Below are 54646 nucleotides of genomic sequence, written 5' to 3' on the forward strand. Positions count from 1 at the left end.
GCATCGCCGCCTACAACAACACCCCGCGCAAATGCCTTGGGTTCAAGACCCCGGCCGAGGTATTCATCGCTCAACTGTTGCACTTCAAACTTGAATCCACACCCTCGCTGCGCTCGGGATGACAATTTTCCCCTATCCGAAATCGCGCGTCATTTCCCCGGACAGCCCTGCATTTGAATGGGGAGGGTTAGCTAACACTATATATAGAGGGTCGCTCAGGTCCCCCCATAGAGCATGCTGGAATCCCTTGCCAGCCGGCGGACAGGGGCCTATATCCGCGCCATCCTCATCGGGTTCACGGGATGAACCAAAGAAAAAGAGTGGGCCGAAAACCCGCTCTTTTCATTTGGCCCAGTCCCACCACCCCCAATCGTCGAGAAGTGCCGCCCGCGTGACCGATCTGCTGCGTCGAATCGAAGACATCGTTGCCCCGACGATCGTCGGCATGGGCTTCGAGCTGGTTCGTGTCGCCTTGAGCAAGGGCGGGACCCTGCAGATCATGATCGAGCCCGCCGATGGAAGGACCCTGGACGTCGAGGATTGCGCGACCGTGTCGCGCGCCGTCTCGGCCGTGCTGGACGTCGAGGACCCGATCACCGAGGCCTACACGCTGGAAGTGAGCTCGCCCGGCATCGACCGGCCGCTGACCCGGCCCAAGGATTACGTGCGCTGGGCGGGTCACATCGCCCGGCTCGAGACCGCGCTTCCGGTGGAGGGACGGCGTCGCTTCAAGGGAACGCTGCTCGGGCTGGAGAACAATCTGGTCCGGCTGCGCCTGGACGACGGCAAGGAGGCCGCGGTGCCGCTCGAAGCCGTGACCCGCGCCAAGCTCGAACTGACCGACCGCCTGATCGAAGAACATCGTCTGGCCGCCGAAGGCGCGGCCGGGCAGACCCACTGAACGGACTGGCTAAAGCTTAAGGAAGAGGGAAGAGACATGGCGACGACAGCCGATATCCCGCGCCTCGAAATGCTGCAGGTGGCCGACATGGTCGCCCGCGAAAAGGGCATCGAGCGCGAGGAAGTGCTCGAGGCGATGGAACAGGCCATCCAGAAGTCCGGCCGTGCCAAGTACGGGCTGGAGCACGACATCCGCGCCGAGATCGATCGCAAGACCGGTGAGATCAAGCTGCTGCGCTACATGCAGGTCTCCGACGTGATCGAGAACGAGAACACCCAGGTTTCGGTGACCGACGCCCAGCGCCGCAATCCCGAGGCCCAGGTCGGCGACTTCCTGACCGACGAGCTGCCGCCGATCGACTTCGGCCGCGTCGCCGCCCAGACCGCCAAGCAGGTCATCACGCAGCGCATGCGCGAGAGCGAGCGCAAGCGCCAGTACGAGGAATTCAAGGACCGCATCGGCGAGATCGTGTCGGGCGTGGTCAAGCGCGTCGACTACGGCAACATCACCGTCGACCTGCAGCGCGCCGAGGGCGTGATCCGCCGCGACGAGACGATCCCGCGCGAGAGCCTGCGCGTAAACGACCGGGTGCGCGCCTACATCTTCGACGTGCGCGAGGAGCCGCGCGGTCCGCAGATCTTCCTGTCGCGCAGCCATCCGCAGTTCATGGCCAAGCTGTTCACCCAGGAAGTGCCCGAGATCTACGACAACATCATCGAGATCAAGGCGGTGGCCCGCGATCCTGGCAGCCGCGCCAAGATCGCGGTGCTGAGCCACGACAGCTCGATCGACCCGATCGGCGCCTGCGTCGGCATGCGCGGCAGCCGCGTGCAGGCCGTCGTGCAGGAACTGCAGGGCGAGAAGGTCGACATCATCCCGTGGTCGAACGACACGGCCAACTTCATCGTCAACGCGCTGGCGCCCGCCGAGGTCAGCAAGGTGCTGATGGACGAGGAGAAGAACAAGACCGAGGTGGTCGTCCCCGACGACCAGCTCAGCCTGGCGATCGGCCGCCGCGGCCAGAACGTGAAGCTCGCGTCCCAGCTCACCGGCTGGGAGATCGACATCATGACCGAGACCGAGGAGAGCGAGCGTCGCCAGAAGGACACGCGCGAGCGCACCGAGCTCTTCAAGGCCACGCTCGACGTCGACGACGTGATCGCCCATCTGCTGGTCGCCGAGGGCTATGCCTCGGTCGAGGACGTCTCGGACGCCGCGGTCGAGGACCTGGCCACGGTCGAGGGCTTCGACGAGGAAATCGCCACCGAGCTGCAGCGGCGCGGCCGCGAATATCTCGAGAAGCGCGACGCCGAGCTGGCCGAGCGCCTGGCTTCGCTGGGCGTCGCCGAGGACGTGGCCAACGCCGAGGGCCTGACCCTGCCGATGGTGGTGGCGCTGGGCGAGGCCGGCGTGAAGACGCTCGACGACCTGGCCGACCTGGCCTCCGACGAGCTGCGCGAGATCGTGGGCGAGAGCACCATGGATAACGATGCCGCCAACGCCATCATCATGAAGGCACGCGAGCACTGGTTCGCCGACGAGGCCGCACCGGCCGACGAAGCGGCCAAGGCCTGACGGAGAAGACGCCCCTTGATCCAATCCTCGGACCTTGCCTTCGACATGACGGAACCCCATCTCTCGGCACCCCCCGCCGGCCCGATGCGCACCTGCATCGCGACCGGCGTGGAAGGCGCGCCGGAGCAGATGATCCGGTTCGTCGTCGGGCCGGAGGGTGAGGTCGTGCCGGATCTGGCGCGACGGCTCCCGGGGCGGGGCATGTGGGTGCGGGCGGAGCGGGCCGCGCTCGAAAAAGCCGTGGAGAAGAAGCTGTTCTCCAAGGCAGCGCGGGCGCCGGTCAAGGCGTCGGCCGAATTGGTGGACCGGGTCGAGCACCTTCTGCTTGAACGGACCTTGGCCGATCTCGGCCGGGCGCGGCGGGCGGGGCGCGCCGTCGCGGGCTATGTGAAGGTCGAGCAGATGATCGGCCGTCATCAAGTGGGATTGCTCGTCGTGGCCGACGAGGCCGATGGCGATGGATTGCAGAAGCTGCGGGCGACCGGCCTGCCGCTCGAGCGGCTCGGCGACGCTGCCGCGCTGGGCGGAATTTTCGGCCGCGAACAGGCGGTTTACGTGGCGATCGCGCGCGATGATGCGGGCGGGGCCTTCATTGAACGAATTTCTGTCGGAGCGGCGCGCTGGCGCGGCTTCCGGCTGAACGGCGCCGGTTGACGGGCCGGGGCGGACCAAGGACAACAGCCGACATGACGGAACAGAACGAACAGAACAAGACGACCAAGCCGCTGACCCTCTCGACCACGCGCACGAGCGCGGCGTCGAAGGCAGACGCGACGCAGGTGCGCCAGAAGTTTTCGCACGGGCGTACGCGCGCGGTGACGGTCGAGGTCAAGAAGCCGGTGAAGCGCGCCGGGACGGCACCCGCCGCGCCGGCTGCGCCCCCCGTTGCGGCGGCGCCCGCGCCGGCCCCCGAGCCGCCGAAGCCGGTCGCCGCTCCCCCGGCCCCCGCCGGCCGCACCCTGAACCTGAGGAGCGGCGGAAGCAGCTCATCTGGATCCGGACCTGGCCGTAACCCGGGGCCCATGCGCTCCGGTACGACCGGCGGTCGCGGCATCGTGCTGCGCACACTGACCGAGGAAGAGAAGGAAGCGCGCGCTCGCGCCCTGGTCGACGCCAACCGCGACGCCGAGATCGCACGCAAGCGCGCCGCCGAGGAGGCGAGCCGTCGCGCGATCGAGGAAGAGGTGCGCCAGAAGGCCGACGAGGAGCATCGCAAGCGCCTCGCCGAGGAAGAGGCGCGCAAGAAGGCCGAGGAAGAGGTCAAGCGCAAGGCCGACGCGCTCGTCCAGAAGCGTCTCGACCAGGCCTCGACGGCCGCGCCGGAAACCCCGATCGCCCGCCAGACCCAGGAAATCAGCGCCCGTCCGGCACCGCCGCCCGCGGCTCCCGCGCCGGCGGCCCCGACGACGCCGATTCGCCGGCCGTCCGCGTCTCCTGCAAACCGTCCGCCGCCGCGCCTTCCGGTGGTCGTCAAGCGTCCCGCACAGCCGACGGGAGCGCGTCGCGAGGCGCCCAAGCGCCGCAACGACAAGGTCGACGTCGGCCGTGCGGTTGCCGGCGAGAACGATTTCCGCAGCCGGTCGGTGGCGCAGCAGCGCCGTCGCCTGGAACGCGAGCGTCGCCAGCAGTTCGGCAGCGAGCCGCAGCAGAAGGTCTATCGCGAAGTCACGATCCCTGAGTCGATCACCGTCCAGGAGCTCGCGGCGCGTATGTCCGAGCGCGGTGCGGACGTCATCAAGACGCTGATGCGCATGGGCGTGATGGCCACCATCAACCAGGCGATCGACGCCGACACGGCCGAACTGGTCGTGACGGAGATGGGTCACCGCTACAAGCGCGTTACCGAAAGCGACGTCGAGACCGGCCTTGCCGACGTTCCCGATGCCGACGAACTGATGGTGTCGCGTCCGCCCGTCGTCACGATCATGGGCCATGTCGATCACGGCAAGACGTCGCTGCTCGACGCGCTGCGCGCGACCGACGTGGCGGCGCACGAGGCCGGCGGCATCACCCAGCACATCGGCGCCTACCAGGTGACCTTGCCGTCCCAGCAGAAGATCACCTTCCTCGACACGCCGGGCCATGAGGCGTTCACCGCCATGCGCGCCCGCGGCGCCAAGGTGACGGACATCGTCGTGCTGGTGGTGGCCGGCGACGATGGCGTCATGCCGCAGACCAAGGAGGCGATCGCCCATGCCAAGGCGGCCGGCGTGCCGCTGATCGTGGCCATCAACAAGATGGACAAGCCGGGCTCGGATGCGAGCCGGGTGCAGAACGAGCTGCTGCGCGAGGAGATCCAGGTCGAAGCGCTGGGCGGCGACGTCCAGTCGATCGAGGTTTCGGCGACCAAGCGGATGAACCTCGACAAGCTCGAGGAAGCCATCCTGCTGCAGGCCGAGGTTCTCGAACTCAAGGCCAATCCCGGGCGCGCCGCCGACGGTGTCGTGATCGAAGCCAAGCTCGATCCGGGCCGCGGTTCGGTCGCCACGGTGCTGGTCCAGCGCGGCACGCTCAGGGTCGGCGACGTCATCGTCGCCGGCGCGGTCTGGGGTCGCGTGCGTCGTCTCGTCGACGACCACGCACAGCAGGTCGAGAGCGCAGGCCCGGCCTTCCCGGTCGAGGTCCTCGGCCTTGCTGGCACGCCGCTGGCAGGTGACGAATTCCACGTCGTGGAAAGCGAAGCGCGCGCGCGCGAGATCTCCGATTTCCGCGTCCGTCGTGATCGCCAGAACGAGCTCGCTCGCGTCGCGGGCGGCCGCGGCACCCTCGAGGAGATGATCAAGGGCATTCGCGAGGGCACGGCCAAGGAACTGCCGGTGCTGATCAAGGCGGACGTGCAGGGCTCGGCGGAAGCGCTGGCCGGTGCGCTGGGGCGCCTCGGCACGGAGAAGGTCATCACGCGCGTCGTCTACAGCGGCGTCGGCGGCATCAGCGAAGCCGACATGACGCTGGCCAAGGCGTCGGGCGCGCTGATCATCGGCTTCAACGTGCGTGCGAACCCGCAGGCGCGCGAGATCGCCAAGCGCGACAAGGTCGACATCCGCTACTACTCGATCATCTACAAGGTGACCGAGGACATGCAGGCCCTGATGGTCGGCCTGCTCGACCCGACCTACAAGGAGACCCTGGTCGGCAACGCGCAGATCCGCGAAGTCTTCAAGGTCACCAAGTCCGGCAACGTCGCGGGCTGCATGGTCACCGACGGCAAGGTCACGCGTGGCAACAAGGTTCGCCTGTTGCGCGACAATATCGTGATCCACGAGGGCACGCTGAAGAGCCTGCGTCGCTTCAAGGACGAAGTGAAGGAAGTGCAGCACGGCTTCGAGTGCGGCATGGCCTTCGAGAACTACGAAGACATGAAGGTCGGCGACATCGTCGAATGCTTCGACGTCGAGCAGGTCCAGGCGACCCTGTAGTGATTGCCTCCCCCATCATCGGGGGAGGTGAGAGATAAGAGGAAAGCCCCATGTCGCGACGTCGCTCGTCCGACAAAGAAAATCGTGCTCCCGGCCAGCGTCAGCTGCGCGTCGGCGAGGAGATCCGCCACCTGTTGGCCGATCTCCTCGAACGGGGAAACATGCACGATCCCGACCTGCGCGACGCCACGATCACCGTGACGTCGGTCGATATCAGCCCCGACCTGCGCAACGCCACCGCCTACGTGATGCCGCTGGGCGGCGGCGATCAGGAGCGGCTGCTCGGTGCGCTGCGCCGGGCCGCGCCGTGGTTCCGCGGCCGGGTCAGCGAGAAGGCGGGCCTGCGCAGCGCGCCCGAGATCCGCTTCGCGATCGATCGCACCTTCGACGAGGCCGACAAGATCGGCGCCCTGCTGCGCCGGCCCGACGTCGCCCGCGACATCAAGGACGACGATTGAGGTAGTACTCGTCGCGCGGAAAGAAATCCGTGTTGGGCGAAGGCGTCGGCACGGTCCTGCCGTCGTTCAGCACCTCCACCTTCTTGTCCCCGAACCATTTGGCCAGTTCGGCCTGGTCGATCCGCGCCGCCTTCAGGTGCGCCGTCACGTCGGGCCGTGCCAGCAGCGCGGCGATCTTCTCGCGGCTGTAGGGAATGGCCCGGTCGCTGCCCAGCATCGCCGGATGAACCATGGTGACGTAGGGAAAGACCGAGCGGAACGTCGCGACCGAACGCTCGGTGGGCGCCCATTGCACGTAGATGCCACCCGGCGCCAGCCTGGCTCTCACCTGCTCGAAGAATTCGCGGCTGTTCAACAGGCCCGACAGCGCGGTCTTTGGCAGGATGGCGTCGGCCTCGATCACGTCGTAGCGCACCGGATCGAGCGCCAGCGAATGGCGGCCGTCGGCGACCGTCACGTCGAAGCGCTTGCTCGATAGCAGCTCGTCGACCCCCGATTTGCCGCCGGCAGCGGTGTAGCTCTTCAGCGTCTCGATCACCGGCGCCACGATCTCGATCACCTTGACCTTCTCCGTCGCGGGATTGAGCCCGGCCGCATAGGGCGTTCCGCCGGTGCCGGAGCCGATCACCAGCACGCGCCGGGGCGTGCCATGGGTCAACGGGCCGATGGCGCCGAGATAGGAATGGACGGTGTCGAAGGGCAGCCGGCTCTGCGAATGGCCCTGGATGTACAGTCGGCCATCCTCCTTGCCGGCGCCGCTGTCCGACATCTTGAGCAGGCTGAGGCCGGTCTTGTCCTCGGCGACGATGGCCCTTTCCGTGGTGAGCCCGTGCAGGCGACGCCAGAAGGCCTCGCCGCCCGGAAAGAACAGCAGCCCCGCCACCAGCACCCCGGCCGGCAGCCAGGCCCAGCGCGTGGCGCGCGGTCCCGCGAACTGCAGGACCGAGAAGGCGAGGCCGATCGCCACCAGCAGCTTCAGGGTCCCGGCCGTGCCGACGAGATCGAGCAGCAGCAGGCCGGCCACCAGGCTGCCCATGCTGTTGCCGACGATGTTGGCCAGCTGCACGAAGCCGACCCGGCTGCCCAGCCGGTCGAGGTCGCGCTGCACGGCCTTCTGCACCACCGGGAACGAAAAACCCATGATGAACGAGGCCGGCAGCACGACGATGGCGAGCAGCAGCAGGATCAGCGCCGGGTTGGCGGTGTTGGGCCCCATGATGTCGCGGTCGACGAAGGTGGCGGGCAGGATTCCCGCGCCGATGCCGAGATAGACGAACCATGCGCCGGCCAGGGCCAGCGCCGTGGCGATGCCCTGCATCAGGAAGAAGAAGCGGCGCGGGTCGGCGATGCGGTCGATGACCCGCGCGCCGACCATCAGGCCGGCGGCGTCACCCAGCAGGAACACCGTCAGCACCAGCGAGAAACTGTAGCCGTTCGATTGCAGCAGTACGCCGATCAGCCGGTACCAGACGATCTGCAGCGCCACGATCAGGAAGCCGCTGATGAACACCAGCAGCGACCATCGCCACACGACCCCGTCCACCGTTTCGGAACTCTTCGTCCTGTCCGATCGACTCGTGTCTTCCATGTCGAGGCCGCGCGCCAGCAGGAGACCGCCCACCGCCACGACGAGGTTGATCAGGGCGCCGAGATAGACCGCCTTGTCGAAGCCCACCGTGCCGATCAGGTACCAGCCGCCGAAAAAGGCGCCGACGCCGGCGCCCAGCGTGTTGAGGCCGTAGAGCCAGCCGATGAGCTGCGCGGAGCCCGCGATCTGGCTGACGATCGCCTTGGAGAGGAACGGCAGCGAGCAGCCCATCAGGAAGGTCGGCCACAGCAGACCCGCGAAGACGATGGCGAAGATCACGCCGCGCGACTCCGCGAGCGGCAGCAACTCGCGATAGATCACGTCGTAGTAGAGCCACGGGCTGAGCACGGCGAAGACCGCAATGCCGACCTCGCAGATCGCGAAGGCGATCAGGGCGGCGCGGCGCGACAGGCGATCGGCATAGAGGCCGGCGGCGAGGCTGCCGATGCCCAGACCCAGCAGGAAGGCGCCGACGACCAGCGCGGCCGCGATTGTGTCGGCGCCGGCGAACAGGCCGAGCAGCCGATGCCACGCGGTCTGGTAGATGAGGGCGGCGGCTCCCGAGAGGAAGAACAGTCCGAACAGCGTGCCTTGCCGGACACGATCCGACTGCAATCCTGATTTCATGCGCACAGCCTGCCTGAACCGATGGCTGGCGCGCAACGGTCTGTCGGCCTAAACGAGCGCTTCGCGGATAGCCGACCCTTCGAGACGCGGCCTGCGGCCGCTCCTCAGGGTGAGGTTTGTGTGTGGCAATAAAGGAGACCTCACCCTGAGGAGGCTGCGCAGCAGCCGTCTCGAAGGGTGGGCAACAGGTCGGATATGGCGCGCAGGAAGAAGGGCGAGAAGGTCGACGGGTGGATCGTGCTCGACAAGCCGCTCGGGCTCGGCTCGACCCCGGCCGTCGGGCGCGTGCGCCGGCTGTTCGGCGCGCAGAAGGCCGGACATGGCGGCACGCTCGATCCGCTGGCCAGCGGGATCCTGCCGATCGCGCTCGGCGAGGCGACCAAGACCGTGCCCTTCATCATGGACGCGCGGAAGGAGTACCGGTTCACCCTGCTATTCGGCGAAGCCCGCTCGACCGAGGATGCCGAGGGCGAGGTCACGGCGACCAGCGATGTCCGGCCCACCGACGCCGCCCTCTCAGCCGCCCTGCCGGCCTTCCTGGGAGAGATCGAACAGCGGCCACCCGCCTTCTCGGCGCTGAAAATCGATGGCAAGCGGGCCTACGATCTCGCCCGGGCCGGCGAATCAGTCGAACTGAAGCTGCGGCGGGTCCTGATCGAGCGGCTTGAGATGATCGGCCGACCGGACGCCGACCACGCAGATTTCGTGGTCCAGTGCGGGAAGGGCACCTATATCCGGTCCCTCGGACGCGATCTGGCGCTGGCGCTCGGAACCGTCGGACACCTCTCCGCGCTGCGCCGGACGGTTGTGGGACCGTTCCGGGAAGAAGGGTCCATTTCGCTTTCCAAACTGGAGGCCCTCGGGCATATTCCCGCGCTCTTCGGGGTCCTGGCTCCCGTTGCGACCGCGCTGGACGACATCCCGGCGCTGGCCCTGACGGAAGCCCAAGCGGACCGGTTGCGCCAAGGCCAGCCTGTTCTCTTGACCCGGGACGCACCTCCGTCCGGCGCACTTGTTCGCGCCGAGGTCGGCAGCAGGCTCGTGGCACTGGTCCGTTCGGACGGCGTCGCTCTCCAGCCGGTGCGCGTGTTCAACCTTTAGTTTCAGGAGATGACCGATGTCGATTACAGCCGACCGCAAGGCGGAGCTGATCAAGACGTATGCCCAGGCCGAAGGCGACACAGGTTCGCCGGAAGTCCAGGTCGCGATCCTCAGCGAGCGTATTTCCAACCTCACCGAGCACTTCAAGGGCCACGCGAAGGACCACCATTCGCGCCGTGGTCTGCTGAAGATGGTCGGCCAGCGCCGCCGCCTTCTCGACTACCTCAAGTCGCGCGACAACCAGCGCTACGCCACGTTGATCGAACGTCTGGGTCTGCGTCGTTGATCCAACGGCCCCATCCTCGGATGGGGCCTTTTCGCGTCGCGTCGCCCGGTCCCCGTGAGTTCGGCCGGCTGACGCGACTTCGCAGTAACTGGGAAGGCAGGGGCGAGAGCAAACGCCTGACCCGGTCCTGCCGGCGCAAGGGCGCCGGTGGGCGGTCGCAGCCAAACGGGGGTGCGCGACCGTGATGGAAAGGATGAATGAGAATGTTTGAAGTCTTTCGCAAGGAAGTCGAGTGGGCCGGGCGCAAGCTCGTGCTCGAGACCGGCAAGATCGCGCGCCAGGCCGACGGTGCCGTGATGGCGAGCTACGGCGGCACCACCGTGCTGGCCGCCGTCGTGTTCGAGAAGAAGCCGAAGCCCGGCCTCGATTTCTTCCCGCTGACCGTGAACTACCAGGAGAAGGCCTTCGCCGCGGGCAAGATCCCGGGTGGCTTCTTCAAGCGTGAGGGCCGTCCCAGCGAGAAGGAGATCCTGACCTCGCGCCTGATCGATCGCCCGATCCGCCCGCTGTTCCACGAGAGCTATCGCAACGAGACGCTGGTCGTCGTCACGACGCTGGCCCACGATCTCGAGAACGATCCCGACATCCTGGCGATGGTCGCGACGTCGGCCGCGCTCACGATCTCGGGCGTGCCCTTCATGGGTCCGATCGGCGCGGCCCGCGTCGGCTACATCGACGGCAAGTTCGTCGTGAACCCGACCAAGGTCCAGCTCGAGACGAGCTCGCTCGATCTCGTCGTCGCCGGCACCAAGGAAGGCGTGCTGATGGTCGAATCGGAAGCCAAGGAGCTGTCCGAGGAGGTCATGCTGGACGCCGTCATGGAGGCCCATCGTTCGTTCCAGCCGGTGATCGACGCGATCATCCAGCTTGCCGAGCATTGCGCCAAGGAACCGCTGCCGCTCACCGACCCGTCGGAAGCGTCGAAGACCGTGTCGGAGAAGCTCAAGGCCGAGATGCGCGGCAAGCTCGTCGAGGCGTTCGCCGAGACCCAGAAGCAGGCCCGCCAGGCCAAGATTGGCGCGGTGAAGACCGAAGCCAAGAAGCTGTTCGAGGGCGACGAGGCAGCCCTGGCCGCGTTCGGCGAGCAGTTCGGCAACCTCGAGGCCGACGTCGTGCGCAACGCCATCCTCGATACCGGCAAGCGCATCGACGGCCGCGACACCAAGACCGTCCGTCCGATCGTGGCCGAGGTCGGCATCCTGCCGCGCGCCCACGGCTCCTCGCTGTTCACCCGCGGCGAGACGCAGGCGCTGGTCGTGGCCACGCTGGGCACCGGCCAGGACGAGCAGATCATCGACGCGCTCGAGGGCGAGTACCGCGAGCACTTCATGCTGCACTACAACTTCCCTCCCTACTCGGTGGGTGAAGTGCGCCGCATGGGTTCGCCCGGCCGCCGCGAGATCGGCCATGGCAAGCTCGCCTTCCGCGCGCTGCGCCCGATGCTGCCGTCGAAGGACAAGTTCCCCTACACGATCCGCATCGTGTCGGAGATCACCGAGTCGAACGGCTCCTCGTCGATGGCAACGGTCTGCGGCGGCTCGCTGTCGCTGATGGATGCCGGCGTGCCGATGGAGCGTCCGGTGGCGGGCATCGCCATGGGCCTGATCAAGGAAGGCGAGCGCTTCGCCGTCCTGTCCGACATCCTGGGCGACGAGGATCACCTCGGCGACATGGACTTCAAGGTCGCCGGCACGGAGCGGGGCATCACCTCGCTGCAGATGGACATCAAGATCACCTCGATCACCGAGGAGATCATGAAGGTGGCGCTCGGCCAGGCTAAGGACGGCCGCATCCACATCCTGGGCGAGATGGCCAAGGGTCTGGGCGGCGCGCGCGAGGGCGTCGCATCGACCGCGCCGCGCATCACGCAGTTCACGATCCCCAAGGACAAGATCCGTGAAGTCATCGGTACGGGCGGCAAGGTGATCCGCGAGATCACCGAGCAGACCGGCACCAAGATCGACATCGAGGACGACGGCACGATCAAGGTCGCGGCGGTGGACGCCAAGGCCGGCCAGCGCGCCATCGACTGGATCAAGGGCATCGTGGCCGAGCCGGAAGTCGGCGTGATCTACACCGGCAAGGTCGTGAAGACCGTCGAGTTCGGCGCCTTCGTGAACTTCCTCGGTGCGCGCGACGGCCTCGTGCACATCTCGGAACTGGCGCCGCGCCGCGTCGCCAAGGTGACGGACGTCATCAAGGAAGGCGACCAGGTCAAGGTCAAGGTCCTGGGCGTCGACGACCGCGGCAAGGTCCGCCTCTCGATGAAGGTGGTCGACCAGGAGACCGGCGAGGACATCTCGAACAAGCCCGTCGACGAGGCTCCCGCCGCTGGCGAGTAGTCGTCGATCGATCGATAACGGAGACGGCGGCCCACGGGCCGCCGTTTTTGTTTGTCGCGGCCTAAAGGCTTCGTCCGAGTGACTGGAGGGTTGGCTGCATCTCCTGCAGCCTTATGGAACCTGACCTGCGATTGTTCGTTATCGAACGTCATAGGCGATTGGCATCCGTCGACCGGCGAAGCCATCCACGCTCTACGCCTCCGGCGGCGCGAAGCACCCAAGGCTTGTCTCGCAATGTCACGGAGTGCGCCCTATGTCGGTCATGCATCGTCTTCGCGCCTACCACGCCCTGTTGGCTGTGCTGGCCGTCGCCGCCTATGCAACCGGGGAAATGGGCCTCGTTCACGCGTGGTTGGGGTATGCCGTGTCCGTGGTGCTGATCGGGCGGGTGCTTTGGGCCCTGACGGGCGCGCCGCAACTGGGCTTGATGCGGTTCTATCCTCACTTCGCCGGTCTGAAACTCGGCAACGCCATGACCCATCCGGCCATCAGCCGGACGCTCCTCCTCGGCATCGGCATATGCCTGATCGGCGTGTCCGCAACAGGCATCGCCCTGGACCGCGGCCGGGCGATAGGCCTCGCGACGGGAAGCGCAATTGCAACAGCCAGCGCTGAAGACTCGGCGGACAAAAAAGTCGAAATCGCCTCGGCGAAGGCTGCGACCGAACGAGAAGAGCAGGAGGGCGCCCTGTCGGAGGTGCACGAGTTGCTGGCGAACCTACTGGTCGGTCTCGTCATTCTACACGTCGCCTATCTACTGCTGTTCAAATGGCCTCTCGCGCGTTTCATGCTCTTCCTCGATGGCGCGAAGCGGTAGAGCCGCTACAGATCTTCGCGCACCAACGTAACTTCAAGAAGACCGGACAGTGCCTGGGCCGACGCGGCCCGGCTTGCTCCACGGCAAGGCCTCCAGGTGCCGCCAGTACCAGCCGGACAGGAATTCAGTTGCTTCGAAGGCGGCGCTTGCAGGAAAGGTCGCGGTCGACGCTACGGTAGGCCCGCGCGCATCGACCGGCTCATCAAGGAAAACAAGGCCGAACTCGACCAGTAGGGCAACGAAGCCAGAATCGGCGGCCTTCTGGCCGCCGTTTTTGTCTGCAAACTTTGCTTCATGACGAAGCCTTCGATTCTCTTCCGCCGCACCCTGCTGGCCGGCGCCGGCCTCAGCCTGATGCCGCTTCCTGCGGTCCTTGCCGCCGGCCTCGTGCCGACGCCCGACCAGACCGAGGGGCCGTTCTATCCGGCGGGTTTCCCGGCCGATATCGACAACGACCTCGTCCGGGTGCGCGGCCAGGCGGCGCAGGCGATGGGGCAGGTGCTGCATCTGCAGGGGCGGGTGATCGACCTCGGTGGTGGCGCGCGCGGCGGCGCGATGGTCGAGATCTGGCAGTGCGACGCGCAGGGCATTTACGACCATCCGCGCCAGTCGGGCCGTGACCGGCGCGATGCGGCGTTCCAGGGCTATGGCCGCATGCTGGTCGATGCCGAGGGCCGCTACAGCTTCCGCACGTTGAAGCCCGTCGTCTATCCCGGCCGCGCGCCGCACATCCATCTCAAGGTGGCAACCGCCGACGGGCGCAGGCTGACCAGCCAGTTCTATGTCGCCGGCGATCCCCAGAACGAGCGCGACGGCATCTTCAGGCGGGCGATCCGCACGCCGGGGCAGCGTGAGCGGATCGAATTGAAGCTGGAGCCGGCGTCGGGACTGGAACCCGGCGCGATGGCTGCCACGATGGATATCGTGATCGCCTGAGGGAGCGGTTTACGGCTCGCCGCTGGCGCTGGGGGCGGCACTGCCGTCATGCGGCAGGCCGATCGCGTGATAGCCCGAATCGACGAAGTGTACCGTGCCGGTGACGCCGGCGCTGAGGTCCGACAGGTAGTAGAGCGCCGCACCGCCGACATCGCTCAGCTCGACGTTGCGGCGCAGCGGGGCCGCGTCGCGCGACACGCGATAGACGTAGCGCGCGCCGCCGATCACTGCGCCGGCCAGGGTGCGCATCGGACCGGGCGAGATCGCGTTCACCCTCACGCCCTGCGGGCCGAGATCGGCCGCGAGATAGCGCACGCTGGCCTCGAGCGCGGCCTTGGCCACACCCATGACGTTGTAGGACGGCATCACCCGCGTCGAGCCTTCGTAGGTCAGCGTGATCAGGCTGCCGCCGTTGGTCATGAGCGGGAGCGCGCGACGCGCGATCTCGGTGAAGGAATAGCAGGAGATGGTGAGGCTGCGCTGGAAGTTCGCCTTGGTCGTGTCGACGTAGCGGCCCTTCAACTCGTCCTTGTCGGAGAAGGCGATGGCATGGACCACGAAATCGAGGCGCCCCCATTCCTTCTTCAATGTCTCGAACAGGCGGTCGAGGCTCGCCTCGTCCTCGACGTCGGCCTCGATGACCACCTTGGACCCGAGTTTCTGAACCATCGGCAGAACGCGTTTGCCGAACGCCGCACCTTGATAGGTGAACGCCATTTCGGCGCCCGCCGCGTGCAGCGCCTGGGTGATGCCCCAGGCGATCGAATGATTGTTGGCCACGCCCATGATCAGGCCGCGCTTGCCGGCCATGAGCTTCGGAACGTCAGGCAGCGACCTGGCGACGGGATCGTTCGGCATGGAGGATCCGCCTCAGTTATCGTAGCGGGAGAACAGGAGGCAGGCGTTGGTGCCGCCGAAGCCGAAGCTGTTCGACATGACGGTCTGCAGTCCGGCCTTGTCGATGCGCTGGCGGGCGATGGGATAGCCCTCGGCGCCGGGGTCGAGATTCTCGATGTTGGCCGAGGCGGCGATGAAGTCGTCCTTCATCATCAGCAGCGAGTAGATCGCCTCGTGGGCGCCCGTGGCACCCTGGCTGTGGCCGGTCAGCGACTTGGTCGAACTCACCGTGGGCAGCTTGTCGCCGAACACGGAGCGGATGGCGTCGAGCTCGGTGATGTCGCCGACCGGCGTCGCCGTACCGTGGGTGTTGATGTAGTCGACCGGTAAATTGCGCCGCGGGGCGCCGGGGAAGCCCGCGAGCGCGAGCTTCATGCAGCGCCGTGCGCCTTCGCCGGAGGGAGCGACCATGTCGGCGCCATCGGACGTCGCGCCATAGCCGATCACCTCGGCGTAGATCTTCGCGCCACGGGCCTTGGCGACCTCGAGATCCTCCAGCACCACGATGCCACCGCCGCCGGCGATGACGAAACCGTCGCGGTCCCTGTCATAGGCGCGGCTGGCTCGCTGCGGCGTGTCGTTGAACTTCGACGACATGGCGCCCATGGCATCGAACAGCACGGAGAGCGTCCATTCCAGCTCCTCGCCGCCGCCCGCGAACATGCGGTCGGCCTTGCCGAGCTGGATGGTCTCGACGGCGTTGCCGATGCAGTGTGCCGAGGTCGAGCAGGCCGAGCTGATCGAATAGCTCGGGCCCTTGATCTTGTAGGCCGTGGCGAGGTTCGCCGAGACGGTGCTCGACATGGCGCGCGGTACCTGGAAGGGACCGACGCGCTTGGGGCCCTTTTCCTTGGCGACGACGGCCGCCTGCACGATGGCGCCGGTCGTCGGCCCGCCCGAGCCGGCGACGAGGCCGGTCCGGTCGTTCGAGATTTCGGCCTCCGACAGGCCGGCATCTTCGATCGCCTGCTTCATCGAGAGGTACGCATAGGCGGCGCCGTTGCCCATGAACCGCATGAGGCGCCGGTCGACCAGCTCCTCGACATTGAGCTTCAGGGTGCCGGCGACCTGGCTGCGGAAGCCAAGTTCGCGATACTGCGGCACGAATTCGATGCCCGACTTGCCTTCCTTCAGCGACTGAATCACTTCCGCGGCGTTGTTGCCGATCGGGGAGACGATTCCCAGGCCCGTGACGACGACGCGCTTCATCAGACTGCCGCCGCCGGCGTCGCGGCGTCCTTCACCAGGCCGACCTTCATGTCGATCGCCTCATAGACCGGGTTGCCGTCGGCCGTCACGAAGCCGTCGCCGACCCCCATGACGAGGCGCCGCAGGATCAGGCGCTTGGGATGCACGTGATAGGTCAGCTTCCTGACGGTCGGCACGATCATGCCGGTCAGCTTGACCTCGCCCACGCCGATCGCCCGGCCGCGGCCCGGCGCCTTCATCCAGCCCAGGAAGAAGCCCAGCATCTGCCAGAGCGCATCGAGGCCCAGGCAGCCCGGCATCACCGGGTCGCCCTTGAAATGGCAGGCGAAGAACCAGAGTTCGGGCTTCACGTCCAGCTCGGCAATGATCTCGCCCTTGCCGTACTTGCCCCCGGTCGAATCGATTTTGACGATGCGGTCGAACATCAGCATCGGCGGCAGCGGCAGCTGGGCGTTCCCGGGACCGAAAAGGTTGCCCTTGGCGCATTCGATCAGGTCTTCGAAGGTATAGCTATTTTTCTGCTCGTGCTCGCTCACATTCACCGTCCCACAGGCCGCCCCGGAAGGCTTCAAGGCCAGAATAAGGATGCCGGACGCCCGGCGCAAACCGACGCTTCCGGCTGGAGAAGCCCTTTTCTTGTCTTCTTCGCCCGCTTACATAAGACTGTCACCATGACAGGCAATAGCCCCGATTTTACCGTCAGCCTCCGCGCGGCAGGCTTGAGGCCGACCCGCCAGCGGGTCGCGCTGGCGCGCGTGCTGTTCGAGGGCGGCCATCGCCATGTCACTGCAGAGAGCCTGCATGCCGAGGTGAAGGCGACCCGCATGCCGGTTTCGCTGGCCACGGTCTACAATACCCTCAACCAGTTCCGCGAAGCCGGCCTGCTGCGCGAGGTCGTCGTGGCGCCGGGCCGGTCCTATTTCGACACCAATACCGGTCACCACCATCACTTCTTCGTCGAGACCGACGGCGAGCTGCACGATTTTCCGTCCGACGAGGTGACCATCGCCGGCCTGCCGACGCCGCCCGAGGGCACCAAGCTCTCCCGCGTCGACGTCATCGTCCGAGTCCGCCGCTAGGGCGAGTGCGAAGCGTTTGCAATAACTTAGAACGGTTCTAAGGTTCTTGACGCCGCCCTGCACGGCCCCCTAAATCACCTGGTGAGATCGGCGGATGGGCCGATCGCAAAGGGAGTAGAATCATGGCGAACCTCAAGGGATCCAAGACCGAAGACAACCTCAAGGCCGCTTTCGCCGGCGAAAGCCAGGCCAACCGCCGCTACCTGTATTTCGCCCAGAAGGCCGACGTGGAAGGCTACAACGACGTCGCCGTCGTCTTCCGTTCGACCGCCGAGGGTGAGACCGGCCATGCGCACGGCCATCTCGAGTTCCTCGAGGTGAGCGGCGATCCGGCCACCGGCCTGCCGATCGGCCCGACCGACAGCAACCTCAAGGCCGCGATCGCCGGCGAGACGCACGAGTACACCGACATGTACCCGGGCATGGCGCGCACCGCGCGCGAGGAAGGCTTCACCGAGGTCGCCGACTGGTTCGAGACGCTGGCGAAGGCCGAGAAGAGCCACGCCGGCCGCTTCCAGAAGGCCCTCGACACGATGGGCTGAGCCCTCCGGGCTCGTTCCGAAGGGGACCCCGCGCGGGTCCCCTTTTTCTTCCCCGCTCCCCTTCAAAAAAGCGAACGATCATGCGCGAAGGCAGCCTCGAAGCACCGATCCGCCACGACCTCGACTGGCAGAACCCCTGGTTCTGGGACGAAAAGGCGCTCGAGAAGGAGATGGAGCGGGTATTCGACATCTGTCACGGCTGTCGGCGCTGCTTCAACCTGTGCGATTCCTTCCCGCGGCTGTTCGATCTGATCGACAACGGCCCGACCGGCGAACTCGATGGCGTGAAGAAGGAAGACTACGCCCAGGTCGAGGAAGCCTGCACGCTCTGCGACATGTGCTTCATGACCAAGTGCCCCTACGTGCCGCCGCACGAATGGGCGCTCGATTTCCCGCATCTCATGCTGCGCCACCGCGCCGTTCAGGCGCGCAAGAAGGGCGTCGGCTTCGTCGACAGGCAGCTCGCCGACACCGATCGCACCGGCCGGCTGGGCACGTTCTTCGCCGCGGCTGCGAATTGGGCGACCGACGAGCACAACACGACGACGCGCCAGAGCATTGAACGCCTTGCCGGTATCCATCACGGGGCGCGGCTGCCGCGCTATGCCGGCGAAACCTTCGAGATTCGCGCGCGCCGGGAAGGCCTGGTGCTGAACGAGGCGGCGCCGGCCTTCGGCAAGCGCAAGGCGGTCCTCTATGCGACCTGCTTCGTGAACTTCAACAACACCGACATCGGCGCCGCCGCGCGCGCCGTGCTGGCCAAGAACGGTGTCGAGACCGAGGTCGTGCATCCGGCCTGCTGCGGCATGCCGAAGCTCGAACTGGGCGACATCGAATCGGTCGCCAACGCGGCGAAAGAGGTTTCGGCGGCGTTGTTGCCGTGGGTCGACAAGGGCTACGACATCATTGCGCTGACGCCTTCCTGCGCGCTGATGCTCAAGTTCGAATGGAAGCTGATCTGCCCCAAGGATCGGGCGATCGAGCGCCTGTCGAATGCCACGTTCGACCTCTCCGAATACGTCGTCGACATTGCCAAGAAGCACGGTCTGGCGCCCGGCCTGGAGCCGCTCGAAGGCGGCGTCAGCGTCCACCTCGCCTGCCATGCGCGGGCGCAGAACATGGGCGCGAAGGCGGCCGAGATGCTGCGCCTGGTGCCCGGCACGCGCGTGGCGGTGATCGAGCGCTGCAGCGGCCATGGCGGCATCTGGGGCGCGCGGACCGAGAATTTCGAGACCGCGGTGAAGGTCGGCAAGCCCGCCGCGCAGGCCGCGCTCAAGAACGACACCAGCTTCGTCGCGTCCGAATGCCCGCTGGCGGCCGATCACCTCATGCAGGTGATGGAAATGACGGCGGGCGACCAGGTGCCGAAGCCGTCGCGTGCGAGCCATCCGATCGAACTTCTGGCGCAGGCCTACGGGCTTGCAGGGACGGACAAGTGATGCCGCGCAAGATCGACGCCTCCGACATCATCCCGATCGCGGAATATGCCAAGCTGCGGCCCGAACGCCGCAAGCAGATCTCGGAGATCAAGAAGAACCGCCGGCTCGAAGTCGGCCCGTTCGCGACGTTCTATTTCGAATCCTTCGACACGATGCTGCATCAGGTGCTCGAGATGCTCTTCATCGAGAAGGGCGGCGCCGAACAGCTTCCGGACGAGCTCGCGGCCTACAATCCGCTGATCCCCACGGGCAGCGAGCTGGTCGCGACCGTGATGTTCGAGATCGACGATCCGCTGCGGCGCGCGCGCGTGCTCGGCTCGCTGGGCGGCGTCGAGCACAAGGCCTTCATCCGGGTGGACGGCGAGACGATTCGCGGGGTGCCGGAAGACGACCAGGAGCGTTCGCGCGAGGACGGCAAGGCGTCGTCCGTGCAGTTCATCCGCTTTCCCTTCACGCCGGCGCAGGTCGAGGCGTTCAGGAGCGGCACGGGCGACGTCGTGGTCGGCTTCGATCACGCCAACTACGGCCACATGGCCGTGATGTCGGCTCCCGTGCGCCAGGCGCTTTCGGCGGATTTCGCCTGACCGACGGCCTCCGTCAGTAATTCATCGGCAGGACGAGGACGACCGGGTCGCCGCGCATGCCGTCGGGCACCGGCGGCAGCGGCATGGCGCGCCGGATCGCCGCCATCTCGGCATTGTCGATCAGCGGCCAGCCGCTCGAACGATCGAGCCTGATGTCGAGAAGCTGGCCGGCCCGGTTGATCGTGACCCGCGTGACGACACGGCCATGCTGCCGGGCGGCGCGGGCGGCGGCGGGATAGTCGCGGTAGGGATCGATGTGGCGGTACACGCGCGACAGATAGTCGTTACGGGCGCCGCCATCGCCCATCGCCGCGTCGAAAGAACCGCTCGACGGTCCCCCGAGGCTCGAGGTCTGCGGCGGATAATCCTGTAGCCGCGTGCCGGGCGCCTGGGCCGTGCGGGGCACGGTCGGTGGGCGCGGGGCCGGGCGGACCGGACGGGGCGGCGGCGGCGTCGCCAGCGATTGTTCCAGCGTCACCTGCGGCTTCCACGACGAGGCATCGGTCTGCCAACTGGCCTCTGTCTCCGCTTCCGCTTCTGGAGCAGGCTCCGGGGCGGCGGTGGCCGTCTCGACCGGCGCCGGTGCGGGCTCCGCTGCGGGGGCAGGCTCCGCAGCCGCCTCGTCGGGCGGCGCGGGGGCTGGAGCGGGTGTGGGTCCGGGCTCGGCACTCTGGCGCGGCGGCGGAGCCGGCGCCGGTTCGAGAGCGGGCGCCGCTTCGGCAGGCTTCGCGACGGCCGGCATCTGAGCGGCCGGTGTGACGGCGGCCTGCTGTGGGGGCTCGGGTGCCGGCTGCGCGTCGACCGGCGCCGGGTCGGCGGGCGTCGTCTGCAATGGCGCGGGCTCGGGCGGCAAGACCTCGGACGCGGCAGGAGCGGAGGCCGCCGCGTTTCCGGCGGACAGGGGCTGTGGCTCGATCGAGACCATGATCGGCGTTTCCGCATGGTCGAGACGGCGCGACGGCGCGGCCCACCACAGGGCCGCGGCGACGAGCACATGCAGGCCGATCGCCAGGGCAAGCGCCGCCGGCGACATCCGCCCGGACTGCGACCGGAGGAAGCTGTCGTGAATCACGGCACCGCAAGTTCTACGGTCGGGCGACGGTCTCGGCCAGCCGGATCGGCAGCGGAGCGGTCACCGTCAGCGCTGCTCGTTGTAGCGGAAGCTGACGGGAAGCTGGAACGTGTGGCGGTCGCCCGTGATGTCGGCGGGTAGCGGCGGATAGGGGCTGGCGCGTCGGATCGTGTCCATCACGCCGGCGTCGAGCGAGGGGAGACCGCTCGATTTCTCCATGACCACGCCGAGCAGCTGTCCCTGGCGCGAAATCGTCACCCGCGTCAGTACCGTGCCTTCCTCTCGGATCGTGCTGGTGTTCTTCGGGACATAGGGGAACTGCGCGATCCTTCGCATCACCTGCCACAGATACTGCTCCTGCGCCCGTCTCTGTCCGTAGTCGTCGGCGGGATTTCGGAAGGCGGGTGACGGCTGAGCGGCCGCCTGCGAGTTCGCGCCGCCCGGCGCCTGCGGCGCCAGCGGGGACGGTCGAAGCTGCTGCTGCGGCGGGGCGGGCGGTGGGGGACGCTGGGCCGGGGCCGGCACGGGAGCAGGGGGTGGCGGACGTTGGGCCGGCGCCGGAGGCGGCGGCGCCGGTCGCGCAGCCTGTTGTTGCGGGGGCGTGGGCGGTGCCGGGCGGGGGACCGGCAGCGGCTTCGGTATGTCCCGCTCGGTCACGGGCGGCGGTGGCGCGTCGAGCGGCGGCAGGGCCTGCTCGAGCGACGGCGGGGGTGGGGGCGGCGGCGGTTCGGGCTTGGCAAGCGCCGGCGGCGGCGGCGGTGGAGGTTCCGGCTGCGCGAGCGCCTGCTGCTGTTGCGGCGGCGGTGGCGGTTCAGGCTGGGCAAGTGCCTGCTGTTGTGGCGGCGGCGGCGGCTCCTCCTTGGCCTCCTGCGGCTTAGGCTCCTCGGGCTTGGATTCCGCCGGCTCGGGTTCCGCCGGCTTGGTTTCCTCTTTCGGGCCTGCCTCCTGCACCGTGTCGGGTGTGGGCATGTCGGTCGCGCGCGGGGACGGTGTCTCGGCACCGGCGACGTCGCGCGGGTTGGTGCTGAGCTCGGCGGGAGGGGGCGGCAGGCCGAGGCGCATCGGCGGTGCCGCGGGCTGCGGCTTGGGCGTCGGCGCGTTGGCGGCGGGTGCGGGCGGCGGCGGGGCAGGTGCGGCGGCTGGCTCCGGCGTCGGCTCGGTCTTCTGTTCTGCGACCGGGGTCATGGCCTCCGGTGCATCCATCGTGATCTCGATGGCATTCTCGTAATGCTCCACCGGACGCAGCGGCGAGATCCAGAACAGCGCCAGTCCCACGCCGACATGCAGCAGCACCGCCAGCGCCACGGCTGAGGGCGGCATGTGCTCGAAGCGGGAGTAGGTGAGACTGACGTCGTGGGTCACGGTGACCCCGTTCTACGGGGCGGCCCGGCGGGCCGCTAGTTGATCGGCTCGGATTTGTAGACGCCCCACATGCCGCTCCGCTCGATCCAGCCGCTCACGCCCGAAACCTTCACCCGGCACCAGTCGCCGGCGCAGGAGCGGATCTCGCCCAGGACTTCGGGCTCGAGCCGGGCCACGACCTCGGCCGATGAGGCCGGCGTCTTGTGCAGGCTGGCGGTTTTTGCGTTGATGATGAAGGAGCGCTTGCCGGTGAGCAGGCTCTGGTGAACCCAGCCGCTCGCCCCCTGCCAGTCGCGGATTTTGCGCCAGTTCTCGTACTCGGCGACGATCTCGACGGGCATGGCCTTGCGCTTGAACACCCAGTCGACCGGATAGCGCGAGCCCGGCCCGGTTCGGACATTGACCTCGTCGGAGCGCAGGGAGGCGAAACGGGGAATGGGCAGGCCGGAGCCCTTGCGCTGGACGTTGGTCGGTTTGTCGGCCGCGAAGGCTGCTTTGCTGCCGGTCTGGGGCAGGGAAAATGCCGCCAGGGCAACGGAGAAGGCGCAAAGCAGGACCGACGATCGAATTCCCATTGCCGCCTATATACCTGAAATCTTCATATCGGGCGACAAGTAGCTGAAAAGGCGCGACTTTCGGGCAGGACGAAAGGCGGGGGCGTTTGCTGGACAAAACGCGCGCGGACTTGGTAATCGGGCTTAGTCCCTGTCTCGAGCCAGCGCCGGTCCCCATTCACATGCCGTCCACCCCCAAGAAAAAGCCGCTGGTGATCGTCACCCGAAAGCTCCCCGACGCCATCGAGACGCGTCTGATGGAGCTTTTCGACACACGCCTGAATGCCGATGACAAGCCGCTGACCGGCCCCCAGCTGGTCGAGGCCGTGAAGGCGGCCGACGTGCTGGTGCCCACGGTGACCGACCGGATCGACGCCCGCGTGCTGTCGCAGGCGGGGCCGAAGCTGAAGCTGATCGCCTCGTTCGGCACCGGCGTCGACCATATCGACCTCGACACCGCCCGCCAGCGCGGCATCACCGTCACCAATACGCCGGGCGTGCTGACGGAAGACACGGCCGACATGGCCATGGCGCTGGTCCTGGCCGCGTCGCGTCGCGTGGGCGAGGGCGAGCGGCTGGTGCGCAGCGGCAAGTGGTCCGGCTGGAGCCCGACCTCGATGCTGGGCGCCCGCCTGCAGGGCAAGCGCCTGGGCATCGTCGGCATGGGCCGCATCGGCCAGGCGCTGGCGCGCCGCGCGCGCGGCTTCGGCCTCGCCATCCACTATCACAACCGCAAGCGCGTTCACGGCGAGATCGAGCGCGAGCTCGAGGCGACCTACTGGGAGAGTCTCGACCAGATGCTGGCGCGCATGGACATCGTGTCCGTGAACTGCCCGCACACGCCGGCGACGTTCCACCTTCTGTCGGCCCGGCGCCTCAAGCTGATGAAGCCGACCTCGATCCTCGTGAACACCGCGCGCGGCGAGGTGATCGACGAGAACGCGATGGTGCGCATGCTGAAGGCGGGCGAAATGGCCAGCGCCGGGCTCGACGTCTACGAGAACGAGCCGCAGGTGAATCCGAAGCTGCTCGAGATGGATCGCGTGGTGCTGCTGCCGCACATGGGCTCGGCCACGCTCGAAGGTCGCATCGAGATGGGCGAGAAGGTCCTGATCAACATCAAGACCTTCGCCGACGGCCACAAGCCGCCGGACCGGGTTTTAGCGACGATGTTTTAATTCTGTCGTCCTGAGCGCAAGCGAAGGACCTAACGGAACGACCAAAGTACTCCTCGGCGGGTGTGAGATCCTTCGCTGCGCTCAGGATGACAAGGGCCGCCTATAAATCCCCCTCGACCATCTCGCGCGCCCGGTTGTCGATCAGCACGTCGCGCGTGGCGCGTCCGACCTGGGCGCCGATCAGGATGGTGAGCGACGTCCAGTACATCCAGACCATGATGGCGGCGAAGCCCGCGGTGGCGCCGAACGCCGAGGTGAGCTGGGTCACCTCGAAATAGAAGACCAGCGCGCGGTTGCCGGCCGCGAAGAGCAGCGCGTTCACCAGGCCGCCGATCAGCGCGTAGCGCCAGGGCACGTTCCCTGTCGGCAGCCACTTGTAGATCAGGGTGAAGAAACTCGAGAGCAGGCCGTAGTGCACGAAGGTCGAGATCGCCGGGCCGATCCAGACGCCGAGGATCGGGAATCTCTCCAGCACGCCGGCATAGGCCGAGACCAGCACGCTGGCCAGGATCACGAGGATCAGAAGCACACCCAGCACGACCATCAGCAGCACGGCGAGCAGTCGCGACTTCAGGCCGGCCAGGACCGGATGGACCGTCGGGCCCTTGTTGCCCCGCCAGATCGCGTCGATCCCGTCGTCCAGTTCCACGAAGACGCGGGTGCCGGTGTAGAGCAGCACGGCGGTGCCGGCGAGGGCGGCGATGCCGCCGCCGCGGAACAGGTCCTCCGAGGCGAAGCGGCGGATGGTGCGCAACTGGTCCTGCGCCACGACGGTGCCCAGCGCATCGAAGATCGCCTCTTGCGCCATGAACCTGCCGACGAACGGCTCGGCGATGGCGATCGTGAAGATCATGATCGGGCCCAGCGCAAACATCGTATAGAACGCCATCGCCGCGGCCGAGGTCGAGAGCCGGTTCGCGAAATAGCCGTAGCCGGCCTCGTAGGCGATACGCCAGAGCGTTTGGATCATGGGTCAGCGCAGATGGGCGATGGCGTTGGCATAATACGCGAGGACCGGCCGCTCGGTTGCCACGACCGAGAAGAGCCCGTCGCCCGTCTCTTCTAGCAGATGGCGCAGCGAGAGCATGCGCAGGCCGACATGGAAGGCATAGTCGCGGTCGCCGCGCGGCAGGTAGAGCTTCGCGCCACGCGCCTCGAAATGCGCGATCAGGTCCGAGGCCCGGACCTTGAGCTCGAGTTCGTCGAGCGGCCCCTCCGCTTCGAGCAGGACCGTGGCCATCAGCGACACCGGCAGGACCGGGACCAGACGGGCGATCTCGTCCATCACGTCGTTCGCCAGCCGGCCGATCACCTCGAAGCGTTGCTCCTTGTCGAGCGTGCGGAGGTCGCCGCCCCTCGGCCCACCATGGGCGGCCAGCCAGCCGCGCGCCGAGATCGGGCCGCCGAAATTCACGCAAGCGTACCCGAAGCGGTGCCATTGCCCGCGCAGCATCAGCCCGAGCTGGCTCGCCCAGAAGGCGAGCGCCGTGCGCACGGCGAACCAGGCGCTGCGTCGGCCCGCCTCGCGGTCGAGGGAACGCAGCAGCGTCCGGTCCTCCAGCACGCGATCGTAGTTCAGCGCCACCGGCACGAACACGATGTCGTGCGTGCCCTTGGGATCGAACGATTTCAGCATGTAGTCGAACAGGCCGAGCTTGGGCTCGCGCAGGCGGCCGTCGCGCGACAGGCCGCCCTCGGGATACATCGCCTGGGCAACCCCGGCCTCGGTCGCCATGTGGACGTAGCGTTCGAGCACCCGCCGGTAGATCGGGCTGTCGGAGTTGCGGCGCACGAAATAGGCGCCCATCGACCGGATGAGCTGCTGCAGCGGCCAGATTCGCGCCCACTCGCCCACCGCGTAGGACAGCGCCGTGCGCTCGGCGGCGAGGAAGGCCACCAGCACGTAATCCATGTTGCTGCGGTGGTTCATCACGAACACTACGGTCGTGTCGGGCGACACGCCGGCCAGCGTGCGTTCGTCGGCGTAGCCCAGGCGCACGCGATAGAGAAACCGCGCGACGGTGCGGGCGATCGAGTAGCCGACCCGGAAATAGATGTAGGCGTTGAAGGTCGGCACGATCTCGCGCGCGTAGCGATGGACTTCCGTCATCGCGACCTCGCGCGGCACGCCCTGGGTGCGCGCGTGTTCGTTGGCGGCGGCCACGACCTGCGGATCGTAGATCAGGCGGTCGATCAGGACCTGCCGCTTGGTGAGCTGGAACGGCTTGATCTCGACGGCGAGGCGGCGGTTGACCCGGTCGATCAGCCGGTTGAGCCGGCGTCGCAGGAACCAGCGGCCGCTCGGGATCAGCAGCCGGTCGAGCAGCGACCACAGCGCGAAGGCCAGGATCGCGACGAATAGCCAGAGCGGAACGGTGACAGGCTCGCCCATTTCCGTCCTTCGCGCCCTTCCCGTGCCGTTCGCGTCAGTATTGTTTCAGGCCGAGGCCGGCGATCGCGAGCAGGATCGAGGCGATGGCCAGCGTGGCCACCGATGCCAGCGTCCCCACCAGGCGACCCTTCGGGATCAGGCCCAGCATGCCGCCGGCATGCAGGACGCGGGCGACCAGCAGCACCACCGACAGGGCCGCGACCGTGCGGAAGCCGTAGAAGTCGCTCGCCATGTAGATCATCAGCAGGGTAAGCGGCGCGAACTCCACCAGGTTGCCGTGCGCCCGCACCGCCGCCTGCATCCCGGCATCGCCGCCGTCCCCCAGGTTGATCCGCTTGCGGCCCCGCATCAGGCCGACATTCAAGGCAAGGGCAACCGCCAGAAGGCCCAACAGCCCGGCGCAGACGTAGAAGACGGGCATTGGCGGCTCCCCTCGATTTGACGGTATTCTATGGCCATATTGGTTGGGGACCAGCACGCGAAAGCAAGAGGAGCCGCGTCATGTGGCGGATTCTGCGCAGGAAGACCGAGATCCCGACGGCCGATCGTGCCCTGCCGGGCCGCCCCGCGCCGGACTTCGAGATCCCGGTGATGCACTACGTCAATGGCAACCGCATTCAGGCGCCATTCCCGGCCGGCCTCGAGCAGGCGATGTTCGGCCTGGGCTGCTTCTGGGGCGCCGAGCGCGTGTTCTGGGAGGCGCCGGGCGTTCATGCGACCGCCGTCGGCTATGCCGCGGGCCTCACGCCCAACCCGACCTACGAGGAAGTCTGCTCCGGCTATACCGGCCACAACGAGGTGGTGAGCGTGTGGTTCGACCCGCAGAAGACCTCCTACGAGGCGCTGCTGCGCCTGTTCTGGGAGAGCCACGACCCGACCCAGGGCATGCGCCAGGGCAACGATGTCGGCACGCAGTATCGCTCGGGCCTCTACACCTTCTCGGAGGCGCAGAAGACGAAGGCCCTGGCGTCGCGCGCCGTCTTCCAGAAGGAGCTGGCCCGCAAGGGCTACGGCACGATCACGACCGAAATCATTGACGCGCCGACGTTCTTCTACGCCGAGGATTATCATCAGCAGTATCTCGCCAAGAACCCCGGCGGCTATTGCGGCCTGGGCGGCACCGGCGTGGCCTGCCCGATCGGGCTGGGCGTGGCGGCGGAATGACTGGGGCAAGGGGGTCTTTCCCCTCCCGCGTTGCCGGACGCGCGTGACCGGATCGTCGAAGGCGCGCGCCCTGTGCGGCTACGGCTAGGAGCCGTACTGCAGCAGTGTCTCGCCGTTCCTCTTCAGCCAGGCCTGCGGACCCTCGATCGGCCCGTCGCAGAGGGCGCGCGCCAGGGCCCAGAACCGGGGGCCGTGGTTCAGATGGACCAGGTGCGCCGTCTCGTGCGCAGCCAGGTAGTCGACTACGTCGGGCGGCGCGAACACCAGCCGCCACGAAAAGGAGAGGGCCGCATCCGGGCCGCAGCTGCCCCAGCGCGAACGCGTGTCCCGCACCGAGATGCGCTTCACCTGCCGGTCGGCGCGCGCGGCCTTGGCGTGGACCTTCGGCACCAGCTCCTTCTTGAGTTCTCCGACCAGCCAGTCCTTGACCCGCCGCGACAGGTGTTCGGGCCGGCCGGCGACATGGATCTCGCTGCCGTCGCGCCAGACGGTGCCGCGGAGGTCGGGCTGGTGGCGCAGTCGATGTGGCACGCCGAACAGCGGGATCTCCGCGCCATCGACGAACGGCCGCCGCGCCGGCAGGCGCTCGAGCCGGGCGGCAATCCAGCCGGCCTGCGTTTCGGCGAATCCCACGGCCGTGCCGCGCGCCATGCGCAGCGGCGCCGTCAGCACGATGCGCCGGTTGGCCGGATCGACCCGCAGGGACGCGCGCCGCGCGCGGGCGTTGCGCACGAAGGTGACGCAAAGCGTGTCGCCGGCATGAGCAATGGTCAGTTGCTCAGGCTCGGGCGTCGCTCTAGGCAGGAAACGGCTGAACCAGGAGGAAGACGACATGTCCGAACAACAGGCTCACAAGACGCTCAGCGACGCAGGACGAAAGGTCCTGTCCGAGATTCTGGGTGAATCCTATCTCGCCAAGCGCGACGCGACCAACAACGATTTCTGGGGGCCGGTCCGCGCCTTCTCCGAGGAATTCGCCTACGCCTCGCTGTGGACGCGCGACGGGCTCGACCGCAAGCAGCGCAGCATGATCACGGTGGCCATGCTGTGCGCGCTGAACCGCCCGCACGAGCTTAAGATCCATCTGGTCGGCGCGCTGAACAACGGCTGCTCCAAGACCGAGCTGCGCGAGATTTTCACCCACGCCATCGCCTATTGCGGCTTTCCGGCCGCCATCGATGCGCTGCGCGTCGCCGAGGAAGTCTTGAAGGAACAGGGAAAGTTCTGAGATGGCTCTCGACATAGCCCCTCTTGACGTCGATCGCCTCCGCGCGGAGACGCCGGGCTGCGCCCACGTCCTGCATCTCAACGCGGCCGGCTCGTCGCTGCCCAGCCGCCGCACCCTCGACGCCACCCTCGACCATCTGCGGCTCGAGGCCGAGATCGGCGGCTACGAGGCGGCCGACCGGGCGTGCCCGGTGCTCGACGGCTTCTATCCGTCGATCGCCACGCTGATCGGCGCCGAGCCCGGGGAGATCGCCTATGTCGAGAACGCCACGCGCGCCTGGGACCTCGCCTTCTACTCGCTCGACTTCAAGCCGGGCGACCGCATCCTGACCTGCGTCAGCGAATATTCGTCGAACTACATCTCCTACCTGCAGGTGGCGAAGAAGACCGGCGCGGAGATCGTGGTCGTACCCGACGACAAGCATGGCCAGATCGACCTCGCCGCCCTCGAACGCGCCATCGACAAGCGCACGAAGCTGGTTTCGATCTCGCACATTCCGACCCAGGGCGGCCTGGTCCAGCCGGCCGAGGCGGTCGGCAAGATCGTGAACGATGCCGGCATCCTCTACCTGCTCGACGCCTGCCAGTCGGTCGGCATGATGCCAATCGACGTGAAGAAGCTCGGCTGCGACTTCCTGTCGGCCACCGGGCGCAAGTACATGCGCGGGCCGCGCGGCACGGGCTTCCTCTACGCCCGCACGCGCAGCACCTCGCACATCGAGCCGATCTTCCTCGACAATCACGCCGCGCGCTGGACCGGCGACAACGACTACACGGTGATGGGCGACGCCAAGCGCTTCGAGAACTGGGAGCGCTACTTCGCGGGCGTCATCGGGCTCAAGGTCGCCGCCGACCAGGCCAACGAACTCGGCATGCCTTCCATCTGGGCGCGCCTGCGCCACCTGGCCGACGGCCTGCGCGAGCGGCTGAAGGCGGTGCCGGGCGTGACCCTGGCCGATCTCGGCGTGACCAAGGGCGCCATCGTCACCTTCTCCGTCGCCGGCAGGGAGCATGGGGCGCTGAAGCAGCAGCTTCGCGACCAGGGGATCAACGTCTCGGTCTCGACGCAGTTCTCGTCCCGCCTCGACCTCAAGGGACGCGGCCTGAAGGACGTGATGCGCGCCTCGGTGCACATCTACAACACCGACGAGGAACTCGACCGCTTCGTGGCCGCCCTTGATGCGGCGATCCGCGGTTAGACCAGGCTCTCGTCAGCCGAACCGTCCAGGATCGCAGGCCTGAAGGGCGCTGGGCAGCTGCTCGCCTTCCATCAGGCGCGCGATCAGGCGGCCCGTCGCGGTGGCCAATGTCAGGCCGAGATGCTGGTGGCCGTAGCCGCAATAGACGTTGGCGAGACGCGGCGCGCGGCCGATGGCGGGGCGATAGTCAGGCAAGGTGGGACGCTCGCCGATCCAGCGGCTCTGCTCGACGCCGCCGACGCCGGGGAAGATGTCCTTGAGGTGCTTCTTCAGGAGATCGGCGCGATGCCAGGACGGCGGCTGGTGCGGTGCGGCCAGCTCGACCGTGCCGGCGATGCGCAGCCCCTCGCTCATCGGCGTGAAGAACAGGCCGCGGTCGGGCGGGCTGACCGGCAGGTCGAAGCGCACATTGTCCGGCGCCACCATCACGTGATAGCCGCGCTCGGCGACCAGCGGCGCGTTGAATCCAAGAAGACGCGTCAGCTCGCCCGAGGCGCGTCCGGCCGAGATCATCACGGCGCTCGCCGGCAGTTCGGAGTCGGTGAGCTGCACCGCCGTCACGCGGTCGCCGTCGCGCCGGAAGCCGCGCACGCGGCCGCGCACGACCATGCCGCCCTCGGCGGTGAACCGCTCGACCAGGGTCGTGACCACCTTGTGCGGATTGATGGTGTGGGAGGCGTTCGGATAGTGGATGCCGCGCACGATGGTCGGGCTGAGGCCCGGCGCCAGCTCGCGCGCCCGGTTGCCGTCGACGATCTCGAACTCCGTGCCCTTGCCCGACTGCAGCCCGCGCATCTCGTCGGTGCCCTGGAACGAGGCCTCGCTCTCATAGACGTAGAGCGCGCCACGGGTGCGGAACAGCTCGCCGAGGCCCGAGGCCTGGATCTCGGCCTTCCAGGCGATGTCGGCTTCGAGCATCAACGACCTGAACATGTCCTTGCCCTTCTGGACCTCGGTCCGGCTCATCGCCGCCAGGGCGAAGCGGGCCATCCAGGGCAGCAGCCAGGGCAGGCTGGGCGGATGCAGCGTGAGCGGACCGTTCCGGTCCATCAGCATCTGCGGGACCTTCTTCAGGGTGGCCGGCCGCGCCAGCGGGATCAGGCTGTCGACCGACAGGAAGCCGGCATTGCCGAACGAGGTCGCGTTGCCGGGCTCGGCGCTGTCGAGCAGGGTCACGGTGTGGCCGTTGCGCTGCAGGGCGCGGGCCGTGGCGGCGCCGACGATTCCGGCACCGATGACGACGACGGGGCCGTTCTGGACTGATTCACTCATGGACGGACGTTAGCACGACGCCTGCGCCAGCCCGAGGTCGCGATTGATTTGTCCCTGTGAATCCCTATTTAGGGCGCATGTCTTCCGCACAATCAGACAGTTCCTCCGGTCCGGGCTGGCATGCCACGACCATCCTCTCGGTTCGCAAGGACGGCCAGGTCGTGATGGCCGGCGACGGCCAGGTGTCGATGGGTCAGACCATCGTCAAGGGCAACGCCAAGAAGGTCCGCCGGATCGGCAACGGCCAGATCATCGCGGGCTTCGCTGGCGCCACGGCCGACGCCTTCACGCTCTTCGAACGACTCGAGGCCAAGCTGGAGCGCCATCCCGGGCAGCTCCTGCGCGCGGCGATCGAACTGGCCAAGGACTGGCGCACCGACCGCTACCTGCGGAAGCTCGAGGCGCTGATGGCGGTGGCCGACAAGGATGTGTCGCTGCTGCTGTCCGGCACGGGCGACGTGCTGGAGCCCGAGGGCGGCATCATCGCCATCGGGTCGGGCGGCAACTATGCGCTCTCGGCCGCGCGCGCGCTGATCGACATGGACGGGCTCGATGCCGAGGCGATCGCCCGCAAGTCGATGAAGATCGCCGCCGACATCTGCGTCTACACCAACCACAACATCGTCATCGAGAAGCTCTGACATCGCCATGAGTAACGACTTTTCCCCGCGCGAGATCGTCTCCGAGCTCGACAAGCACATCATCGGCCAGCAGGAGGCCAAGCGCGCCGTCGCCATTGCGCTGCGCAACCGCTGGCGCCGCCTGCAGCTCTCGGACTCTTTGCGCGACGAGGTGCTGCCCAAGAACATCCTGATGATCGGCCCGACCGGCGTCGGCAAGACCGAGATCGCGCGCCGCCTGGCCAAGCTCACCAACGCGCCGTTCCTCAAGGTCGAGGCGACCAAGTTCACCGAGGTCGGCTATGTCGGCCGCGACGTCGAGCAGATCGCCCGCGACCTGATGGAAGCCGCCATCGAGATGGCGCGCGAGAGCCTGCGCAAGGACGTGAAGGCCAAGGCCGAGCTGGCGGCCGAGGACCGCGTGGTCGAGGCGCTGTGCGGCGCCAGTGCCAGCGAGGAGACCAAGCTGCGGTTCCGCCACAAGCTGCGCGCCGGCGAACTGGACGATCGCGAGATCGAGATCGAGGTCGCCGATTCGGGCGGACCGATGCAGTTCGAGGTGCCGGGCCAGCCCGGCGCCTCGGTCGGCATGATCAACATCGGCGACATGCTGGGCAAGGCGTTCGGCGGCCGCACGAAGAAGCGCAAGATGACCGTGGCCGAGAGCCACCAGACGCTGCTGCGCGAGGAGAGCGACAAGCTGCTCGACCAGGAGCGGGTCGTGCGCGAGGCGCGCGACATGGTCGAGCAGAACGGCATCGTGTTCATCGACGAGATCGACAAGATCACCGCGCGCAGCGAATACCGCGGCGGCGGCGACGTCAGCCGCGAGGGCGTGCAGCGCGACCTGCTGCCGCTGATCGAGGGCACGACGGTGAACACCAAGCACGGGCCGGTGAAGACCGACCACGTCCTGTTCATCTGCTCGGGCGCCTTCCACCTCGCCAAGCCGTCCGACATGCTGCCGGAGCTGCAGGGCCGCCTGCCGATCCGCGTCAGCCTGGCCTCGCTCAGCCAGGAGGATTTCCGCCGCATCCTGACCGAGCCCGAAGCCAGCCTGGTCAAGCAGTACAAGGCATTGCTGGCGACCGAGAAGGTCGAGCTCGACTTCACGTCCGATGCGATCGACGAGCTGGCGCGGCTGTCGGCCGACATCAACGAGACGGTCGAGAACATCGGCGCCCGCCGGCTGCACACGGTGATGGAGAAGCTGCTGGAAGAGATCAGCTTCACCGCCTCCGACAAGCCGAACACCAAGATCGAGATCGACGCGGCCTATGTCCGCACGCATGTCAGCGAGCTGGCCAAGAACGCCGACCTCTCGAAGTTCGTGCTGTGACGTCTCGGGCCGGCGTCGTGTCTACGCCGGCTTGAGCGTTGCGGTTATGACCCAGCGAGAAGCCTTGCTGTCGGTCACCGTCTCCTTGAGTTTGGGAATATTGATGCCCATGGAGTAGCCGCCGGTCACGCCGTCCAGCGTCGGCGGCGCCACGCTTCCGTCGTTCGCCATGCCCAGCGACGTAATCGGCTGGTCCCCCCAGCTCCAGAAAGCCAGCCTGGTGCCGTCGTTTCCGACGACAGGCACGATGTGTCGACCGATCTTGGGGGAGCTCGAAATGAAGTTGAGGCCATCGACGAAATAGGACATGGGCGCGACGAGCAGGATGTCCTGTTCCGAGGATGGCGCGATCAGCGCCTGCACGTCGGCATCCGTGTCGGAAGGGTTGATCTTGGTCGGCGTCACCGATGAGTAGAGGCCGCTGGCCAGCATCAGGTTCTTGGTGGGCGTGAGGTCGTCGATGGGTGGGGCGGCCCTCGAATCGTCGATCGGGCCGTCGAATTCGATGAAGCCGTTCATCTCGCGGCTGCAAAGCCCTGCCATCAGCATGAAATCGACGGGCTGCGCGTAGTGGGCCTTGCCGTTGGGCGGCTTCTTGCTCAACTCCCGACGCAGATATCGCGCGACATCGAAGTCGCGCAGGTCGGAGGAGACTTCGCCGGTGATCCTGCCGAGACCGATTTTGCCGGTATTGTAGAGTTTGAGCGCGTAGTCGACGACGTCGGACGGGGCGCGTCGCATCAGGCACATCAGTACGGATGCGTAGGTGCACCAGGGGTAGCCGCTCTGGGCCAGCTTGTACGGCGCTTCGACAAGCACTTTCAGGCGTGCGGCGAAGGCGTCGGGTTCCATGTGCCATTCCTTCTTCGCCGACGGCGACTGGAGCCAGGCGTCGATTGTATCGATCGCGCTGGACCTGCTTCCGCTTTCCAGAAGACGCCTCCTCCGTGCCTCCAGCGTTTCTGCGGGCACCTGGCCGGGAAGGTTCAGCAGGGCGATGATCACGTGCATCGTCGTCATGGCGCTACACTCCCGGCTTCGGCGTGATGGGCCGCACGATGGCGGGCGGACGCTTCAGCTTCACGGCAGGGGGAAGGGCCGCCATCAGTGTGGCCCGCTTCTTCAGGCCGCGGTCGACGATCGCCTTCTTCTGCGCCGCCACCATCTTCAGCCGATCCTTCTTCGGAGGAAGGGCGAACTTGCCGGCGATTTTCTGGGGCGTCAGATCGCGAATGTTGCGCGGGTTCTTCCGCGGCAGGCGGCTTTCCCCCGGTTTCGGCTTGGCCGGTCGCGCGGCTGCGCCTTCGACGAAGAACGCGCAGGATGCTTCGACACGTTGCCCTCCAGCGGGCGTGATCGACACGATCAGCGTGTTGATACCCTCTTCGAGCCCGGCGCCGGGGACCGTGCAGGACAGAACGATGCCGAGCGGGGAGAGTACTGTGAGCCGGTCGATCTGGGTCACGGTGATTGGCGAGCCGAAGCGCCGTTCGCCGCGCCGTGCTGGCGGCATCGGCGACTTGGCCTGCTTCGGCGCGGCCGACCGTAAACGCGCCGCTCCCGGGCCGGCCGCAGCAAGAGCGGCCAGCCGGTTGACGCGAACCGTGGCCAGGGCGTCGGCCCCGGACGTGGTGAGCGGAAACTTGTCGTTCTTGCGCGACTGGCCCTTCACCAAGCTCGCGTCAAGCGCACGCAGTCCGCCACGCGGCGTGCCCTTCGCGCCGACCTTGTCCAGCTTCGACGCCGCCCAGTGCGGGCGCAGTGCCAGGTCTGCGCGCGGATCGAACCGGTTTGCCTTGCTGGCGACGTTGGAAGTGGCCTCCGGCGCCGGTCCCAGTTCGGCAACGGAGAAGGACGTCAGCGGCAGCTCCCGGCCATTGAGGAAGACGTGGACCGAATCGGGGCGGTCGTCCTCGTCCAGCACGGCCTCGCGCGACAGGCCCTGGACTTCGATCCGAATGCGCACCTCGCCATTGGCCGCTGCACCGGGCGTCGGCGAGAGGATCCGGACGCCGCGCGGCGCCGCCTCGAGAGCCGTCCGTTGTCGCCTGAGACGCTCGCTCTCTGCGCCGACATGCGCCCGCTCGGCTTCCACTTCCTGAAGCCGAACTTCCTTGGTGAAGGCCGAGGACAGCGACCGGGCGGCATCGCGGACGGCATCCTCGAAGGCGTCGAGGTCGCGCACCGCTCGTCGCAGACCATCGACGATGGCTTCCACGGGAACGTCGACGCGGCCCAAGGAGATACGGTAGCGCACGCCCAGAAGATCAACGTCGAAGGCGACTCGAATGTGCGGATCCCGGCCGAGATTGTCGTAGATCGCGTCGGTAAGCCGGTTGATCACCAGGTTGCCGATCTGCTGTGCAAGATCGCGATCGGGATCGAGTTCGCGGACGTCGTCCATGATCGAGTCGACTTCTTCCGCCAGTCCGCCCACGATATCGAGTACGCCGTCGATTACGTCGTTGTCGAGCGCTTGCTCGACGGCATCGCGCGCCATGCCCCGCATGGCGCGCCTCAAGTCGGGTGGTGCGAGCGTGCGATAGACGTGATTGTCGCTCAGCACCGCGAGTGCCTGGTCGACGATTTCGGCCGCCAGCTTTGACTTGAACTTGCGGCGCCCCGAGCGTGTCGCCAGCGGTGTAAGCGCGCCCAGCAGGCTTTCGGCCGCTTGGTCGAACTGTTCGGCGACCTCCCGGGCGAGCCGCTCGATATCGGCGAGGAGCTGGCCGAGTTGCCGTTGCATGCCTTCGAGCGCCTGCTGCGCATCGTCGACCCATTGCTCCACCTGGCGTTGCGCGGTCTCCAGCACTTCTGCCAGCTCTTCCAGGATCTTGGTGCCGATCAGTTCGATCAACTTCGCGACGAATTGCAGGAAGCGTTCGCCGCCGATCGCCGCCAGCTCGGCCGCCAACGCCATCATGGCGTCGTTGTTGGGGATGAAGGCGCCGTCGCCGAGTTCCTGCAGGAAGCCGGCGCCGGCCGTGCTCGGCAGAGGATCGATGACCTCGTACATCAAGGACCGGATCTTCGACCTTTGGGCCTCGTCGAGCGGCCCCAAGACATCGGCGCCGATGCGCAACGCGTCGGCTGTCAGTTCGGCGATCTCGCTCACCGGCACCGGCAGATTGGCGGCCTTCGACAGTTGCTTCACGATGCCGTTCGGAGCGTCGACGCTATCGGCGAGGCCGTTGAGGATGCCGTGCATCTGCGCCTGCGCCGTGGCCAGCATGATATCGGTCGTGACGACGAGGCTGCGGCCGACCAGCTTCATCAGCACGCCGGAGAGGGCCTCCTTCAGCGCTTCGTGGTCGGCGCCGCGCCGCGACCAGTCGAGGACGACGCCGAACACCGTTTCCAGCGTAAAGTCGGCCGTCGGCAGGAAGACTTCGTCGAAATAGCTTCTGAGGTCGGGACGCGATGCCAGCCGATTGCGCAGGACCGGCGCCAGCTCGTCGTGGATATGCTCGGACATGAACGTCCGCAGCCCGTCGGCGATTGCCGCGAGGGTTGCCTGCGCATCGGGCTGACCGGAGCCGCTGGCGATGACGCTGCCGATGTTGCGCAGGATCGTGCGTCCGACATCGTTGGCCGCGGACCCGAGCGGGCCGGTCATGGCCGTCAGGAAGCGATCCACTCCGGGCTGGTGCTGCCGCAGGAAGTCGAGCGCGGCGTCGGCGGCGAGGAATTCGACGATGTGATCGAGCTTGAGCGCGCCGGCGGCGGGCGGCGACGGCAGCGAGCTGCGAATGTGATCGCGCACCAGCGTCGGCGGCTGTGTCGTCAGGTTGCCGGAGAAGGCGGCTTTGGCCTGTCGCGGCGGCTGGCCGATGACGCTCAGGCGGGCATCGGCGCGGACCACCCGGCGATTGGCAACCAGTGCGAGCTGCGCCGCCGACCACAGGACGGAGATCAAGCGCTGCGTCTGGGCGTCGACCGTGCCGCCCAGCGCGGCGGCAGTCAGGTCGACCAGACGGGCGACCAGGGTGTTCCAGTAGGTTTCGTTTGCAGGCGTGCCCTCGAACGGTTCTGCGGGAAATGCCTGCAGGTGGCTCGCGAGGGAGCGCCGCGCCGACAGGGTCCGATCCCACTGGGTCTGCGAGAGGGTCGCCACCCAGGTTCGGAGCGTGGCTTCAAGCGCCAAGAAGCCGGCGTCCGTCAGGCCTTTCAGCAGGAAGCGCTGACCTTCCTCCAGGGCGACCTGGGCGCAACGCAGGGCGACATCCTGAGCGCCCGATGCCGTTGCCGCGGGCGCATTCAGGGCAAGGTACTCACCCAGCTCGTAGGAGGTACGGAGCACCGTCTTGAAGAGGGGTCGGGCTGCGTCGAGCAATATCCGCGGCGCAACGCTGTCGGAGGGCAGGTTGTCCTTGAGTTCGTCGCATGCCTTTTCGACCAGAACGTCGACCGAGCGGGCGACGAACCGGCTGAAGTCGTCGATCTCCATTGCGGCGAACACGCGGAAGCCGGCGCCGGCCTTCAGCCCGACACCTGCCCCGGCCACGATGTTGAAGCCGGGTTTGAGGTTCTTCGTGGGCTGGGCGATGGCGGTGCCGGTGACGACCAGCTGCGCATAGGCCTGCGCGGTCAGGGCGGCCTTGGCGTAGACGCCGGCCTTGATGTTGACTTCCGACAGGAACACCCGCAGCAGCTCTATCGGCAGACCGCGCATCTGCTGGTCCCGTTCGGCCAGCTCCAGGAAGTCGCCGATCTTCAGGCCGAGGCCGACCTGAACCGCGGCCGCCAGTTCGGCGATCGCCTGCAGGCGGACGGCGAAGCCGATCTCGCCGAACAGGTTCATCGGCACTTGGATCTGGGCCGCCACCGACGCGGCCGCGCTCGCCTGGCCCGACAGTTCGGCACTCAGGAATTTGCCGACTCCGGCATCGACGTTGGCGAGCGCGGAGATGCCGAGGTCGAAATTGATGCCACGCGCGATCTGCGCGCCCGCGGCGATGGTGACCTGGGCATTGCCGCCGGCCTGCGCCCAATCGGTGGCGACCGTGCCGCCCGCGGCAAACACGTCCTGGTCCAGTCGTACTGTCGGCATCGTTCGCGCTCCCCCGCCCGCGGCACCAGCGTCGAGCGCGGCACACGCGTGAGGTTAGCGCCTCCCGATCACAGGCAATAGGCCGCGATCAGGTCCACGAGATATGCGGGACCGTTCAGCCCCCACAGAACGAACGACAGGATCGTCGCGGCCACGACCAGGCTGGCCAGCCCCCACAGCAGCACGGGACGCCAGCTGATGGTCGGGCTGGGCGTCATGCCGGCTGCGGGATCGAGGTCGGGCGGATCAGGCGCTCCTCGACGATCGGGTAGTGCAGCGCCGCCGAGACGAGACCGAGGGCGATGGAGATCCACCACATCATGTCGTAGTTGCCCTGCAGGTCGAACAGGCGCCCGCCGCCCCAGCCGCCGAAGAAGCTGCCGACCTGGTGGCCGAAGAAGACGATGCCGTTCAGCATGGTGACGTGCACCGGCCCGAAGATGTAGCCGACCAGCGAGGTGGTGAGCGGCACCGTGCCCAGCCACAGGAAGCCCAGTGCCGCGGCAAAGATCAGCACCGAGGCGGCCGACAGCGGCGCGATCACGAAGCCCAGGAAGACCAGCGAGCGCAGCAGGTAGAGCGTCGACAGCAGGTTCTTGCGCTTGAACCGGTTGCCCATCGAGCTCCACAGGATGGCGCCGGCGATGTTGAACAGGCCGACCATGCCGATCGCCCAGCCGCCGAGTTCGGCCGGCGACAGGTCGATCCCGAACAGCGACAGGCCGATCCCCTTGTCGGAGATGTAGGCCGGCAGGTGGCCGCCGACGAAGGCGACATGGAAGCCGCAGACGAAGTAGCCGACCACCAGCAGCACGAAGCTGCGCTGCGCGAAGGCCTCGGAGAGCGCCGCGCCGGTGGTCTGGTTGCCGCCGCTGCCGCGCCTGGAGGCCGCGATCTCCTTGCGGTCGTTGAGGCCGAGCGGCAGCACGATCATGACCAGGGCGAGGAGGGTCAGGGCCCACATGGTCGGCCGCCAGTCGCCGAAATAGTTCTGCAGCACGGCCGCCAGCGGCACGATGAAGAACTGGCCGAACGAGCCGCCGGCCGAGCAGATTCCCACCGCCAGCGCCTGCTTCGCGGGCGGCGCCACGCGCAGGATGACGCCCAATACCGGCCCGAAAGTCGCCGCCGACAGGCCGATGCCGACCAGCACATTGCCCACGATCAGCATGAAGCCGTCATGCATGGTGGCGGTGACGACCATGCCCAGGACGTAGATCGCGCCGCCGCCGGCGATGGTCGGTGCGGAGCCGAAGCGGTCGGCCAACCGGCCCGAGAACGGCGCGATGACGCCCATCAGCAGCATCGACAGGGCCGTGCCGAAGGAGAAGAGTTCACGGCCGACATTCAGCTCGGCGGAGATCGGCTTCAGGAAGATGCCGAAGCTCTGGCGCACGCCGAGACCGATGGTGAGGACGAGGAAGCCGCACCAGACGGCGGTCCAGTAGGAACGTTGGGTCATGGCGGCAAACTGAGGCGGCCTGCCCGAACTGGCAAGATATCCTGTCTTATGGTTTCCATAGAATTACTTCATGCCGTCCCAAGGTTCGATGTGGCAGAAGATATCCATGGCGCGACGGCGGTTCCTGGGCGGCTTGGCAGCATTCCTGGTGGCTTTGGCAGGAAGCGCCGAGGCGGCGCCGCGACTGGAGCGCGAGCGCTGCACCTTCAAACCGCCGCGCGGCGACAGGGTCGAATGCTATGTCCTGACGGTGCTGGAGAACCGCGACCAGCCGCAGGGCCGCGAGATCAAGCTGAAGGTGGCGATCCTCAAGGCCAAGCGGACCGCCGGCGTCGAGCCGATGATCTACCTCTCGGGCGGCCCCGGCGACGCGCCTCTGGTCGCCTCGACGCCGGGTGCGGACGCGCTCAGCGAGGGCGACTGGTGGAACGAGACGGCCGCCATCCGCCGTCGCCGCGACGTCGTCATCCTGAGCCAGCGCGGGGCCGGCGGGTCGACACCCAATCTCGACTGTTTCGACACGCGCGCCTCGGACCCGGCCAAGGCCCGCCGCCGCGCCGTGACCGAGCAGCAGGAGCGCGAGATCCTGGCGCGCTGCCGGGCCGGGCTGGAGCGCCGCAAGATCGACCTCGCCATGTACACGACGCCGGCCCTGGCCGACGACGTGGCCGACCTCGCAGCGGCGCTGGGCCAGAGCAAGATCAACATCTACGGCGTGTCCTACGGTACCCGCTGGGCGCTCGAGGTGATGCGCCGGCATCCCGACCTGGTGCGTGCGGCGGTCCTCGACGGCGTCTATCCGCCCCAGGTCAACGGCGAGCAGAACGAACCGGCCATCGTCCGTCGCGCCTTCGAGCAGCTCTACGCCGACTGCGCCGCCGATGCCGTGTGCCGCGAACGCCATCCGACCCTGCGCGCCACCCTCGAAGGCCTGATCGAGGCGGCGGAACGGACGCCGCTCGAACTCGCGCTCACCCTGGAGGACGGTCCGCATCCGGTGCAGCTCGATGGCACCCAGGTGCTGATGGTGTTGCTGAACATGATGCGCGAGGGCGAGGTCGCCGCGATCCCCGAGACGGTGGCGGCGGCGCAGCGCGGCGACCTGCGGCTGCTCAAGCTCTATGCCGAGGATCTCGAGACCAACGACGGCGGGCTGCTGGAGGAGAACGCCCAGCAGTTCGACGGGCTCTACAACAGCGTCGAATGCCGCGAGACCTGGCCCATGGTGGACCGGACGGCCCGGCGCAAGGCGATCGAGAGCAGCGGCGTCTATGGCCTGAACGCCCGGTCGAGCAAGTCGCCGACCTTCTGTCCGGTCTGGCGGGTCGCGCCCGCGCCGGCCGCGGAACGCCAGCCGGTGAAGGCCGAGGTGCCGACCCTGCTCCTGAGTGGCGGCTATGACTGGCTGACTCCGCCCGCCTGGGCGCGCCAGGCCGCGAAGACCCTGCCCGCGTCGCGCAACGTCGTGTTCCGGGCCCAGGGCCACGGCGTCGTCGTGCAGGATGCCTGCGCCGCCCGGCTGCGCGACACCTTCATCGAGGATCCCAACCCCAAGCGCGCGCTGCCCTGCCGCCCCGACAAGGCGCCGAACTTCACCGCCGCCTGGGACCGCGTACGCAACATGCCGTGAGGAGAAGTTCATGAATCGTGTACTGGCCCATACCGGCGCGACCTATCCGATCGTGCAGGCGCCGATGGGGTACATCGCGCGCAGCCAGTTGGCCTCGGCGGTCTCCAATGCCGGCGGCCTCGGCATCATCGAGACCTCGAGCGGCGAGGTCGATGCCTGCCTGGCCGAGATCGCCAGGATGAAGGAGCTGACGGACAAGCCGTTCGGCGTGAACCTGCCGCTGCTCTTCATCCGCGAACCGCGGGTCGTCGATCTGGTGGCGAAGTCCGGCGTGAAGTTCGTCACCACCTCGGCAGGCTCGCCGGCCAAGCTGCTGCCGACGCTCAAGGCGGCGGGGCTCGTCGTCTATCACGTCGTGCCCAACCTCTCCTCGGCGCTGAAGGCGGTCGAGGCCGGCGTCGACGGGTTGATCGTCGAAGGCGGCGAGGGGGGCGGCTTCAAGAATCCCGACGATGTCTCCACGCTGGTCCTGTTGCAGGCGGTGCGGGAGCGGACCGATGTCCCGATGATCGCGGCCGGCGGCATCTGCGACGGGCGCGGCATGGCGGCGGCTTTCGCGCTCGGCGCCGAAGGCGTCCAGATGGGCACGCGATTCGTGAGTTCAGCGGAGAGTCCGGTGCATGCCAACTACAAGCAGGCGATCGTCGATGCCGACGATACCGGCACGATCATGCTCAATCGCAAGTCGACGCCGTGCGTGCGGGCGCTGAAGACCCAACGCACGGCGGAGATCGAGCGCGAGGGTTCGTTCGACCGCTCGATCCTCGCGTCGGTGAAGGACGTCTATTTCGGTGGCGACATGGAAGCCTCGCTGGCACTGGCCGGCCAGACCGTCGGCCTGATCCACGAGGTCCTGCCGGTCGCCGAGATCATCCGGCGCACGGTCGACGGCTTCCATGCCATCCGCCGCGAGCAGGGAGAGAGGTCCCTGGCGGGCGCGTTCTGAGGCTCTACTTCAGCAGCCCTCTACTTGAGAAGTTCCGGCGCGATCAGCCGCGGCAGGAAGAGGGCGATGTCGGGCCACACGATCATCGCTGCCAGCACCACGACCATCGGTACCAGCATGATCAGCGTGTCCTTGAGAGCGACGCGCAGCGGCACACCGGCGACGGCGCAGGAGATCATGAGGCAGAGCCCGTAGGGCGGGGTCACCAGTCCGAACGCCAGGGACACGATCGCGACGATGGCGAAGTGGACGGGATCCATCGAAACGGATTTGGCGAGCGGCTCCAGCACCGTGCCGACGATGATGATGGCGGGAATGGCGTCGAGAAAGCAGCCCACGACCAGGAACACGAAGGCGATGAAGAAGCCGACGCCGATCGGGCCCATGCCCCAGGTCGTGACGTTGGCCAGCAGCTCCTGCGGAATCCTGTAGTAGGCCAGCAGCCAGCCGAAAGCCGAGGCGGTGCCGATGCAGAACAGCGCCACGGAAGCGAGCTTGCCGGTGTCGACCAGCGCCTTGTACAGCTCCTTCGGTCCCATCTCGCGATAGACCACGATCGACAGCACGGCCGAATAGAGCACCGCCACGCAGGCCGACTCCGTGGCCGTGAACCAGCCGGCCAGGATGCCGCCGACGATGATGACGGGCGTCATCAAGGCCGGGATCGCCACCCAGATCGAGCAGAGAAGCTGGCGGAACGTTCCGCGCGGATAGGTCGGGTAGCCGCGTCTCACGGCATAGACGTGCACCGTGACCATCTGGGCGCCGGCGATCAGCAGGCCCGGCACCACGCCCGCGAGATAGAGCGCGCCGATCGAGGTCGAGATCAGGCCGCCCCACACGATCATCAGGATGGAGGGCGGAATGACCACCGCCAGCACGGCGGAAACCGCGGTGATGGCGACCGAGAAGGAGAGGTCGTAACCCTCGCGGGTCTGGGCATCGATGAAGATCTTGCTCTGGCTGGCGGCATCGGCGGTCGAGGAACCGGAGATGCCGGCGAAGAAGACCGAGAGGACCACGTTGATCTGGGCCAGCGAGCCGGGGAAGCTGCCGACGATGGCGCGCGACAGCGCCACCAGCCGGTCGGTGATGCCGCCGACGCTCATCAGGTTGGCCGTCAGCAGGAAGAACGGCACGGCGAGCAGGATGAAGGAGTTGTAGGCGTTGAAGGTTTCCTGCGCGAGCATCATCGTCCCGAGCCGCGGCTCGAGGTAGAAGAGCGGCAGGCAGGCGAGGCCGAGCGCGAAGGCCACCGGAACGCGCAGCACCAGCAGCACGAAGAAGCAGCCGAACAGGATCGAGGCCGCCTCGCCGGCCGAGAAGAGCGCGCCGGTCATGTCGCGCTCCTGCCCAGGAGGATCCGGGCCTCGTCGTAGAACTGCTCGCCCAGGAAGACGATCCAGGTGACGGCGGCGACGGGCCAGGCGATGTGGATCATCCAGAGCGGCAGGTCGGCCAGCTCGGAGGTGCGGTGCCAGGCGAAGCTCGTGAACTCGATGCCGCCGACCACGAAGACCAGTGCGAAGGCGAGAATGCCCAGCCGCGCGACGATCCGCACGGCGGCCTCGCCGCGGCGGGGCAGCGTGGGCCACACGTCGACCTCGAAGTGGGAAGATTCCCGCACGCCGATCATGGCGCCGATCATGATCATCCAGATGAACAGGAAACGCGCCATCTCCTCGGTCCAGATATAGGACGGGATCAGCGCGGTGTAGCGCGAGATCATCTGCAGGGTGACCGGGATGATGATGATGGCGACGGAGAAGGCCAGCAGGCCGGTCAGGAACCTGGCATAGGCGGCCGTGAACCGGCGCCAGAGGCCGGGCGGCGAGGCAGGAGAAGTCATTCGGAAACCGTCCGGAAAAACGCACCCGGCTGCGGACCGGGAAAAGGCGCAGCGAAGCCCGCGGCTCCGCTGCGCGTACGGATCAGTTGGTGGCGACGATCTGCGTGAAGATGCCTTCGGCGCCGATCTCCTTGGCGTAGGCGGCCATCACCGGATCGACCAGCTTCTTCATCTCGGCGCGGTCCTTGAACGGGATGCGCTTCAGCTTGCCGGCCTTCTCCAGCGCGACGAGCTTCTGCTCGTCTTCGCCGCTCTCGACCTGGCGACCATAGGCGCCGGCCTCCTTGCCCGCCTTGACGACCGCATCCTGCAGGTCCTTCGGGAGCGACTTGAAGGTCTTGGACGAGAAGCACACGGGACGGATGGTGATGGCGTGCTCGGTCATCGCGAGATTGGGCGCGACTTCGTAGAACTTCATCGACTCGACACCGGCCGCCTCGTTCTCGCCGGCCGAGATGACGTTGTTCTGGATGGCGTTGTAGACTTCGTTGTAGGCGATGACCGTCGGCGACATGCCGGCCGCCGCGAAGGTCTTGGACCAGATCGGCGCACCCTGGACCCGGACCTTCAGACCCTTGATCTCGGCCAGGTTGCTCACCGGCTTGTTGACGAAGATGTTGCGCACGCCGCCGCCGGCATAGCCGATCAGCATGACCTGGGCCTTCTGTGCGACCTCGTCGGCCACCGGCTTCAGCAGGTCGAGGTCGAGCACCTTGTTCCATTGCGCGAGGTCGCGGAACAGGAACGGCGCGTCGATGAACGGTGCCGCCTTGGAGAAGGTCGACATGTGGGCGGGCGAGACGACCGCATAGTCCACCGCCTTGCCCTGCGCCATGTACTCGAAATACTGCTTCTCGAGGCCCAGCGAAGAATTGCGGTGGAGCACGAAGTTGATCGGCTTGCCGTAATACTTCTTCACCAGCTCCTCGAACTTCAGGAGCGTCTTGTTGAAGGCGTGATCGTCGTTGAACTGGACCGCGCCGTTCAGCGTCAGCGGCGCCTGTGCGTTGGCGATGAACGGAGCCGCGAGAGTCGAGGCGGCGATACCGCCCATCAGCAGTCTGCGCTTCATGTCGTTTCCTCCAAAGGCCCTGTTTTGGTTCTGAGACCGGGACCCTGCGCGGACTATGCATGGGTTTGCGAGTGGGCGCGACCGAGTTGTCAGACAACATGCCGTCTTTTTCGGGAGGCTGGTCCGGACTTTGCGTCGGGTTGTGCGGCTGCGCGTTATTCGATATCATAATAACACACAAATAACCTGTATTATGTCCCTCAATACCCCTTCCTCGAGTTTTCTGGCGAGATTCGACGGCCCCTTCGTCCCAAAGCTCGTCTCGGTCCTGCGCGAGGGCTACGGGCTTTCGGCGCTGCGGGCCGATGCCGTGGCCGGGCTCACGGTGGCGATCGTGGCGCTGCCGCTCTCGATGGCCATCGCCATCGCCTCGGGGACCACGCCGGAACGCGGGCTGTTCACGGCCATCGTCGGCGGCTTCCTGATCTCGGCGCTGGGCGGCAGCCGCTTCCAGGTCGGCGGCCCCGCCGGTGCCTTCATCGTGCTGGTCGCAGCGACGGTCGCGCGCCACGGGATCGAAGGCATGCTGCTCGCCACCCTGATGGCCGGCGTGTTCCTGGTGGCGGCCGGCGCGCTCCGGCTCGGCACCTTCGTGAAGTTCATCCCCTATCCGGTCACCGTGGGGTTTACGACCGGCATCGCCGTCATCATCTTCGCCAGCCAGATCAAGGACCTGTTCGGCCTGACCCTGCAGGGCAAGGAGCCGGGAGAGTTCGCCGCCAAACTCGAAGTACTGGCGGGCGCGGCGGGCACCGTGAACGCGGCGGCCGTCACTCTGGCTGTCCTGACCATCGGCATGATTCTCGGCCTCCGGAAGCTGCGGCCGCACTGGCCGGGCATGCTGGTGGCCGTGGTGGCCGGCTCGGTCGCGACGTTTGCGCTGGGCCTGCCGATCGAGACGATCGGCAGCCGCTTCGGCGGCATCCCCTCCATGCTGCCCGCGCCCAGCCTCCCCGACATGTCGCTGGCCAAGATGCTGGCCGTGCTGCCGGATGCGCTCTCCTTCGCGCTGCTGGGCGCCATCGAATCGCTGCTGTCCGCGGTGGTGGCCGACGGCATGACGGGGCGTCGCCATCGCTCGAATTGCGAACTGGTGGCCCAGGGCGTGGCGAACATCGCGTCGGCCCTGTTCGGCGGCGTCTGTGCCACCGGCACCATCGCCCGTACCGCCACCAACGTGCGCGCCGGGGCGCGCGGACCGGTCGCCGGCATGCTCCACTCGGTGTTCCTTCTGGGCTTCATGCTGCTGGCCGCGCCGCTCGCCGCCTACATCCCGCTGGCGGCCCTGGCCGGCGTTCTGGCGGTGGTCGCCTGGAACATGGCCGAGAAGCATGAATTCATGACCCTGCTGCGCTCCTCGCGCGGCGACGCGGTCGTGCTGCTCTCGACCTTCCTGCTCACCGTGTTCCGCGACCTGATGGAAGGCATCGTGGTCGGCACGGCCTTGGGCGTCCTCCTGCTCATCCAGCGGCTCACCGCCACGGCGGGCATTGTCGCGCAGCCGGCCCGCGCGCCGTTTGCCGCCGACCTGGTGACCGATCCGCGGGTGATCGTCTACCGCCTGTCCGGCGCCTTCTTCTTCGGAACGGCCTCGACCGTGGGCGCCGTGCTCGACAACATCGCCGACCAGCACAAGGCCTTCGTCATCGACTTCAGCGCCGTGCCCTTCGTCGATTCGACGGCGGCCAACGTCATTGCCGGCGCCGGCCGCAAGGCGGCGCGGCACGGGGTCCGGGTCTACGTCACGGGTGCCACGCCATCGGTCCGTCACGCGCTGCTGCGGGCCGGTGCCGGACGGCCGCAGGTCCGCTACCTGCCCACCGTCGACGATGCCGTTCGCGAGGCGCATCTGTTGTAGGATGGCCCATGGCCTCCACCGTCTCGCATTCTGTCGTCTCGATCTCCACCGCCGCGCTCAGCGCTGAAATCTCCGCCACCGGCGCCGAACTCGTGCGCCTGCAGGATCGCACCGGCGCCGATCTCCTGTGGGACGGCAATCCCGCCGTCTGGAACGGCCGCTCGCCGCTCCTGTTTCCCATCGTCGGTGAAGTGACGGGCAATCGGCTCAACGTGGCCGGCACGGCCTACGAAATCGGCCGCCACGGCTTCGCCCGCACCTCGACCTTCGCGCTGGTCGGGTCCGATGCCGCGTCCTGCACCTGGCGGCTCGAATCGAGCGAAGCAACGCGGCGCCAGTATCCCTTCGAGTTTCGCCTCGACGTCACCTACCGGATCGAAGGCGCGACCCTGCATATGGAAGCCCGGGTCACGAACACCGGGGCTGCGGTCATGCCTGCTTCCTTCGGCTTCCACCCGGCGCTGCGCTGGCCGCTGCCCTACGGCACGTCGCGGGAAGCCCACGAGATCGTCTTCGAGCGCGACGAGCCGGCGCCGATCCGCCGGCCGGTCGACGGCCTGCTGAGCGCGGCGCAGTTCACGACGCCGGTGCGCGACCGGCATCTCCGGCTGCACGACGATCTGTTCGAAGACGGCGCGCTGGTCTTCGACACGCTGGCGAGCCGCAGCGTCCTCTATGGCGAAGCGATCCGCGTCGACTTTCCGCAGATGCCGCATCTCGGCATCTGGACCAAGCCCGGCGCCGGCTATGTCTGCATCGAACCATGGCAGGGCCACGCCAGCCCCGAGGGCTTCGACGGTGAGCTCGCCGACAAGCCCGGCGTGATTGCGATCGCGCCGGGCGCCATGCAAAGCTTCGGGATGTCGATCAGCGTTTCGCCGCCAGGCTCCTGAACAGGGCGTCGCTGCGGTCGTTGGCGGGAAAGAAGCTCTCGACGCGGACTTCCTGCAGCGTGATGTCCTGCGGCGTTCCCAGGGTGGCGATGGTGGTGAACACCGAGAGCGCCTTGCCGCCCACCAGATAGTCGACCGTCAGCATCGGCGCCGGCCGCTCCTCGAAGCGCAGCTTGCGGAACGAGGCGGGCACGTCGGGATAGGCCATGATCTCCTCGATGAAGGCGAGCGCCTTGGGCTCGCCACCGGCCGCCAGGACCTCGGCATAGGTCGTCGAAACGAGATAGCGCGCGACCTCCTCCCAGTTGGAGATCTTCGAGCGCAGGGCCCCGGGATCGAGGATCCAGCGCAGCAGGTTGGGTCCCTTGCCGGGCGGCGGCGGTGGCGGCATGCCCTCGAACAGGAAGACGGTGAAGGCGTTGGCCGCTTCGTTGGCCTGCAGCAGGTTCCACAGCCGGTCGATCACGACCGCGGGGTAGGGCTCCTGCTGCTTCAGCATGAAATCGATGGCCTGGCGCACCGGCGCGAGTTCGGGCGCGGCGAGGTTGCTCTCGCGGTAGGCGGGCGCGAAACCTGCCGCCAGCAGCATCTCGTTGCGCTGGCGCAGCGGCACGTCGAGCGCGGTCGATAGCTGGACCACCATCTCGCGACTCGGGCGGGCGCGGCCCGATTCGAGGAAGCTGACATGGCGCTGCGAGACGCCGGACTGCAGCGCCAGCGAGAGCTGGCTGGCGCCACGGCGGCGGCGCCAGGCGCGCAGCATGGGACCGAACGTGTCGGCCGCGGGACGGGACACCGAAGCGGGACTTGTGCTCATGGCGCGAATCCTAGCACCGGCCCATGGGTCCGCCGATTACCTCCTGCGTAATTGAGAGACCGGTGGGGGAATGCGATCTCCCGATCGTCCGCAACCAAAGGAGGACGACATGACTGCTTCATCTGATCGCCTGCTCCGCCGCACGCTCTGGGCCAACGCCATCCTGTCCGTGGGCTCCGGTGCGGTGCTGGCGGCCTTCGCCAATCCGTTCGCGAAGATGGCCACCCATGCGCCCCTCCAGGTGCTGGGCCTGGATCTCGCGCTCGTGCTGGAACTGCTGGGGCTGGGCTTCGTGGCCTTCGGTGCGGTGTGCGGCTGGGTCGCGTCACGCCCCGACATGCCCCTGGGCTGGGCCCGGGCGATCTTCCTGCTCGATGCCTCCTGGGTCGCGATCAGCGCCGTGATGCTGATGCTGCCGGCGTCCTGGACCGGGGTCGGCATCGCGGGCATCGTCGTCGTCGCGCTGATCGTGGCCGACCTCGCGATCCTCGAGTATCTCGGCCTGCGCCGCATCAGTACCGCCCACTAGAGGAACCGATCATGGACAGGCTTCAGCTCCTGAACGACATCAAGCTGCCCTTCGCCGAAGTTCTGGGGCTGAAGTTCACGGCCGCGAGCGAGACCGGGGTGAAGGCCGAGATGGTCGTGCGCCCCGAGCTCTGCACGCGGCCCGCGATCCTGCACGGCGGCGCGGTCATGGCCTTCGCCGACACGCTGGGCGCCGCCGCCACCGTGCTCAACCTGCCTGAGGGCAAGGGCACGACGACGATCGAGAGCAAGACCAACTTCGTGGGGCCGGCGCCGGTCGGCACCACGGTGATCGGCGAGACCACGCCGGTCCATCGCGGCCGCCGCACCATGGTGTGGACCACCCGCATCACCACCGCCGAGGGCAAGCTCGTGGCGGTGGTGACGCAGACGCAGATGGTGCTTTAGACCTTGGCCAGCCGGTGGCGCTCGGTCGCCGGAATCAGGGTCAGGTTCCCCAGGATCCTGAGCTGCGGGTCGGCGCTTGCGACCAGCTTGGGCTGCAGGTCGAGCAGCGCCTTGCCGAACAGCGTCTCGTCCCACAGCCACGCCTTGCGCTTCTTCGACGTGCCGGGATCGGGGAAGGCCGAGGCGGCTTCCAGGTAATAAGCCCGCAGATCGTCGACCGCTTCCTTGAGCGTTTGCGCGGGCGGCAGGTTGCCGGCCAGGGCGGTGGAGAGAAGCGCGCCGGCCGCCGGCATGTCGAGGCCGGAGACGCCGACGGTGGTGCGGCCCGTTCTGGCGACGCTCTGGTCGTGCCAGGTGGCCAGACGGTCGATCTCGGCCTCCAGCGTGTCGGTCGCCTGGGGCATGAGGTTGATCGGGCAGGCCCAGCCGGTGAAGTCGGCTTCCTCGGCGACCTCCTCGGGATAGTCGGCGATCAACGGCCCGTCGGTGCGCTCCAGCAGCTCCGCCGTCGCGCGCAGCACGCGACGCTGGAAGTCGGGATCGTCCGGAATGCCGAGCGGCCGGCCGAGCTCGAACGTGACCCAGAGGGCGCGCGGCGGACGGATGGTTTCGGTGTGCTCCCGCACCAGGCTGATGCTGGCGGTCGGAATGCCCTGACGTTCGAGGAAGTGGCCCAGCGCGCCCACGGCGCGCGTACAGGCGGGTCAAACGGGAACGAGAAGAGCCGCGTCGACGGCATCCTGTTTCAGCAGGCCGGCGAGGTGCTGGGCATGCGGCTCGGCCGCATCGGGCGGGAATGCGCCCATGAACGAGTAGTGCATCGAGGCCATCGAGCCCACGACGCCCTGTTCGACCAGCTCGCGCAGCCGGTCGATCGGGAAGGCGACGTTGTGGTCCTGCTGGAAGCCGGTGCGGTCGAAGTTCACCGAGATGTGGCTCATGACCAGGTCGCGCGCCGGAGTCTCCGCCGGAATGACGCGGTAGCTGCCGTCGCCGGGGCGGAACGGCCGGTCGCCGCGCCGGTGCAGGCCCGCCGTCGAGATCAGCGCGACCCGGCGCTGGCTGAGCGGCTTGCCGGGGAGCGCCGGCGTGTCGTCGAAGGTCGGACACTCGATGCGCCGGAGGTGGTGGGCCTCGACCTCGGGCATGTCGCTGAGACGTTTGACCATGAGCTTGCTTCTCCTGTTCCTTTCGCGTGGCCTCAACCCGCGACGATGTCGCGCAACAGCGCGACGGTAGGTTCCGGTTCGGGCCTGTATTTGTAGTCCACGTCGGCTTCCACCGAGCGCACGATGCCCTCGCCGTCGACAACGAATCGCGCGGGCACCGGCAGCTGCCAGGAGGCGTCGCCATTGCGCAGAGGGAGATCGATGCCGAGGCTCAGGTAAACTTCCCTGAGGTCGTCGGGGAGCGTGAAGGCGAGGCCAAAGGCTTCCGCGACGGTGGACTTCTCGTCCCAGATGATCGGGAAGGTGAGCTTCTGTTTGGTCGCCATGTCCGCCGTGCGCACCGGCAGTTCGGGCGAGATCACGATCAGGCTGGCGCCAAGGCCCGCGATGTCGGCGTACACGCTTTGCAGAGCATCCAGCTCATGCCGGCAGTAGGGTCACCAGGATCCTCGGAAGAAGGACAGAACCAACGGCCCACCGGCGAGAAGATCGTCCGAGTCGACACGACGCCCGTCGTGATCGGCCAGTGCGAAGGCCGGCATCCGACGGCCGACCGGCACGATGCGGTTGAGAATTCCCGTACGGCGCAGATCTTCGGTGGCCCTCTCCATGATGGCCTGCTTGTCTGCGGGAAGCCGCGCCGCGCTGGCCGTCCGCAGTGCCGAGAGTTTGTCTGCCAATGACATTGCCTACTCCTTGGTTCGGGCTTCGCTGAGGTTGCTGTAGGTCTGGCGCGTGGCGACGATGGCGTGGTCGCTGCAGCCGTTCTCGCGTTCGATATTGGCCGCCGCGTATTCGGGCGACCTCATCATGGCGAGGAAGGCTGCGCGCGAGGGATAGCGGACCAGCGCCACGTAGTCCCAGCGATGCCGGTCCGGTTCGCCCAGCGCCACCGTCTCGGCATTGCCCGTCCAGATGATGGTGCCGCCCTGGGCCTTGATCAGCTTTATGGTGAGCGCGCTGTAGCGCAGATAGGCGTCCCAGCCGCTACCCTTGCCGTCGAGCGAACGCTCACGGAAGCGCATCAGGTTCAGCATGACCACCGGGACATCGTCCGGCAGCGCGCGCAGGGCGGCATCGTTCAGATGGTCGATCAATGCGGTCTCCCCAGAAGGTCGAGCGCCGGCTGGACCACCGCTTCCAGCGTGCGCCGGCGAGCGCCGGTGCGCGACAGCACGCGCATGCCCATCAGGACGCCCAGCAGGTGGATCGACAGGGCCTCGGCATCGGTGCCGTGCGGCGTCTCGCCGGCCTCGATCGCGGCCTCGACGTTGCGCCGGAAGAACGCGCGGATCTCCTCGAGATAGCCCCTGACCACGCGGCCGAGCTCGGCGTCATGCGGCGCCACGTCGAGCGCGGAATTCACCAGCAGGCAGCCCTTGCAGTCGGGATCCTTCAGCGAACGGTCGATCACCTCGGCCAGGAACGCGCGGATCGCCTCGCGGGGACGGTGACCGGCCTCGAGCCGCGCGATGCGCTCGCGGGTCGAACGGTTGGCGTAGCGTTCGAGGACGCGCTCGAACAGGGCGCGCTTGCCGCCGAACGCGTTGTAGAGGCTGGCGCCGCCGATCCCCATCTCGCGCGCGAGGTCGCGCACCGACGTGGCCTCGTAGCCACGATTCCAGAAACAGTCGACCGCGGCATCGAGCGCGCGGTCTTCGTCGAATTCCCTCAGGCGAGCCATTAGAGCATAAGAGCGCAATTCTGGATCGATCGCACTAAAATTCGTGCGCGGCTGGCCCGCTCCGTGCTAGCGAAGGGCATGGCCGAGGGAACACCCGTGCGGATCACACGCGACCACTGGGGGTTCCTGTGCGGCGCCATCATGGCGCTCGGAGCGTCGCTGTCGTTCGCGTCGGCGCGTGCCGGCATTCTGGGCGGCCTTGGCGCCGTCGACATGATCTTCGCCCGCTACGTCGTGGCCGGCGCGATCATGCTGCCGCTGCTCGTGCGCTATGGGCTGCGTGATTTTGCCGGCATCGGCCTGCGTCGGTCGCTGATTCTCACGCTTCTGGGGGGCGCTCCCTTCGCGCTGCTGCAGACCGGGGGATACGGCTTTGCGCCGCTCGCCCATGGCGCCGTGATCGCGCCCGCGACCGTGACCATCGTCAGCACGATCGGCGCCGCCCTGTTCCTGCGCGAACGCCTGAGCCGCAACCATCTGGTCGGCGCCGCCGTCGTGCTGGCGGGCATCTTCCTGATCGGCTGGGATGGGCTTACCCAGCCGGCGGGCGAGCGCGCCTGGCTTGGCGATCTCCTGTTCTTCGCGTCGAGCGTGCTGTGGGCGGGCTTCACCCTGTTGCTGCGCCACTGGCGCCTGCCCGCCCTGCAGGCGACGGCGGTGGTGGCGGTGCTGTCGTTCCTGCTGACGACGCCGATCTACCTGGCCGTGATGGGGATTGCGCACCTGCAGGCGCTGCCGCTGGGCATGCTGGTCTTCCAGGGTCTGGTTCAGGGCGGCCTGCAGGGCGCGATCACCATGGTGGCCTACAGCCAGGCCGTGATCTTCCTCGGCGTGAGCCGTGCGGTGCTGTTTCCGGCCATCGTGCCGGCTCTGTCGGTGCTGGTCGGGATCCCAATTGTGGGGGAGATTCCCGGGGCCCTTCAGATCGCGGGTCTCGGTCTCGTCACGATGGGCCTGCTGACGACGATCGGAACGTTCCGGCGGCTCGGCCTGCGCTGACGCAAGGCCGGCGCACTGCTCGACTCAGCGCATCAGGGCCGGCACGAAGGCCTGCAGCGCGGCATCGGCGTCGGCCGCGCTCTGCTGGCGCGACTGCGCCCAGTCGACGCGGATCTTGACGAAGTGGTCGCGAAAGCCGGTCAGCAGCAGCTTGCTGTACGCCCGCGAGTTGGCCTGGGTGACGCCGCTGTAGGTGACGCAACGGAAGGTCACTCCGCCGTAGACGCAGCTCGAGGGCACCGACGGCTTCTGAAAGCCGGTGTAGCCTGCGTGCTTGAATTGCTGCTCGGCCGCACTGAGTTCGGCGTTGAACTGGCCGGTCACCGTCGGATTGTCGCTGCCGGAGGGCACGCGGCGGCCGAGGTCGTAGACCTGCACGGTGATCGTCAGCCGCTTCGGCGTCGAATAGGTGTAGGCCGTGCCCTGGCCGGGATTGTTGGCTGGAGGCGCGGCATAGTTCACGGAGCGCTCGAAGGTGGCGCCGCCCAGGCTCGCTGGAAAGTTGAGCCTGGTGCCGGCGTTGGTCGTCGGCGTCGACGACTGGGTTTGGGCCGATCCCGCGACCGGGATTGCGCCGGCCAGGAGCATGGCGGCGATCACGGCCTTTGCGGTTCTAGACATCGAGGTTCGCCACCTTCAGCGCGTTCTCCTGGATGAATTCGCGGCGCGGCTCGACCACGTCGCCCATCAGGGTCGAGAAGATCTCGTCGGCCTCGTCGGCATGGTTGATGCGGACCTGCAGCAGCGTGCGCGCCTCGGGATCGAGGGTGGTCTCCCAGAGCTGGTCGGGATTCATCTCGCCCAGTCCCTTGTAGCGCTGGATCGTGACGCCCTTGCGGCCGGCCTCGAGAACGGCGGCGAACAGCTCGGTCGGCGAGGAGATCCGGGTCTCCTTGTCCTTCACCGCGAAGATGCCGGGCTTCTGGTAGACGGCCTGCAGCTCGTCGGCCAGCGCGTCGAGCTTGCGCGCCTCGGCGCTGCGGGTCAGCGGTCCGTCGATCACGTGCCGCTCGCTGACGCCGCGCAGGCGACGTGTGAAGGCGAGACCGCCGTCGGGCATCGGCTCGCCGGTCCAGCCCTTCTCCAGCAGCGGGCTGACGACGTC

At 67.5% G+C, this 54646-nt stretch carries 54 protein-coding genes and 1 pseudogene (1 of these 55 cut by a window edge); 27 read left to right on the forward strand and 28 right to left on the reverse strand.

Annotation, left to right across the window (positions count from 1 at the left end):
* The first annotated feature begins 391 nt into the window (after positions 1 to 391).
* The 5 genes from rimP to rbfA all read left to right on the forward strand — a co-directional run bounded on the left by rimP (position 392) and on the right by rbfA (position 6350).
* Entirely contained in the window at positions 392 to 901 is a 510-nt protein-coding gene (rimP, locus tag Q7V45_RS14460) for a ribosome maturation factor RimP (RefSeq protein WP_304853235.1), read from the forward strand.
* Positions 902 to 937: 36 nt separating this feature from the next.
* On the forward strand, positions 938 to 2476 hold the full coding sequence (nusA, locus tag Q7V45_RS14465; protein WP_304853238.1) for a transcription termination factor NusA: 1539 nt from the start codon (positions 938 to 940) through the stop codon (positions 2474 to 2476).
* An 84-nt stretch (positions 2477 to 2560) separates the two neighbouring features.
* Entirely contained in the window at positions 2561 to 3130 is a 570-nt protein-coding gene (locus tag Q7V45_RS14470; RefSeq protein ID WP_304853240.1) for a DUF448 domain-containing protein, read from the forward strand.
* Between the two features lie 32 nt (positions 3131 to 3162).
* Positions 3163 to 5892 (forward strand): translation initiation factor IF-2, encoded by a 2730-nt coding sequence (gene infB / locus Q7V45_RS14475; protein WP_304853242.1) that lies wholly within the window; start codon positions 3163 to 3165, stop codon positions 5890 to 5892.
* A 50-nt stretch (positions 5893 to 5942) separates the two neighbouring features.
* Positions 5943 to 6350, forward strand: a complete 408-nt coding sequence (rbfA, locus tag Q7V45_RS14480) for a 30S ribosome-binding factor RbfA (RefSeq protein WP_304853244.1) — start codon at positions 5943 to 5945, stop codon at positions 6348 to 6350.
* Here the strand turns inward: rbfA and Q7V45_RS14485 are convergent.
* A complete protein-coding gene (locus tag Q7V45_RS14485; RefSeq protein ID WP_304853247.1) occupies positions 6334 to 8565 on the reverse strand; it encodes a hypothetical protein in 2232 nt (743 codons plus the stop codon). The two genes, rbfA and Q7V45_RS14485, sit on opposite strands and share 17 nt — an antisense overlap.
* Before the next feature lie 195 nt (positions 8566 to 8760).
* Between Q7V45_RS14485 and truB the strand changes: the two genes are divergently transcribed.
* The 5 genes from truB to Q7V45_RS14510 all read left to right on the forward strand — a co-directional run bounded on the left by truB (position 8761) and on the right by Q7V45_RS14510 (position 14047).
* Positions 8761 to 9666 (forward strand): tRNA pseudouridine(55) synthase TruB, encoded by a 906-nt coding sequence (gene truB / locus Q7V45_RS14490; RefSeq protein WP_304853250.1) that lies wholly within the window; start codon positions 8761 to 8763, stop codon positions 9664 to 9666.
* A 16-nt stretch (positions 9667 to 9682) separates the two neighbouring features.
* Entirely contained in the window at positions 9683 to 9952 is a 270-nt protein-coding gene (rpsO, locus tag Q7V45_RS14495; protein WP_304853252.1) for a 30S ribosomal protein S15, read from the forward strand.
* A gap of 203 nt (positions 9953 to 10155) precedes the next feature.
* Positions 10156 to 12294: a polyribonucleotide nucleotidyltransferase gene (gene pnp / locus Q7V45_RS14500; RefSeq protein ID WP_304853256.1), complete on the forward strand. Its 2139-nt coding sequence runs from the start codon at positions 10156 to 10158 to the stop codon at positions 12292 to 12294.
* A gap of 253 nt (positions 12295 to 12547) precedes the next feature.
* Positions 12548 to 13111 carry a cytochrome b/b6 domain-containing protein gene (locus tag Q7V45_RS14505; RefSeq protein WP_304853259.1) on the forward strand — a complete coding sequence of 188 codons (564 nt, stop codon included), beginning with the start codon at positions 12548 to 12550 and terminating at the stop codon, positions 13109 to 13111.
* Between the two features lie 294 nt (positions 13112 to 13405).
* Positions 13406 to 14047, forward strand: a complete 642-nt coding sequence (locus tag Q7V45_RS14510; protein WP_304853261.1) for a protocatechuate 3,4-dioxygenase — start codon at positions 13406 to 13408, stop codon at positions 14045 to 14047.
* A 9-nt stretch (positions 14048 to 14056) separates the two neighbouring features.
* Here the strand turns inward: Q7V45_RS14510 and Q7V45_RS14515 are convergent, their stop codons facing one another.
* Genes Q7V45_RS14515 through fabA form a run of 3 tightly spaced genes read right to left on the reverse strand, consistent with a single transcriptional unit; the run spans position 14057 to position 16689 of the window.
* Entirely contained in the window at positions 14057 to 14905 is an 849-nt protein-coding gene (locus tag Q7V45_RS14515) for an SDR family oxidoreductase (protein WP_304853263.1), read from the reverse strand.
* 12 nt (positions 14906 to 14917) lie between these two features.
* Entirely contained in the window at positions 14918 to 16153 is a 1236-nt protein-coding gene (gene fabB / locus Q7V45_RS14520; protein WP_304853265.1) for a beta-ketoacyl-ACP synthase I, read from the reverse strand.
* Positions 16153 to 16689 (reverse strand): bifunctional 3-hydroxydecanoyl-ACP dehydratase/trans-2-decenoyl-ACP isomerase, encoded by a 537-nt coding sequence (fabA, locus tag Q7V45_RS14525; protein WP_304853267.1) that lies wholly within the window; start codon positions 16687 to 16689, stop codon positions 16153 to 16155. Before fabA ends, fabB begins: the two co-directional genes overlap by 1 nt.
* Positions 16690 to 16824: 135 nt before the next feature.
* Here fabA and irrA point away from each other — a divergent pair, with 135 nt between their 5' ends.
* The 4 genes from irrA to Q7V45_RS14545 all read left to right on the forward strand — a co-directional run bounded on the left by irrA (position 16825) and on the right by Q7V45_RS14545 (position 19797).
* Positions 16825 to 17232 (forward strand): iron response transcriptional regulator IrrA, encoded by a 408-nt coding sequence (gene irrA, locus Q7V45_RS14530; protein WP_304853269.1) that lies wholly within the window; start codon positions 16825 to 16827, stop codon positions 17230 to 17232.
* A gap of 122 nt (positions 17233 to 17354) precedes the next feature.
* Complete coding sequence (locus Q7V45_RS14535; RefSeq protein WP_304853272.1) at positions 17355 to 17774, forward strand: rubrerythrin family protein; 420 nt, start codon at positions 17355 to 17357, stop codon at positions 17772 to 17774.
* Between the two features lie 80 nt (positions 17775 to 17854).
* Positions 17855 to 19213, forward strand: a complete 1359-nt coding sequence (locus tag Q7V45_RS14540; protein WP_304853275.1) for a heterodisulfide reductase-related iron-sulfur binding cluster — start codon at positions 17855 to 17857, stop codon at positions 19211 to 19213.
* Positions 19213 to 19797, forward strand: a complete 585-nt coding sequence (locus Q7V45_RS14545) for a DUF3501 family protein (RefSeq protein ID WP_304853279.1) — start codon at positions 19213 to 19215, stop codon at positions 19795 to 19797. The genes Q7V45_RS14540 and Q7V45_RS14545 overlap by 1 nt, the downstream gene beginning before the upstream one ends.
* A gap of 13 nt (positions 19798 to 19810) precedes the next feature.
* On the opposite strand, the gene Q7V45_RS14550 is transcribed toward Q7V45_RS14545, so the two are convergent.
* The 3 genes from Q7V45_RS14550 to Q7V45_RS14560 all read right to left on the reverse strand — a co-directional run bounded on the left by Q7V45_RS14550 (position 19811) and on the right by Q7V45_RS14560 (position 22806).
* A complete protein-coding gene (locus Q7V45_RS14550; RefSeq protein ID WP_304853282.1) occupies positions 19811 to 20869 on the reverse strand; it encodes an energy transducer TonB in 1059 nt (352 codons plus the stop codon).
* A gap of 66 nt (positions 20870 to 20935) precedes the next feature.
* Positions 20936 to 22231: an energy transducer TonB gene (locus Q7V45_RS14555; protein WP_304853284.1), complete on the reverse strand. Its 1296-nt coding sequence runs from the start codon at positions 22229 to 22231 to the stop codon at positions 20936 to 20938.
* Between the two features lie 35 nt (positions 22232 to 22266).
* Entirely contained in the window at positions 22267 to 22806 is a 540-nt protein-coding gene (locus Q7V45_RS14560) for an SH3 domain-containing protein (RefSeq protein ID WP_304853286.1), read from the reverse strand.
* Between the two features lie 161 nt (positions 22807 to 22967).
* Here Q7V45_RS14560 and Q7V45_RS14565 point away from each other — a divergent pair, with 161 nt between their 5' ends.
* Positions 22968 to 23963: a D-glycerate dehydrogenase gene (locus Q7V45_RS14565; RefSeq protein ID WP_304853289.1), complete on the forward strand. Its 996-nt coding sequence runs from the start codon at positions 22968 to 22970 to the stop codon at positions 23961 to 23963.
* 100 nt (positions 23964 to 24063) lie between these two features.
* Here Q7V45_RS14565 and Q7V45_RS14570 read toward each other — a convergent pair whose 3' ends face one another.
* The 3 genes from Q7V45_RS14570 to Q7V45_RS14580 are packed head-to-tail and all read right to left on the reverse strand — an operon-like array spanning position 24064 to position 26776.
* The gene (locus Q7V45_RS14570) at positions 24064 to 24933 is read right to left on the reverse strand and encodes a YihY/virulence factor BrkB family protein (RefSeq protein ID WP_304853293.1); all 870 of its coding nucleotides are present in this window, start codon (positions 24931 to 24933) and stop codon (positions 24064 to 24066) included.
* Between the two features lie 3 nt (positions 24934 to 24936).
* Positions 24937 to 26355 (reverse strand): 1-acyl-sn-glycerol-3-phosphate acyltransferase, encoded by a 1419-nt coding sequence (locus Q7V45_RS14575; RefSeq protein ID WP_304853295.1) that lies wholly within the window; start codon positions 26353 to 26355, stop codon positions 24937 to 24939.
* 34 nt (positions 26356 to 26389) lie between these two features.
* Positions 26390 to 26776, reverse strand: a complete 387-nt coding sequence (locus Q7V45_RS14580; protein WP_304853297.1) for an MAPEG family protein — start codon at positions 26774 to 26776, stop codon at positions 26390 to 26392.
* Positions 26777 to 26856: 80 nt separating this feature from the next.
* Between Q7V45_RS14580 and msrA the strand changes: the two genes are divergently transcribed.
* A complete protein-coding gene (gene msrA / locus Q7V45_RS14585; RefSeq protein ID WP_304853299.1) occupies positions 26857 to 27519 on the forward strand; it encodes a peptide-methionine (S)-S-oxide reductase MsrA in 663 nt (220 codons plus the stop codon).
* A gap of 84 nt (positions 27520 to 27603) precedes the next feature.
* Here the strand turns inward: msrA and Q7V45_RS14590 are convergent, their stop codons facing one another.
* Positions 27604 to 28353 carry a M48 family metallopeptidase gene (locus Q7V45_RS14590; protein ID WP_304853301.1) on the reverse strand — a complete coding sequence of 250 codons (750 nt, stop codon included), beginning with the start codon at positions 28351 to 28353 and terminating at the stop codon, positions 27604 to 27606.
* Between Q7V45_RS14590 and Q7V45_RS14595 the strand changes: the two genes are divergently transcribed.
* A complete protein-coding gene (locus Q7V45_RS14595; RefSeq protein WP_304853303.1) occupies positions 28352 to 28747 on the forward strand; it encodes a carboxymuconolactone decarboxylase family protein in 396 nt (131 codons plus the stop codon). The two genes, Q7V45_RS14590 and Q7V45_RS14595, sit on opposite strands and share 2 nt — an antisense overlap.
* Before the next feature lies 1 nt (position 28748).
* Entirely contained in the window at positions 28749 to 29945 is a 1197-nt protein-coding gene (locus Q7V45_RS14600) for an aminotransferase class V-fold PLP-dependent enzyme (protein WP_304853305.1), read from the forward strand.
* A gap of 12 nt (positions 29946 to 29957) precedes the next feature.
* Here the strand turns inward: Q7V45_RS14600 and Q7V45_RS14605 are convergent, their stop codons facing one another.
* On the reverse strand, positions 29958 to 31217 hold the full coding sequence (locus tag Q7V45_RS14605) for an FAD-binding oxidoreductase (protein ID WP_304853308.1): 1260 nt from the start codon (positions 31215 to 31217) through the stop codon (positions 29958 to 29960).
* A 77-nt stretch (positions 31218 to 31294) separates the two neighbouring features.
* Here Q7V45_RS14605 and hslV point away from each other — a divergent pair, with 77 nt between their 5' ends.
* The gene (gene hslV, locus Q7V45_RS14610; RefSeq protein WP_304853312.1) at positions 31295 to 31858 is read left to right on the forward strand and encodes an ATP-dependent protease subunit HslV; all 564 of its coding nucleotides are present in this window, start codon (positions 31295 to 31297) and stop codon (positions 31856 to 31858) included.
* 7 nt (positions 31859 to 31865) lie between these two features.
* The gene (hslU, locus tag Q7V45_RS14615) at positions 31866 to 33176 is read left to right on the forward strand and encodes an ATP-dependent protease ATPase subunit HslU (protein ID WP_304853315.1); all 1311 of its coding nucleotides are present in this window, start codon (positions 31866 to 31868) and stop codon (positions 33174 to 33176) included.
* Positions 33177 to 33197: 21 nt separating this feature from the next.
* On the opposite strand, the gene Q7V45_RS14620 is transcribed toward hslU, so the two are convergent.
* The 4 genes from Q7V45_RS14620 to Q7V45_RS14635 all read right to left on the reverse strand — a co-directional run bounded on the left by Q7V45_RS14620 (position 33198) and on the right by Q7V45_RS14635 (position 39688).
* Entirely contained in the window at positions 33198 to 34196 is a 999-nt protein-coding gene (locus Q7V45_RS14620; RefSeq protein ID WP_304853317.1) for a hypothetical protein, read from the reverse strand.
* Between the two features lie 4 nt (positions 34197 to 34200).
* Positions 34201 to 38226 (reverse strand): hypothetical protein, encoded by a 4026-nt coding sequence (locus tag Q7V45_RS14625; RefSeq protein ID WP_304853319.1) that lies wholly within the window; start codon positions 38224 to 38226, stop codon positions 34201 to 34203.
* 68 nt (positions 38227 to 38294) lie between these two features.
* On the reverse strand, positions 38295 to 38444 hold the full coding sequence (locus tag Q7V45_RS14630; RefSeq protein ID WP_304853321.1) for a hypothetical protein: 150 nt from the start codon (positions 38442 to 38444) through the stop codon (positions 38295 to 38297).
* Positions 38441 to 39688 (reverse strand): MFS transporter, encoded by a 1248-nt coding sequence (locus Q7V45_RS14635; RefSeq protein ID WP_304853324.1) that lies wholly within the window; start codon positions 39686 to 39688, stop codon positions 38441 to 38443. The genes Q7V45_RS14630 and Q7V45_RS14635 overlap by 4 nt, the downstream gene beginning before the upstream one ends.
* A 106-nt stretch (positions 39689 to 39794) precedes the next feature.
* Here Q7V45_RS14635 and Q7V45_RS14640 point away from each other — a divergent pair, with 106 nt between their 5' ends.
* Together Q7V45_RS14640 and Q7V45_RS14645 are read left to right on the forward strand one after the other, a co-directional pair.
* On the forward strand, positions 39795 to 41318 hold the full coding sequence (locus tag Q7V45_RS14640) for an alpha/beta fold hydrolase (RefSeq protein ID WP_304853327.1): 1524 nt from the start codon (positions 39795 to 39797) through the stop codon (positions 41316 to 41318).
* A 10-nt stretch (positions 41319 to 41328) separates the two neighbouring features.
* On the forward strand, positions 41329 to 42264 hold the full coding sequence (locus Q7V45_RS14645; RefSeq protein WP_304853330.1) for a nitronate monooxygenase family protein: 936 nt from the start codon (positions 41329 to 41331) through the stop codon (positions 42262 to 42264).
* 20 nt (positions 42265 to 42284) lie between these two features.
* Here the strand turns inward: Q7V45_RS14645 and Q7V45_RS14650 are convergent, their stop codons facing one another.
* The 3 genes from Q7V45_RS14650 to Q7V45_RS14660 form a co-directional block, all read right to left on the reverse strand.
* Positions 42285 to 43604, reverse strand: coding sequence for a TRAP transporter large permease (locus tag Q7V45_RS14650; RefSeq protein ID WP_304853332.1), 1320 nt, complete (start codon positions 43602 to 43604; stop codon positions 42285 to 42287).
* A complete protein-coding gene (locus Q7V45_RS14655) occupies positions 43601 to 44113 on the reverse strand; it encodes a TRAP transporter small permease (protein ID WP_304853334.1) in 513 nt (170 codons plus the stop codon). Before Q7V45_RS14655 ends, Q7V45_RS14650 begins: the two co-directional genes overlap by 4 nt.
* Before the next feature lie 82 nt (positions 44114 to 44195).
* Entirely contained in the window at positions 44196 to 45185 is a 990-nt protein-coding gene (locus Q7V45_RS14660; RefSeq protein WP_304853338.1) for a TRAP transporter substrate-binding protein, read from the reverse strand.
* A 193-nt stretch (positions 45186 to 45378) separates the two neighbouring features.
* Between Q7V45_RS14660 and Q7V45_RS14665 the strand changes: the two genes are divergently transcribed.
* Both Q7V45_RS14665 and Q7V45_RS14670 read left to right on the forward strand, forming a co-directional pair.
* Positions 45379 to 47043: a SulP family inorganic anion transporter gene (locus tag Q7V45_RS14665; protein ID WP_304853340.1), complete on the forward strand. Its 1665-nt coding sequence runs from the start codon at positions 45379 to 45381 to the stop codon at positions 47041 to 47043.
* 8 nt (positions 47044 to 47051) lie between these two features.
* Entirely contained in the window at positions 47052 to 47936 is an 885-nt protein-coding gene (locus tag Q7V45_RS14670; RefSeq protein ID WP_304853342.1) for an aldose 1-epimerase family protein, read from the forward strand.
* Here Q7V45_RS14670 and Q7V45_RS14675 read toward each other — a convergent pair.
* Positions 47911 to 48753: a helix-turn-helix domain-containing protein gene (locus tag Q7V45_RS14675; protein WP_304853344.1), complete on the reverse strand. Its 843-nt coding sequence runs from the start codon at positions 48751 to 48753 to the stop codon at positions 47911 to 47913. The genes Q7V45_RS14670 and Q7V45_RS14675 overlap by 26 nt on opposite strands.
* Positions 48754 to 48862: 109 nt before the next feature.
* Here Q7V45_RS14675 and Q7V45_RS14680 point away from each other — a divergent pair, with 109 nt between their 5' ends.
* Both Q7V45_RS14680 and Q7V45_RS14685 read left to right on the forward strand, forming a co-directional pair.
* Positions 48863 to 49282, forward strand: a complete 420-nt coding sequence (locus Q7V45_RS14680) for a hypothetical protein (RefSeq protein ID WP_304853346.1) — start codon at positions 48863 to 48865, stop codon at positions 49280 to 49282.
* Positions 49283 to 49293: 11 nt separating this feature from the next.
* Complete coding sequence (locus Q7V45_RS14685; RefSeq protein WP_304853348.1) at positions 49294 to 49689, forward strand: PaaI family thioesterase; 396 nt, start codon at positions 49294 to 49296, stop codon at positions 49687 to 49689.
* On the opposite strand, the gene Q7V45_RS14690 is transcribed toward Q7V45_RS14685, so the two are convergent.
* From Q7V45_RS14690 to Q7V45_RS14715, 6 genes and pseudogenes are all read right to left on the reverse strand, one after another.
* Positions 49686 to 50375, reverse strand: a complete 690-nt coding sequence (locus Q7V45_RS14690) for a hypothetical protein (RefSeq protein WP_304853350.1) — start codon at positions 50373 to 50375, stop codon at positions 49686 to 49688. The two genes, Q7V45_RS14685 and Q7V45_RS14690, sit on opposite strands and share 4 nt — an antisense overlap.
* Before the next feature lie 18 nt (positions 50376 to 50393).
* Positions 50394 to 50894: a glycine/sarcosine/betaine reductase selenoprotein B family protein gene (locus tag Q7V45_RS14695; RefSeq protein WP_304853352.1), complete on the reverse strand. Its 501-nt coding sequence runs from the start codon at positions 50892 to 50894 to the stop codon at positions 50394 to 50396.
* Positions 50891 to 51283 (reverse strand): annotated as a pseudogene (locus Q7V45_RS14700) (redoxin domain-containing protein); the annotation flags it as partial. The gene Q7V45_RS14695 and the pseudogene Q7V45_RS14700, both read right to left, overlap by 4 nt.
* 12 nt (positions 51284 to 51295) lie before the next feature.
* A complete protein-coding gene (locus tag Q7V45_RS14705; RefSeq protein WP_304853355.1) occupies positions 51296 to 51544 on the reverse strand; it encodes a hypothetical protein in 249 nt (82 codons plus the stop codon).
* Between the two features lie 3 nt (positions 51545 to 51547).
* Positions 51548 to 51955, reverse strand: a complete 408-nt coding sequence (locus Q7V45_RS14710; RefSeq protein WP_370692604.1) for a DUF1330 domain-containing protein — start codon at positions 51953 to 51955, stop codon at positions 51548 to 51550.
* Entirely contained in the window at positions 51952 to 52542 is a 591-nt protein-coding gene (locus Q7V45_RS14715) for a TetR/AcrR family transcriptional regulator (RefSeq protein ID WP_304853357.1), read from the reverse strand. Before Q7V45_RS14715 ends, Q7V45_RS14710 begins: the two co-directional genes overlap by 4 nt.
* A gap of 96 nt (positions 52543 to 52638) precedes the next feature.
* Between Q7V45_RS14715 and Q7V45_RS14720 the strand changes: the two genes are divergently transcribed.
* Positions 52639 to 53541, forward strand: coding sequence for a DMT family transporter (locus tag Q7V45_RS14720; protein WP_304853360.1), 903 nt, complete (start codon positions 52639 to 52641; stop codon positions 53539 to 53541).
* A gap of 24 nt (positions 53542 to 53565) precedes the next feature.
* On the opposite strand, the gene Q7V45_RS14725 is transcribed toward Q7V45_RS14720, so the two are convergent.
* Positions 53566 to 54162, reverse strand: a complete 597-nt coding sequence (locus tag Q7V45_RS14725; RefSeq protein WP_304853362.1) for a hypothetical protein — start codon at positions 54160 to 54162, stop codon at positions 53566 to 53568.
* On the reverse strand, positions 54155 to 54646 hold the 3' end of the coding sequence (gene gyrB, locus Q7V45_RS14730; RefSeq protein ID WP_304853365.1) for a DNA topoisomerase (ATP-hydrolyzing) subunit B. The gene runs 1950 nt beyond the window's last position; the window shows 492 of its 2442 coding nt (coding positions 1951-2442); its start codon lies beyond the right edge, outside the window; the stop codon is at positions 54155 to 54157. The genes Q7V45_RS14725 and gyrB overlap by 8 nt, the downstream gene beginning before the upstream one ends.

Origin of the sequence: Reyranella sp. (genome assembly GCF_030651995.1) — a bacterium.
Lineage (GTDB): Bacteria > Pseudomonadota > Alphaproteobacteria > Reyranellales > Reyranellaceae > Reyranella.

What these genes read in the sequence shown, in the direction of transcription:
- Q7V45_RS14665 (WP_304853340.1), top strand. Translation starts at nt 45,379, where the DNA reads ATGTCCCTCAATACCCCTTCCTCGAGTTTTCTGGCGAGATTCGACGGC.
- Q7V45_RS14565 (WP_304853289.1), top strand. Translation starts at nt 22,968, where the DNA reads ATGCCGTCCACCCCCAAGAAAAAGCCGCTGGTGATCGTCACCCGAAAG.
- Q7V45_RS14590 (WP_304853301.1), bottom strand. Translation starts at nt 28,353, where the DNA reads ATGTCGTCTTCCTCCTGGTTCAGCCGTTTCCTGCCTAGAGCGACGCCC.
- Q7V45_RS14535 (WP_304853272.1), top strand. Translation starts at nt 17,355, where the DNA reads ATGGCGAACCTCAAGGGATCCAAGACCGAAGACAACCTCAAGGCCGCT.
- infB (WP_304853242.1), top strand. Translation starts at nt 3,163, where the DNA reads ATGACGGAACAGAACGAACAGAACAAGACGACCAAGCCGCTGACCCTC.
- Q7V45_RS14575 (WP_304853295.1), bottom strand. Translation starts at nt 26,355, where the DNA reads ATGGGCGAGCCTGTCACCGTTCCGCTCTGGCTATTCGTCGCGATCCTG.
- Q7V45_RS14485 (WP_304853247.1), bottom strand. Translation starts at nt 8,565, where the DNA reads ATGAAATCAGGATTGCAGTCGGATCGTGTCCGGCAAGGCACGCTGTTC.
- Q7V45_RS14705 (WP_304853355.1), bottom strand. Translation starts at nt 51,544, where the DNA reads ATGTCATTGGCAGACAAACTCTCGGCACTGCGGACGGCCAGCGCGGCG.
- Q7V45_RS14570 (WP_304853293.1), bottom strand. Translation starts at nt 24,933, where the DNA reads ATGATCCAAACGCTCTGGCGTATCGCCTACGAGGCCGGCTACGGCTAT.
- Q7V45_RS14580 (WP_304853297.1), bottom strand. Translation starts at nt 26,776, where the DNA reads ATGCCCGTCTTCTACGTCTGCGCCGGGCTGTTGGGCCTTCTGGCGGTT.
- Q7V45_RS14625 (WP_304853319.1), bottom strand. Translation starts at nt 38,226, where the DNA reads ATGCCGACAGTACGACTGGACCAGGACGTGTTTGCCGCGGGCGGCACG.
- truB (WP_304853250.1), top strand. Translation starts at nt 8,761, where the DNA reads ATGGCGCGCAGGAAGAAGGGCGAGAAGGTCGACGGGTGGATCGTGCTC.
- Q7V45_RS14605 (WP_304853308.1), bottom strand. Translation starts at nt 31,217, where the DNA reads ATGAGTGAATCAGTCCAGAACGGCCCCGTCGTCGTCATCGGTGCCGGA.
- Q7V45_RS14505 (WP_304853259.1), top strand. Translation starts at nt 12,548, where the DNA reads ATGTCGGTCATGCATCGTCTTCGCGCCTACCACGCCCTGTTGGCTGTG.
- Q7V45_RS14640 (WP_304853327.1), top strand. Translation starts at nt 39,795, where the DNA reads ATGGCGCGACGGCGGTTCCTGGGCGGCTTGGCAGCATTCCTGGTGGCT.
- Q7V45_RS14650 (WP_304853332.1), bottom strand. Translation starts at nt 43,604, where the DNA reads ATGACCGGCGCGCTCTTCTCGGCCGGCGAGGCGGCCTCGATCCTGTTC.
- Q7V45_RS14595 (WP_304853303.1), top strand. Translation starts at nt 28,352, where the DNA reads ATGTCCGAACAACAGGCTCACAAGACGCTCAGCGACGCAGGACGAAAG.
- Q7V45_RS14715 (WP_304853357.1), bottom strand. Translation starts at nt 52,542, where the DNA reads ATGGCTCGCCTGAGGGAATTCGACGAAGACCGCGCGCTCGATGCCGCG.
- fabB (WP_304853265.1), bottom strand. Translation starts at nt 16,153, where the DNA reads ATGAAGCGCGTCGTCGTCACGGGCCTGGGAATCGTCTCCCCGATCGGC.
- Q7V45_RS14725 (WP_304853362.1), bottom strand. Translation starts at nt 54,162, where the DNA reads ATGTCTAGAACCGCAAAGGCCGTGATCGCCGCCATGCTCCTGGCCGGC.
- Q7V45_RS14510 (WP_304853261.1), top strand. Translation starts at nt 13,406, where the DNA reads ATGACGAAGCCTTCGATTCTCTTCCGCCGCACCCTGCTGGCCGGCGCC.
- hslV (WP_304853312.1), top strand. Translation starts at nt 31,295, where the DNA reads ATGTCTTCCGCACAATCAGACAGTTCCTCCGGTCCGGGCTGGCATGCC.
- Q7V45_RS14645 (WP_304853330.1), top strand. Translation starts at nt 41,329, where the DNA reads ATGAATCGTGTACTGGCCCATACCGGCGCGACCTATCCGATCGTGCAG.
- Q7V45_RS14620 (WP_304853317.1), bottom strand. Translation starts at nt 34,196, where the DNA reads ATGACGACGATGCACGTGATCATCGCCCTGCTGAACCTTCCCGGCCAG.
- pnp (WP_304853256.1), top strand. Translation starts at nt 10,156, where the DNA reads ATGTTTGAAGTCTTTCGCAAGGAAGTCGAGTGGGCCGGGCGCAAGCTC.
- Q7V45_RS14540 (WP_304853275.1), top strand. Translation starts at nt 17,855, where the DNA reads ATGCGCGAAGGCAGCCTCGAAGCACCGATCCGCCACGACCTCGACTGG.
- irrA (WP_304853269.1), top strand. Translation starts at nt 16,825, where the DNA reads ATGACAGGCAATAGCCCCGATTTTACCGTCAGCCTCCGCGCGGCAGGC.
- rbfA (WP_304853244.1), top strand. Translation starts at nt 5,943, where the DNA reads ATGTCGCGACGTCGCTCGTCCGACAAAGAAAATCGTGCTCCCGGCCAG.
- Q7V45_RS14660 (WP_304853338.1), bottom strand. Translation starts at nt 45,185, where the DNA reads ATGAAGCGCAGACTGCTGATGGGCGGTATCGCCGCCTCGACTCTCGCG.
- Q7V45_RS14675 (WP_304853344.1), bottom strand. Translation starts at nt 48,753, where the DNA reads ATGAGCACAAGTCCCGCTTCGGTGTCCCGTCCCGCGGCCGACACGTTC.
- Q7V45_RS14560 (WP_304853286.1), bottom strand. Translation starts at nt 22,806, where the DNA reads ATGGGAATTCGATCGTCGGTCCTGCTTTGCGCCTTCTCCGTTGCCCTG.
- Q7V45_RS14515 (WP_304853263.1), bottom strand. Translation starts at nt 14,905, where the DNA reads ATGCCGAACGATCCCGTCGCCAGGTCGCTGCCTGACGTTCCGAAGCTC.
- Q7V45_RS14630 (WP_304853321.1), bottom strand. Translation starts at nt 38,444, where the DNA reads ATGACGCCCAGCCCGACCATCAGCTGGCGTCCCGTGCTGCTGTGGGGG.
- nusA (WP_304853238.1), top strand. Translation starts at nt 938, where the DNA reads ATGGCGACGACAGCCGATATCCCGCGCCTCGAAATGCTGCAGGTGGCC.
- Q7V45_RS14680 (WP_304853346.1), top strand. Translation starts at nt 48,863, where the DNA reads ATGACTGCTTCATCTGATCGCCTGCTCCGCCGCACGCTCTGGGCCAAC.
- hslU (WP_304853315.1), top strand. Translation starts at nt 31,866, where the DNA reads ATGAGTAACGACTTTTCCCCGCGCGAGATCGTCTCCGAGCTCGACAAG.
- Q7V45_RS14600 (WP_304853305.1), top strand. Translation starts at nt 28,749, where the DNA reads ATGGCTCTCGACATAGCCCCTCTTGACGTCGATCGCCTCCGCGCGGAG.
- Q7V45_RS14655 (WP_304853334.1), bottom strand. Translation starts at nt 44,113, where the DNA reads ATGACTTCTCCTGCCTCGCCGCCCGGCCTCTGGCGCCGGTTCACGGCC.
- Q7V45_RS14685 (WP_304853348.1), top strand. Translation starts at nt 49,294, where the DNA reads ATGGACAGGCTTCAGCTCCTGAACGACATCAAGCTGCCCTTCGCCGAA.
- Q7V45_RS14545 (WP_304853279.1), top strand. Translation starts at nt 19,213, where the DNA reads ATGCCGCGCAAGATCGACGCCTCCGACATCATCCCGATCGCGGAATAT.
- Q7V45_RS14670 (WP_304853342.1), top strand. Translation starts at nt 47,052, where the DNA reads ATGGCCTCCACCGTCTCGCATTCTGTCGTCTCGATCTCCACCGCCGCG.
- Q7V45_RS14470 (WP_304853240.1), top strand. Translation starts at nt 2,561, where the DNA reads ATGCGCACCTGCATCGCGACCGGCGTGGAAGGCGCGCCGGAGCAGATG.
- rpsO (WP_304853252.1), top strand. Translation starts at nt 9,683, where the DNA reads ATGTCGATTACAGCCGACCGCAAGGCGGAGCTGATCAAGACGTATGCC.
- Q7V45_RS14635 (WP_304853324.1), bottom strand. Translation starts at nt 39,688, where the DNA reads ATGACCCAACGTTCCTACTGGACCGCCGTCTGGTGCGGCTTCCTCGTC.
- msrA (WP_304853299.1), top strand. Translation starts at nt 26,857, where the DNA reads ATGTGGCGGATTCTGCGCAGGAAGACCGAGATCCCGACGGCCGATCGT.